The organism is Streptomyces viridosporus T7A (assembly GCF_008704515.1).
Lineage (GTDB): Bacteria > Actinomycetota > Actinomycetes > Streptomycetales > Streptomycetaceae > Streptomyces > Streptomyces viridosporus.
The window spans coordinates 6,397,946-6,453,625 of the sequence record NZ_CP023700.1; the positions used below are offsets into that span (position 1 = coordinate 6,397,946).

50 protein-coding genes and 1 pseudogene (2 of these 51 only partly in view) are annotated in these 55,680 nt (G+C 74.7%); 28 read left to right on the forward strand and 23 right to left on the reverse strand.

What is annotated here, in order from left to right; genetic code table 11:
* The 6 genes from CP969_RS29485 to CP969_RS29505 all read right to left on the reverse strand — a co-directional run.
* Window positions 1-908, reverse strand: partial view of a nitrite/sulfite reductase gene (locus tag CP969_RS29485; protein WP_004981821.1) — the 5' portion only. Its footprint begins 808 nt before the window's first position; the window shows 908 of its 1,716 coding nt (coding positions 1-908); its start codon is at window positions 906-908; its stop codon lies off the left edge, out of view.
* Window positions 909-1,045: 137 nt separating this feature from the next.
* Window positions 1,046-1,129: a putative leader peptide gene (locus CP969_RS34470; RefSeq protein ID WP_310887545.1), complete on the reverse strand. Its 84-nt coding sequence runs from the start codon at window positions 1,127-1,129 to the stop codon at window positions 1,046-1,048.
* Window positions 1,130-1,256: 127 nt separating this feature from the next.
* Window positions 1,257-1,829: a GNAT family N-acetyltransferase gene (locus tag CP969_RS29490; RefSeq protein WP_016824134.1), complete on the reverse strand. Its 573-nt coding sequence runs from the start codon at window positions 1,827-1,829 to the stop codon at window positions 1,257-1,259.
* A 390-nt stretch (window positions 1,830-2,219) separates the two neighbouring features.
* The gene (locus CP969_RS29495) at window positions 2,220-3,512 is read right to left on the reverse strand and encodes a hypothetical protein (protein WP_026084787.1); all 1,293 of its coding nucleotides are present in this window, start codon (window positions 3,510-3,512) and stop codon (window positions 2,220-2,222) included.
* A gap of 128 nt (window positions 3,513-3,640) precedes the next feature.
* Window positions 3,641-4,951: a GAF domain-containing protein gene (locus CP969_RS29500; RefSeq protein WP_004981813.1), complete on the reverse strand. Its 1,311-nt coding sequence runs from the start codon at window positions 4,949-4,951 to the stop codon at window positions 3,641-3,643.
* Window positions 4,952-5,257: 306 nt separating this feature from the next.
* A complete protein-coding gene (locus tag CP969_RS29505) occupies window positions 5,258-6,892 on the reverse strand; it encodes an acyl-CoA dehydrogenase family protein (protein ID WP_016824131.1) in 1,635 nt (544 codons plus the stop codon).
* Window positions 6,893-6,981: 89 nt separating this feature from the next.
* Between CP969_RS29505 and CP969_RS29510 the strand changes: the two genes are divergently transcribed.
* The 3 genes from CP969_RS29510 (at window position 6,982) to CP969_RS29520 (ending at window position 10,115) form a co-directional block, all read left to right on the forward strand.
* Window positions 6,982-8,127 carry a YihY/virulence factor BrkB family protein gene (locus CP969_RS29510; protein WP_016824130.1) on the forward strand — a complete coding sequence of 382 codons (1,146 nt, stop codon included), beginning with the start codon at window positions 6,982-6,984 and terminating at the stop codon, window positions 8,125-8,127.
* Between the two features lie 136 nt (window positions 8,128-8,263).
* A complete protein-coding gene (locus tag CP969_RS29515; protein ID WP_016824129.1) occupies window positions 8,264-9,199 on the forward strand; it encodes an AraC family transcriptional regulator in 936 nt (311 codons plus the stop codon).
* A 226-nt stretch (window positions 9,200-9,425) separates the two neighbouring features.
* Window positions 9,426-10,115: a helix-turn-helix domain-containing protein gene (locus CP969_RS29520; RefSeq protein ID WP_016824127.1), complete on the forward strand. Its 690-nt coding sequence runs from the start codon at window positions 9,426-9,428 to the stop codon at window positions 10,113-10,115.
* Here CP969_RS29520 and CP969_RS29525 read toward each other — a convergent pair.
* Window positions 10,095-10,499 (reverse strand): VOC family protein, encoded by a 405-nt coding sequence (locus tag CP969_RS29525; RefSeq protein WP_004981803.1) that lies wholly within the window; start codon window positions 10,497-10,499, stop codon window positions 10,095-10,097. The genes CP969_RS29520 and CP969_RS29525 overlap by 21 nt on opposite strands.
* An 80-nt stretch (window positions 10,500-10,579) precedes the next feature.
* Here CP969_RS29525 and CP969_RS29530 point away from each other — a divergent pair, with 80 nt between their 5' ends.
* Complete coding sequence (locus CP969_RS29530) at window positions 10,580-11,203, forward strand: hypothetical protein (RefSeq protein ID WP_026084786.1); 624 nt, start codon at window positions 10,580-10,582, stop codon at window positions 11,201-11,203.
* A gap of 2 nt (window positions 11,204-11,205) precedes the next feature.
* A complete protein-coding gene (locus CP969_RS29535) occupies window positions 11,206-11,892 on the forward strand; it encodes a ThuA domain-containing protein (RefSeq protein ID WP_016824124.1) in 687 nt (228 codons plus the stop codon).
* On the opposite strand, the gene CP969_RS29540 is transcribed toward CP969_RS29535, so the two are convergent.
* On the reverse strand, window positions 11,889-13,127 hold the full coding sequence (locus CP969_RS29540) for an MFS transporter (RefSeq protein WP_004981795.1): 1,239 nt from the start codon (window positions 13,125-13,127) through the stop codon (window positions 11,889-11,891). The genes CP969_RS29535 and CP969_RS29540 overlap by 4 nt on opposite strands.
* A gap of 285 nt (window positions 13,128-13,412) precedes the next feature.
* Window positions 13,413-14,474 (reverse strand): LacI family DNA-binding transcriptional regulator, encoded by a 1,062-nt coding sequence (locus tag CP969_RS29545; RefSeq protein WP_016824123.1) that lies wholly within the window; start codon window positions 14,472-14,474, stop codon window positions 13,413-13,415.
* A gap of 175 nt (window positions 14,475-14,649) precedes the next feature.
* Here CP969_RS29545 and CP969_RS29550 point away from each other — a divergent pair, with 175 nt between their 5' ends.
* Window positions 14,650-16,203: a carboxylesterase/lipase family protein gene (locus CP969_RS29550; RefSeq protein WP_016824122.1), complete on the forward strand. Its 1,554-nt coding sequence runs from the start codon at window positions 14,650-14,652 to the stop codon at window positions 16,201-16,203.
* 165 nt (window positions 16,204-16,368) lie between these two features.
* Here the strand turns inward: CP969_RS29550 and CP969_RS29555 are convergent, their stop codons facing one another.
* Window positions 16,369-16,752: a winged helix-turn-helix transcriptional regulator gene (locus CP969_RS29555; RefSeq protein WP_016824121.1), complete on the reverse strand. Its 384-nt coding sequence runs from the start codon at window positions 16,750-16,752 to the stop codon at window positions 16,369-16,371.
* Window positions 16,753-16,853: 101 nt separating this feature from the next.
* Here CP969_RS29555 and CP969_RS29560 point away from each other — a divergent pair, with 101 nt between their 5' ends.
* Window positions 16,854-17,255 carry a RidA family protein gene (locus CP969_RS29560; protein ID WP_004981786.1) on the forward strand — a complete coding sequence of 134 codons (402 nt, stop codon included), beginning with the start codon at window positions 16,854-16,856 and terminating at the stop codon, window positions 17,253-17,255.
* 264 nt (window positions 17,256-17,519) lie between these two features.
* Here CP969_RS29560 and CP969_RS29565 read toward each other — a convergent pair whose 3' ends face one another.
* On the reverse strand, window positions 17,520-18,872 hold the full coding sequence (locus CP969_RS29565; protein ID WP_016824120.1) for an MFS transporter: 1,353 nt from the start codon (window positions 18,870-18,872) through the stop codon (window positions 17,520-17,522).
* Between the two features lie 509 nt (window positions 18,873-19,381).
* Between CP969_RS29565 and CP969_RS29570 the strand changes: the two genes are divergently transcribed.
* Window positions 19,382-19,690, forward strand: coding sequence for a hypothetical protein (locus CP969_RS29570; RefSeq protein ID WP_016824119.1), 309 nt, complete (start codon window positions 19,382-19,384; stop codon window positions 19,688-19,690).
* A 267-nt stretch (window positions 19,691-19,957) separates the two neighbouring features.
* Window positions 19,958-20,248, forward strand: coding sequence for a hypothetical protein (locus tag CP969_RS29575; protein ID WP_004981776.1), 291 nt, complete (start codon window positions 19,958-19,960; stop codon window positions 20,246-20,248).
* Window positions 20,249-20,476: 228 nt separating this feature from the next.
* Here CP969_RS29575 and CP969_RS29580 read toward each other — a convergent pair whose 3' ends face one another.
* Window positions 20,477-20,683, reverse strand: coding sequence for a ferredoxin (locus CP969_RS29580; protein ID WP_016824118.1), 207 nt, complete (start codon window positions 20,681-20,683; stop codon window positions 20,477-20,479).
* A gap of 3 nt (window positions 20,684-20,686) precedes the next feature.
* Window positions 20,687-21,892, reverse strand: coding sequence for a cytochrome P450 (locus CP969_RS29585; protein ID WP_016824117.1), 1,206 nt, complete (start codon window positions 21,890-21,892; stop codon window positions 20,687-20,689).
* A 184-nt stretch (window positions 21,893-22,076) separates the two neighbouring features.
* Between CP969_RS29585 and CP969_RS34685 the strand changes: the two genes are divergently transcribed.
* Window positions 22,077-22,751: a GbsR/MarR family transcriptional regulator gene (locus tag CP969_RS34685; protein ID WP_026084784.1), complete on the forward strand. Its 675-nt coding sequence runs from the start codon at window positions 22,077-22,079 to the stop codon at window positions 22,749-22,751.
* 115 nt (window positions 22,752-22,866) lie between these two features.
* Here CP969_RS34685 and CP969_RS29595 read toward each other — a convergent pair whose 3' ends face one another.
* Both CP969_RS29595 and mmuM read right to left on the reverse strand, forming a co-directional pair.
* Window positions 22,867-23,397: a DUF1648 domain-containing protein gene (locus CP969_RS29595; RefSeq protein ID WP_016824115.1), complete on the reverse strand. Its 531-nt coding sequence runs from the start codon at window positions 23,395-23,397 to the stop codon at window positions 22,867-22,869.
* 114 nt (window positions 23,398-23,511) lie between these two features.
* Complete coding sequence (mmuM, locus tag CP969_RS29600; protein ID WP_016824114.1) at window positions 23,512-24,450, reverse strand: homocysteine S-methyltransferase; 939 nt, start codon at window positions 24,448-24,450, stop codon at window positions 23,512-23,514.
* Window positions 24,451-24,596: 146 nt separating this feature from the next.
* Here mmuM and CP969_RS29605 point away from each other — a divergent pair, with 146 nt between their 5' ends.
* From CP969_RS29605 to CP969_RS29620, 4 genes are all read left to right on the forward strand, one after another.
* On the forward strand, window positions 24,597-27,287 hold the full coding sequence (locus CP969_RS29605; RefSeq protein ID WP_150474975.1) for a winged helix-turn-helix domain-containing protein: 2,691 nt from the start codon (window positions 24,597-24,599) through the stop codon (window positions 27,285-27,287).
* A gap of 145 nt (window positions 27,288-27,432) precedes the next feature.
* Entirely contained in the window at window positions 27,433-29,061 is a 1,629-nt protein-coding gene (locus CP969_RS29610) for an MFS transporter (RefSeq protein WP_051044481.1), read from the forward strand.
* 16 nt (window positions 29,062-29,077) lie between these two features.
* Complete coding sequence (locus CP969_RS29615; protein WP_016824112.1) at window positions 29,078-29,602, forward strand: hypothetical protein; 525 nt, start codon at window positions 29,078-29,080, stop codon at window positions 29,600-29,602.
* A gap of 153 nt (window positions 29,603-29,755) precedes the next feature.
* Entirely contained in the window at window positions 29,756-29,953 is a 198-nt protein-coding gene (locus CP969_RS29620) for a hypothetical protein (protein WP_004981747.1), read from the forward strand.
* A gap of 51 nt (window positions 29,954-30,004) precedes the next feature.
* Here CP969_RS29620 and CP969_RS29625 read toward each other — a convergent pair whose 3' ends face one another.
* The gene (locus tag CP969_RS29625; protein ID WP_016824111.1) at window positions 30,005-31,408 is read right to left on the reverse strand and encodes a DUF2252 domain-containing protein; all 1,404 of its coding nucleotides are present in this window, start codon (window positions 31,406-31,408) and stop codon (window positions 30,005-30,007) included.
* A 179-nt stretch (window positions 31,409-31,587) separates the two neighbouring features.
* On the opposite strand from CP969_RS29625, the gene CP969_RS29630 reads away from it, so the two are divergent.
* The 6 genes from CP969_RS29630 to CP969_RS29655 all read left to right on the forward strand — a co-directional run bounded on the left by CP969_RS29630 (window position 31,588) and on the right by CP969_RS29655 (window position 36,947).
* Window positions 31,588-32,253: an HdeD family acid-resistance protein gene (locus CP969_RS29630; RefSeq protein ID WP_016824110.1), complete on the forward strand. Its 666-nt coding sequence runs from the start codon at window positions 31,588-31,590 to the stop codon at window positions 32,251-32,253.
* 29 nt (window positions 32,254-32,282) lie between these two features.
* Complete coding sequence (locus tag CP969_RS29635; RefSeq protein WP_016824109.1) at window positions 32,283-33,632, forward strand: hypothetical protein; 1,350 nt, start codon at window positions 32,283-32,285, stop codon at window positions 33,630-33,632.
* 111 nt (window positions 33,633-33,743) lie between these two features.
* A complete protein-coding gene (locus CP969_RS29640; RefSeq protein ID WP_026084783.1) occupies window positions 33,744-34,214 on the forward strand; it encodes an SHOCT domain-containing protein in 471 nt (156 codons plus the stop codon).
* 27 nt (window positions 34,215-34,241) lie between these two features.
* Window positions 34,242-34,682: a DUF7144 family membrane protein gene (locus CP969_RS29645; RefSeq protein WP_004981736.1), complete on the forward strand. Its 441-nt coding sequence runs from the start codon at window positions 34,242-34,244 to the stop codon at window positions 34,680-34,682.
* A 10-nt stretch (window positions 34,683-34,692) separates the two neighbouring features.
* Complete coding sequence (locus CP969_RS29650; RefSeq protein ID WP_150474976.1) at window positions 34,693-36,060, forward strand: diacylglycerol/lipid kinase family protein; 1,368 nt, start codon at window positions 34,693-34,695, stop codon at window positions 36,058-36,060.
* A 59-nt stretch (window positions 36,061-36,119) separates the two neighbouring features.
* Window positions 36,120-36,947: a class II glutamine amidotransferase gene (locus CP969_RS29655; RefSeq protein ID WP_016824107.1), complete on the forward strand. Its 828-nt coding sequence runs from the start codon at window positions 36,120-36,122 to the stop codon at window positions 36,945-36,947.
* A gap of 8 nt (window positions 36,948-36,955) precedes the next feature.
* Here the strand turns inward: CP969_RS29655 and CP969_RS29660 are convergent, their stop codons facing one another.
* Window positions 36,956-38,035, reverse strand: a complete 1,080-nt coding sequence (locus CP969_RS29660; RefSeq protein WP_016824106.1) for a PP2C family protein-serine/threonine phosphatase — start codon at window positions 38,033-38,035, stop codon at window positions 36,956-36,958.
* Between the two features lie 371 nt (window positions 38,036-38,406).
* Here CP969_RS29660 and CP969_RS29665 point away from each other — a divergent pair, with 371 nt between their 5' ends.
* Window positions 38,407-39,216, forward strand: a complete 810-nt coding sequence (locus tag CP969_RS29665; protein WP_016824105.1) for an isocitrate lyase/PEP mutase family protein — start codon at window positions 38,407-38,409, stop codon at window positions 39,214-39,216.
* A gap of 100 nt (window positions 39,217-39,316) precedes the next feature.
* Complete coding sequence (locus CP969_RS29670; RefSeq protein ID WP_004981722.1) at window positions 39,317-39,742, forward strand: NUDIX hydrolase; 426 nt, start codon at window positions 39,317-39,319, stop codon at window positions 39,740-39,742.
* Here CP969_RS29670 and CP969_RS29675 read toward each other — a convergent pair.
* From CP969_RS29675 to CP969_RS29695, 5 genes and pseudogenes are all read right to left on the reverse strand, one after another.
* Entirely contained in the window at window positions 39,729-40,454 is a 726-nt protein-coding gene (locus CP969_RS29675) for a hypothetical protein (protein ID WP_026084782.1), read from the reverse strand. The genes CP969_RS29670 and CP969_RS29675 overlap by 14 nt on opposite strands.
* A gap of 67 nt (window positions 40,455-40,521) precedes the next feature.
* Window positions 40,522-41,919: a prenyltransferase/squalene oxidase repeat-containing protein gene (locus tag CP969_RS29680; RefSeq protein ID WP_150474977.1), complete on the reverse strand. Its 1,398-nt coding sequence runs from the start codon at window positions 41,917-41,919 to the stop codon at window positions 40,522-40,524.
* 344 nt (window positions 41,920-42,263) lie between these two features.
* Window positions 42,264-45,125, reverse strand: a complete 2,862-nt coding sequence (locus CP969_RS29685) for a glycoside hydrolase family 2 TIM barrel-domain containing protein (protein WP_026084780.1) — start codon at window positions 45,123-45,125, stop codon at window positions 42,264-42,266.
* Between the two features lie 12 nt (window positions 45,126-45,137).
* Window positions 45,138-45,662 (reverse strand): annotated as a pseudogene (locus CP969_RS29690) (carbohydrate ABC transporter permease); the annotation flags it as partial.
* 237 nt (window positions 45,663-45,899) lie between these two features.
* Window positions 45,900-47,153 carry a D-arabinono-1,4-lactone oxidase gene (locus tag CP969_RS29695; protein ID WP_016824099.1) on the reverse strand — a complete coding sequence of 418 codons (1,254 nt, stop codon included), beginning with the start codon at window positions 47,151-47,153 and terminating at the stop codon, window positions 45,900-45,902.
* 219 nt (window positions 47,154-47,372) lie between these two features.
* Here CP969_RS29695 and CP969_RS29700 point away from each other — a divergent pair, with 219 nt between their 5' ends.
* The 5 genes from CP969_RS29700 to CP969_RS29720 all read left to right on the forward strand — a co-directional run bounded on the left by CP969_RS29700 (window position 47,373) and on the right by CP969_RS29720 (window position 53,902).
* A complete protein-coding gene (locus CP969_RS29700) occupies window positions 47,373-48,692 on the forward strand; it encodes a radical SAM protein (RefSeq protein WP_016824098.1) in 1,320 nt (439 codons plus the stop codon).
* 253 nt (window positions 48,693-48,945) lie between these two features.
* A complete protein-coding gene (locus CP969_RS29705) occupies window positions 48,946-50,451 on the forward strand; it encodes a cellulose binding domain-containing protein (protein ID WP_150474978.1) in 1,506 nt (501 codons plus the stop codon).
* Between the two features lie 317 nt (window positions 50,452-50,768).
* On the forward strand, window positions 50,769-51,887 hold the full coding sequence (gene rsgA, locus CP969_RS29710; RefSeq protein WP_016822998.1) for a ribosome small subunit-dependent GTPase A: 1,119 nt from the start codon (window positions 50,769-50,771) through the stop codon (window positions 51,885-51,887).
* A gap of 51 nt (window positions 51,888-51,938) precedes the next feature.
* Window positions 51,939-53,402 (forward strand): DNA-3-methyladenine glycosylase 2 family protein, encoded by a 1,464-nt coding sequence (locus CP969_RS29715; RefSeq protein WP_223887120.1) that lies wholly within the window; start codon window positions 51,939-51,941, stop codon window positions 53,400-53,402.
* Window positions 53,399-53,902 (forward strand): methylated-DNA--[protein]-cysteine S-methyltransferase, encoded by a 504-nt coding sequence (locus tag CP969_RS29720; protein WP_016824095.1) that lies wholly within the window; start codon window positions 53,399-53,401, stop codon window positions 53,900-53,902. The genes CP969_RS29715 and CP969_RS29720 overlap by 4 nt, the downstream gene beginning before the upstream one ends.
* A gap of 6 nt (window positions 53,903-53,908) precedes the next feature.
* Here the strand turns inward: CP969_RS29720 and CP969_RS29725 are convergent, their stop codons facing one another.
* Window positions 53,909-54,391: a DUF456 domain-containing protein gene (locus tag CP969_RS29725; RefSeq protein ID WP_004981709.1), complete on the reverse strand. Its 483-nt coding sequence runs from the start codon at window positions 54,389-54,391 to the stop codon at window positions 53,909-53,911.
* Between the two features lie 116 nt (window positions 54,392-54,507).
* On the opposite strand from CP969_RS29725, the gene CP969_RS29730 reads away from it, so the two are divergent.
* Window positions 54,508-55,680: the 5' portion of a protein phosphatase 2C domain-containing protein gene (locus CP969_RS29730; RefSeq protein ID WP_191093703.1), read on the forward strand. 369 nt of this gene lie beyond the right edge of the window; only the first 1,173 of its 1,542 coding nucleotides appear in the window; it begins with the start codon at window positions 54,508-54,510; its stop codon lies off the right edge, out of view.

The window sequence follows — 55,680 nt, forward strand, 5'->3', positions numbered from 1 at the left end:
CGGCGGTAGCCGTAGTCGCGGAAGATCGACAGGACGCCCTCGTAGACGTCCGGGACGTCCTCCAGCGGCACCCAGGTGCCCAGCCGCACGCCCAGCTTGGGGTTGGTGGACAGGCCGCCGCCGACCCACAGGTCGAAGCCCGGCCCGTGCTCGGGGTGGCGGACGCCGACGAACGCGACGTCGTTGATCTCGTGCACCACGTCCAGGGCCGGCGAGCCGGAGATGGCCGTCTTGAACTTCCGGGGGAGGTTCGAGTACGCCTTGTTGCCGAGGACCCGGCGCTTCATCTCCTCCAGGGCCGGGGTGCCGTCGATGATCTCGTCCTCGGCGATGCCGGCGACCGGCGAGCCGATCATCACGCGGGGGGTGTCGCCGCAGGCGGTGACCGTGGACAGGCCGACGGCCTCGAGGCGGTTCCAGATCTCGGGCACGTCCTCGATGCGGATCCAGTGGTACTGGACGTTCTGCCGGTCGGTGATGTCGGCGGTGCCGCGCGCGAACTCCTGCGAGACCTCGCCGATCACCCGCAGCTGCCGGGTGGTCAGCGCGCCGCCGTCGATGCGCACCCGCATCATGAAGTACTCGTCGTCCAGCTCCTCCGGCTGCAGGATCGCGGTCTTGCCGCCGTCGATCCCGGGCTTGCGCTGGGTGTACAGCCCCCACCAACGCATGCGGCCGCGCAGGTCGTTGGGGTCGATCGAGTCGAATCCGCGCTTGGAGTAGATCGTCTCAATACGTGTCCGCACATTGAGACCGTCGTCGTCCTTCTTGAACTGCTCGTTGCCGTTGAGCGGGGTGAGGTGACCCACGGCCCACTGTCCCTCTCCGCGGTGACGGCTCACCTTGCGGCGGGGAGTCGCGACGGCAGGCTGCTGCGCGGGGGCAGGCTTCTGCGGGGTGGCGGCCATGGTTGACACGTCCTTCGGGACAGGCGGGAATGCGGCTCTTACCTGCGCATACGGGCGCACGGGCAGACGTGCGCGGCATTGCGCGGGAGTGAAGCGGGAAAGGGGGGAGGAAGGTTGTCGGGCGCTGTCGGGTGTTCTCAGCGCGCCGGACAGATGGCGCTGGACATGCGGCCGAGGTCGACGTGCCGCCGACTCACCAAGGCGATTCCAGTTCCAGGCATGGCGGAAGCCTGGCACGGCGATCTGGACTCAGTCCAGCTTCATCCAAAAAGTGGACACCCTTGTCTCGGAATGAGAGACGAGGGTGTCCTCGGTCACAAGCGGCGCGGACGGTCTTGTCCGTGCTGGTCAGGCGGGGTGGGCTCCGGGCCACGGGCCCGGAGTGGCCACTTCCGGCTCCTCCTCCACCTTGGTGTCGAACAGCTTGAAGCCCCGGCGCAGGTAGTTGTCCATGGCGTGCTCGCCGTCCTTGCTGCAGGTGTGCAGCCACACCCGCGTGGTCGGCTTCACCCCGGGCCGGCGCTCCGCCATGTCCCAGGCGCGGGCGGTCCCGTACGACAGCAGGTGCCCGCCGATGCGCCGGCCCCGGAAGGCGGCGACGAGGCCGAAGTAGACGATCTCCACGACCCCGTCGTCCTGGGACTCCAACTCCACGTACCCCGCGGGCGTCCCGCGGTCGTAGGCCACCCAGGTCTCCACCCCGGGCCGGTCCAGGTGCTCCAGCCACTGCGCGTACGTCCAGCCCAGCCGGTCGGTCCAGCGGATGTCACCGCCGACCGCGGTGTACAGGAAGCGGCTGAACTCGGGCGAGGGCACCTCGGAGCGAACCACCCGCACGTCCCCCTCGGGCACGGCGGCCGGCAGGAGATCGGTGGGCGAGGTCTGCTCCAGGGACCAGGTGGTCACGGCGATGGTCGTCATGTCCGAAAGAGAACCATCCGCTCCGCGTTCCTGTCGAACGCCTGACCACAGCGCGGACGGCGGGCTGTCCGGCCGCGTCACGCCCGGTGCCGGCGGAGGGCGGCACGTCCGGCTCGCACGGCGCCCCCGGCGGCGGCAGGACGCCGTCGACGAGGGGGCGGCTCATGTGGTCGTCGACGCGGCGGCCGGGGTTGAGCAGCCCAGTCGTCCGCATGCCACGTCCTCTCACGCCCGAGCACCCGACGGCGCTCGGGCGCGGGCCGTCGGCACGCCTGCGTGCCACCGGCACCGCGCCCGGTCACCACCTGCCGGCCGACCGCGCCCGAACGGGCCGACCGGTCCGCGAAGGCCCTGGCCGAAGACCCTGACAGGAGGCCCAGGCGGAAGGGCCTAGTCCAGGGACCGGTCGACCGAGTCCAGGGGCAGGGCGAACAGCATCCGGCCGGACTGGGACCAGAGCTCGCCGGTCTCCTGCCAGTAGGAGAGGGACGCCGCCTGGCCGCTCCAGCAGCGGTACGTCTCGTCCGCCCCGCAACGGGTGGGCCGGGCCCCCTTCGCGTCCTGCCGCCACAGCGATCCGCGCTCGTCCGGCGTCGCGGTCATCCGGCCCAGGTACCAGGCCGACCGGTACGACAGCACACTGCGGACGTCGCCCAGCTCGGTCTCGTACGCCTCGACCGCGTCCGCCCGCGACACCGGGTCCGTGGCCAGCAGGCCCGCCCGTTCCGGGGCGTCGCCGAACGCGTACCGCCACAGCCGGGTCGGTCCGTCGGCGTCCTCGGGCATCGCCTCGTGCGCGACCAGGCTGTCGGGCGCGGTGCTCCGGTCCAGGGAGATGCCCCCGGGCCGCGGGGCGTCACCGCCGGCCGCCCGGTAGGAGGCGACGGCGGGCAGGACGTACCGCGCCCCGGCCGCCGACCAGCCGCCGGGCACCCGGCCGACCGACGAGGCGTCGTCCACGGTGGCGCGCTGGATCCGGCCCACGTCGTACACGTACAGCGCGCTGCTCTCGCCCCGGTCGGCGGTGACCAGCAGCTTGTTCTGGTACCAGACCATGCCGGACACCGTGGAGACGAGCCCGCGGTAGTCGTGGCCGCCGTCCACCGGCACGGCGAGCAGGACCCAGGTGTAGCGGAGGGCGCGGGGGTCGTCGGCGTCGACGAAGGCGACCCGGGCGAGCCCCCGCCCGTCCGTCGTCGGGGTGTCCTGGCTCCAGCCGGAGAGGACCACCCGGTGCTCGCCCCAGTGGCCGTCGTCGTCCGCGTCCCCGGAGGTGGTGACCCCGCCCGGCCGCCAGCCGTCGGTGTCGGCCTCCTCCCAGCAGTACGCGCGCGTGGCGGCCGGTTCCACGGGCAGGGCCCGCTTGCCGTCGGACGGACAGGTGTCCGCCTCGCGCAGGGAGCCGTCGGTGTCGGCGAGCACGGTGTCGACACCGACCGGCCGGCCCATCCCGGAGGAGAGCCGGTCCAGCCACTCCCGCGGCACGCTGTGCTCGGTCAGCCGCAGCGGCGCGGTCTCGGCGGACGTCGTGAGCGGCTCCAGCGCCCCCGGGTTGTCGGCGACGTCGGCCTGCGAGGTGCTGATCATGGTGGCGGCGGCGGTGAGCGCGAGGGCGGTCCCGGCCAGCGCCGCCCGCAACGCCCGGCCCCGTCTGCGCCGGCGGTGTCTGCCGCGATGCTTCATAACGTCCTCCCGAGACGAGCCAACTGCGTCCGGCGATCCGCGCGTTGACCGAAAGCAGGTGGGGTGGCCCGTAACGGGATGCTACGGCAGGAGGGCGGTGCCGGGGAGGAGGACCCTGCAAATATGCCTCATCCGTAACCCGTTGGGGCGGCAGTGCGCGGATCCCCAGCGCCCGCCGCCGACGCCCGGTACCTGCCGAGCGCCGGGGCGGTCGAGCGGGGGAGGAGGTCGCGGGGGTCGTCCGGGAGGAGGACGTCCACCTCGGCGTCGTCCGCGAAACGGTACGGGCGGTGCTCCAGGAGGCCGCCGAGGTAGCGCCGGACCCGGGACATCTCCGCACGCACCGTCACCCTGCGGGCCGGGTCGCCGAAGACGTCCTGCGCGAGGCCGGCGGCGCTGCGGCCGGCGCGGTGCACGGCCAGCAGGTACAGCAACTCGGCGTGCCGGGGACTCAGTTCCCGCGTCCACGGGCCCGCGCCGCCGGACACCTCCACCGACCAGCGGCGCGGCCCCCTGAGGTCCAGCACGATCCGGGTCGCGTCGCGCGCCGCCGGTTCGTCCGCCGCCCGCACCAGCCAGCCCCCGGCCAGCGGCTCCAACGAGCACGGCCCCAGCGCGGGCAGCCACCGGGTCCCGGCCGGCACCGACTCGGGCAGCGTCAGCCGTCGTACGTACGGCATCCCCGTGACCGCGGCCGTCCACCCGTGCCGGTCCGTCACCAGCGCACGCCCGTCGATCCGGGCCAGCACCGGCGCCGCCACCGCGCGCAGCCGTTCCAGCGACTCCAGGTGCATCTCCCGCAACCGCGCCTCGGCCAGCTTGGCCACCGAGTCGACCCAGGCCAGCGTGGCCGGGTGCATCGTCTCCAGCGGCCCGCTCACGTCCACCACGCCGATCAGCCGCCCGTCCCGGGGGTCCGTGATCGGCGCCCCGGCACAGGTCCAGGCGGCGTGCGAGCGCACGAAGTGCTCGGAGGCGAAGACCTGCACCGGACGCCGGGCCACCGCCGGGGTGCCCACCCCGTTGGTGCCGACGACGTCCTCGCGCCAGTCCGCGCCGACCTCGAAGCCCAGCCCGTCGGCCTTGCGCAGCACCGGCGCGCTGCCCTCCCGCCACAGCACCCGGCCCTCCTCGTCGGCCACCACCATGATGTGGTGGGCGACGTCCGCGACCGACAGCAGCCCCTCCCGCAGCACCGGCAGCACGTGCCGCAGCCGGGAGGACTCCCGCCGCCGCCGCACCTCCTCGCGGGACAGCAGCTCGCTGCGGACGTCGCGGTCCGGATCGACGCCCCGGCGCAGCATCCGCTCCCAGGACTGCCCGATCACCGGGCGGGGGGCCACGGGCGCGCGCTGTCCGGCGAGCGCGGCGGAGCGGACCTCGCTCAGCACCCGGGCCGCACGCGTCGTGTCGACGGCGGCCAGGTGCGCCACGTCCATCGGCGAGAGCGCCACCGGTCCTCCCGGGGGATGGGATCGGAGGCCGACCGCCCGGACGACCTGCCGGCCGCACCCCCGAGATCCGTTCTGACTGTCGGTCTCATCCTGCCGTGTGCCCCCGACGGACACGTTCAGTACGGGCACGGCGGCAGCAAGTTGCAACCCCCTGCAACCCTGGTGGACGGGCCCGCTCTGCCCGAAGCTTGAGCAACGCCGTCCCGAGCGGCGCTCACGGCTCGCAAGAGGCCCGTGTGGCGGGGGTGGTGCCGTGTCGGCGCAGCACCACCCCCGCGTCGCACCGCCGTCTCAGGACACCGGCCGGGCCCGCTCCACCACCGACGCCAGATCGAGGGTGTGCGGCAGCGTCCCGAAGGCCGCGCCCCCGTCGCCGCCCAGCCGCGCCGCACAGAACGCGTCCGCCACCTGCGGCGGGGCGAACCGCACCAGCAGGGAGCCCTGGAGCACCAGCGCCAGCCGCTCCACCAGCCGCCGCGCCCGCCCCTCGACGCCCTCCAGATCGGCCAGTTCGGTCAGCAGGTCCTTGATCGCGCCGTCCAGCCGGTGGTCCGCCCCGCGCGCCTGCCCGACCTCCCGCAGGTACGCGTCCAGCGCCGCCGGCTCCCGGCGCAGCGCCCGCAGCACGTCCAGCGCCTGGACGTTGCCCGCGCCCTCCCAGATCGAGTTCAGCGGCGACTCCCGCACCAGCCGGGGCAGCCCCGACTCCTCGACGTACCCGTTGCCGCCCAGGCACTCCGCCGCCTCCACCGCCACCGGGGGGCACCGCTTGGTCACCCAGTACTTGGCCGCCGGCACCGCGATCCGCAGCAGCGCCCGCTCCTGCTCCCCGCCGTCGTCGTACGCCGCGGCGAGCCGCAGCCCCAGCGCGGTGGCCGCCTCCGACTCCAGCGCGAGGTCGGCCAGGACGTTGCGCATCAGCGGCTTGTCGACGAGCTTCCCGCCGAACGCCTCGCGGTACGTGCAGTGGTGGACCGCCTGCGCCACGGCCTGCCGCATCAGCCCCGCCGAGCCCAGCACGCAGTCGAGCCGGGTCGCCGCCACCATCCCGATGACGGTGCGCACCCCGCGCCCCTCCTCCCCGACCCGGCGCGCCCACGTCCCGTCGAACTCGACCTCGGCGGAGGCGTTGGACCGGTTGCCCAGCTTGTCCTTGAGCCGCTGGAGGAGGAACACGTTGCGCGTGCCGTCCGCCAGCACGCGCGGCACCAGGAAGCAGGTGAGGCCCCCGGGCGCCTGGGCCAGCACCAGGAAGGCGTCCGACATGGGCGCCGAACAGAACCACTTGTGCCCGGTCAGCTCGTACGCGCCGTCCTCGGCCAGCGGCCGGGCCGTCGTCGTGTTCGCCCGCACGTCGCTGCCGCCCTGCTTCTCCGTCATCCCCATCCCGAACAGGACACCGGGCTTGAGGTGGGCGGGCCGCAGGGTGCGGTCGTAGATCACCGAGGTCAGCAGGGGTTCCCACTCCGTCGCCAGGGCCGGGTCCGTGCGCAGGGCGGGGACCGCCGCGTGGGTCATCGACAGCGGACAGCAGGTGCCCGCCTCCACCTGCGTCCACATCAGGAACGCCGCCGCCCGCCGCACGTGCCCGCCCGGCCGCCCCCAGGCCGCCGTCAGCCCCGCCGAGACGCCCTTGCCGAGCAGCCGGTGCCAGGCCGGGTGGAAGTCGACCTCGTCGATCCGGTGACCGTAGCGGTCGTGGGTGCGCAGCCGCGGCGGATGCTCGTCGGCCTGGACCCCCCACTCCTGGACCTGGGCGGACCCGGCGGTCCGCCCGAGCCCCGACAGCTCGGCCAGCGCCTCGTCCCGCACCTCCGGCCCCAGGTGCCGCCCGACCGCCTCCGCCAGGGCCCGGTCGGCGCCGAACACGTCGTACTGCACCAGCGGCGGAGCCTGGTTGGTCACGGTGTGCGTGGTGCGTGCCATGCGTCGAACGTACCCCGCGGCAAGCGTGCCGCACCCGGTGACTCCGCCTGAGGGTGAGTGCGACCAGGCACGACGGATACCTTTAGGACGTGCAGCCAGCAAGTGAACCCCCCGACGAGATCTCCGGCCGACTCCACCGGGCCCGGGCCCTCTATCGGAACGTCTCCAAACGCAGGACCGCCTGGCTGCTGCTCAAGGACACCGTCAATTCGTGCATGGAGTACCGCATCCTGGGCCTGGCGGCCGAGGCGGCGTTCTTCACGCTGCTGTCGGTGCCCCCGCTGCTGCTCAGCCTGATCGGCCTGCTCGGCTACGTCGACGCCTGGACCGGCGCCGACACCATCCAGAGCGTGCAGCGCAATCTCCTGGACGCCTCCCGTACGGTGCTGTCCGACCGGGGCGTGAAGGAGATCGCGGAGCCGATCCTGCGGGACGTGACCAAAGGGGGCCGGCCCGACGTCATCTCCCTCGGCTTCCTGATCGCCGTGTGGTCGGGCTCCCGCGCGGTGAACGTCTTCATCGACACCATCACCGTCATGTACGGCCTCGACGGGGTGCGGGGCATCGTCAAGACCCGGCTGCTGGCCTTCCTGCTGTTCATCGTGGCCCTGCTGATCGGGTCGGTCGCGCTGCCGCTGATGGTGGCCGGCCCGGACGCGGTCGTCCGGATCGTGCCCTGGTCGACGACGCTCGTCCAGATCCTGTACTGGCCGGTCGTGATCCTGCTGTCCGTCGCCTTCCTGACCACGCTGTACCACGTCTCGGTGCCCGTGCGCTCCCCGTGGATCGAGGACGTGCCCGGCGCACTGGTCGCCCTCGCCATGTGGGTGCTGGGCAGCTTCCTGCTGCGGCTCTACCTGACCAGCACGGTCGAGGGCCCCACCATCTACGGATCCCTCGCGGCCCCCGTCGCCGTGCTGCTGTGGATCGGCGTGTCCGCGTTCGCCGTCCTCGTCGGCGCCGCGGTCAACGCCGCCATCGACCGGGTCTGGCCGGCCGCGGCGACGGCCGCGGCCCGCGAGGCCAACGAGCGGGTCCGCCAGGCCCAGGTCGCCGAGTACGTCGCCCGCACCGCCGCCGCGGCCGACGAGGCCGACCCCGACATGCCCGCCGAGTTCCCCGAGCGCTGGTCCCGCTTCCTGCCGCCGGAGGACGTCACGGCGCGGCTGCGCGCCCACCACGCGAAGAGCACCCACCCGAAGAACGGGGAGGAACCGCCGGACGAGGAGCAGTGAGGCGCCGGCTCCCCGCCCCCCTCGTCCTCCGTGCCGCGCGCCTCCTGTGCCGTGCCGCCCGGTGAAGTACCGCGCGCCGCGAGGGGACGTCGTCGAACGGGGCCCGTCCCCCTGAGCCCGCGTCTACGCTGCCTGCATGGACGCTCTCACCGGCCTGCTGGAGGGCCCTCGCGCGCGGGGCGCGTTCATGATCAGGGCGTGTTTCGACCCGCCGTGGGCGGTCCGCGTGGAGGACGAGGCCCCGCTGACGGTGATGCTGGTGGCCCGCGGCGAGGCGTGGATCCTGCCGGACCGGGGCGAACGGCTCCGCCTGGGCCCCGGCGACCTCGCCGTCGCGCGCGGTCCGGACCCCTACACCTGCGCCGACGCCCCCGGCACGGCACCCCGGGCGCTGATCCTGCCGGGCGGGGAGTGCCATCACCCCGACGGCCTCCCCCTCAACGGGGTCATGGACCTCGGCGTCCGCACCTGGGGCGACCGGCCGGACGGCGGGACGGTGATGCTGATCGGCACCTACCGGATGCGGGGCGAGATCGGCGGCCGGCTGCTGGACGCCCTGCCGCCGCTGCTCTCCCTCACCGCCGACATGTGGGACTGCCCGCTCACCCCGCTCCTCGCGGAGGAGGTCGTGCGCGACGCGCCCGGTCAGGAGGTCGTCCTGGACCGGCTGCTCGACCTGCTGGTCATCGCCGCGCTGCGGGCCTGGTTCGCCCGGCCGGAGGCGGAGCCGCCCGCCTGGTACCGGGCCCGGGCGGACCCGGTGGTGGGCCCGGTGCTGCGCCTGCTGCAGGACGAACCCGCGCACCCCTGGACGGTCGCCGCGCTCGCCGCGAAGGCCGGGGTCTCCCGCGCGGCCCTGGCCCGCCGCTTCACGGAACTCGTCGGCGAACCCCCGATGACGTACCTCACCGGCTGGCGCCTCGCCCTCGCCGCGGACCGGCTGCGCGACACCGACGACACGATCGGCGCGATCGCCCGCCGGGTCGGCTACGGCAGCGCGTTCGCCCTGTCGACGGCCTTCAAGCGGACCTACGGGGTCAGCCCGCAGGAGTGGCGGACGCGGGCGGCCTGAGCGTTCCCCCGCGAACGGTGCCGCTGCGCGGGGATTCGGGCCGCGGCCGGCGCGGCCCCGGTACCGAAGGCCGTGGGGCGGCCGCGGGGCGAGGCGGCGTTCGGGACCACCTCGGCGGGGCCCGGCGCCGGCGCCGTCGCCCGGAACACGTCGCAGGCCCCCGTGCGCACCGGCCGGGACCGCCGGCGCCGCCGGGCCGCACGCCCGGGGGCGTAGCCTGGCGGACGTGTACAGCGAACGGGCGTCGCGGCTGACGGGAGCGGTCGTGTGGACCAACACCCCGTCCGGGACCGAGGGGGGCCGGGTGCTGCCCGACGGCTGCATGGACCTCCTCTGGCACGAGGGGCGCCTGCTGGTCGCCGGCCCCGACACCCGCGCGCACCTCACCGAGGGGCCGCCGAGCACCTGGGCGGGCATCCGCTTCGGTCCCGGCACGGCCCCCGCCCTGCTCGGCGTCCCCGCACACGAACTGCGCGACCGCCGCGTCGACCTGGCGGACCTGTGGCCGGCGGCCGACGTGCGCCGCATGACCGCCCGGGTGAACGCGGCGGACGACCCGGCACGCGGCCTGGAGGACCTGGCCCTGCGCCGGGCCGCGGAAACCACCCCTCCCGACCCCGTGCTGGGCCGCATCGTGACCGCCCTGGACGCCGGCCGCCCGGTCGCCGCGGCCGCCGACGGACTCGGCCTGAGCGCCCGCCAGCTGCACCGCCGTTCGCTGGCCGCGTTCGGCTACGGCCCCAAGACCCTGGCCCGCATCCTCCGGCTGCGCCGCGCCCTGGCCCTGGCCCGCTCGGGCACCCCGTTCGCGGAGACGGCCGCCCGGACCGGCTACGCGGACCAGGCCCACCTGTCCCGCGAGGTACGGGACCTGACGGGGCTGCCGCTGGGCGAGCTACTGGCCGCCCGCGGCTAGCGGAGCGAACAGATCGACCCCGTTCCCGTCCGGGTCGAGCACCACCGCGTACCGCTGGCCCCACACGGCGTCCCACGGCTTCAGCTCCCCGTGGTGTCCACCGGCGACCAACTCCTCGTACAGGGCGTCCACCTCCTGCGGACCGTCGCACCGCAGGGCGAGGGAGGCGCGCCCGCCGCCGGTGGGCGCCCGCCACCCGGCGTGGAACGACCGGACCACGTCCTCGGTGTCCAACAGCAACCGCAGCCCGCCGGGCAGCTCCGCCTCCGCGTGCCCCTGCTCCTCGGCGCCCTCGGGGAACGCGAACCCGAGCCGGCGGTAGAAGGCGACGGAGGCGGCCATGTCGGAGACGACCAGCCCGATGGCATCGAATCGTGCACTCATACGGCCACCGTAGGGACGCTTCGCCGACGCGGTCTTGAAGAAACCGGACACCGGCGGCCCGCGTCCGCTTGGATGGGCGCATGATCCCTACCGTGCGTTCGCTGCCGCTGTTGCTGCTCGCCCCGCTGCTGCTCACCGCCTGCGGCAGTGAGCGGAGCGGGCAGGGGGAGACACGGGACGACGGCGCCCCCACCGCCGAACTCGTCGCCCGCGCCGGTGCGCTGGGCATCGCCCCGGAGCTCGTCTACGTCACCGGGGCCCCCGGCTTCACGCTCGCCCGGCAGTCCGTCGGGGTGTACGGCGGGGACGGCTTCTCCGCCACGTACGTCTCGCGGCAGGAGGGCGGGCAGCTGCGGCTGTACGTCGACCGGGGCACCATGTCCGCCGCCGAGTGCGCCGCGGGGCAGCAGATGTGCGAGTTGGTGGAGGAGGGAGTCTGGTACCGCTCCGGACGGGGGGCGCACGAGTACGCCGTCGTGAAGGAGGACCACGTCGTACGGCTCGAGGGCGATGCGGACGTCTCCCGCGACGTCCTGCACGAGGCGGCGCGGGAGGCTCACCGGCCGTCCGGTGAGGAGGTCACCGAGCTGCTGCCGCCCGCGCCCGCCGACGACGGCGCGGCGCCGACCGGACCCGTCGAGCGCGGCGATCTGCCGCCGGCCGGTGACGGGGCGCCCCGCAACGACGTGGACGCGGGCGGCTGAGGGTGCGGGCCGGCCGGCGCGGGCCCGGGCGCACGTCCGCCCCCGCGCTCCTCGTCCACACCCGCACCACCGACTACCGGCACGACTCCATCCCGGCCGGCGTCGCCGCCCTGCGCGCCCTCGGCGGCTTCGACGTCGACACCACCGAGGACCCCGCCGCCTTCGAGGAGCCGCTGGACGGCCGGTACGCCGCCGTCGTGTTCCTGTCCACCAGCGGCGAGGTGCTCACCCCGGCCGGACGGGAGCGGCTCGCGGCGTACGTCGAGGCGGGCGGCGGGTTCGTCGGGGTGCACGCCGCCGCCTGCACCGAGTACGACTGGCCGTACTACGGCGAGCTGCTCGGCGCCCGCTTCGACCGGCACCCGGCCCACCAGCCGGGACGCGCCGTGGTCGAGGACCGCGACCACCCGGCGACCCGGCACCTGCCGCCGGTGTGGGAGTTCACCGACGAGTGGTACGACTTCCGCACCACTCCGCGTCCCACCGCGCGGGTCCTCGTCTCCGCCGACGAGTCGTCGTACGACGGCGGCGGCATGGGTGACGACCACCCGCTGGCCTGGTGCCGCGAACAGGGCGCCGGGCGGGTCTTCTACACCGCGTTCGGGCACGCCGCCGAGGCCTACGACGACCCCGCCTTCCGCGCCCACCTGCACGGCGGGATCACCTGGGCGGCCGCGCCGCGCCCCTAGGAGGCGGAATCGCCCGTGCGGTGGGCCGCCGGAACGGGGCCGGCTTCCGTGGCGGCCCCCGCGCCGGACGAAGTGATCACCTCGGAGCGGCGGCCGTCCCGGTTCAGGAGGCCGCCCGTGAGGGCGAGGCCGAGGCCGGCCAGGGCGAGCGCGGCACCGACCAGGGCGGGGGAGGTCCAGCCCCAGCCCGCCGAGAGGGCCAGGCCGCCGAGCCAGGCGCCGCCCGCGTTGGCCAGGTTGAAGGCGGAGTGGTTGGAGGCCGCCGCCATCGTCGGGGCGTCCTTCGCCTTGGCCATGAGCAGCATCTGGACGGGCGTGGTGATGAAGGAGCCCAGCGCACCGATGAAGGTGATCGTCACCAGGGCGGGCACGGTGCTGTGGACGGTGAAGGAGAACGTCACCAGCGCCGCGGCGAGCAGGGCGAGCCCCGCGTACAGCGTCGGGCGCAGGGCGCGGTCCGTCAGGGGGCCCGCGACCAGCGTGCCGAGCGTCATGCCGACGCCGTAGAGCGCGAGGACCAGGGTGGTCGAGGAGTCGGAGAGGCCCGTCACCTCCGTCAGGATGGGCACCAGGTAGCTGTAGACGGCGAAGAAGCCGCCGAATCCCACCACGGCGACGGCCAGGCCGATCGCGACCTGCCGGTTGCCCATCGCCCGCAGCTCGTGCCGGATGCCGGACTGCCGGCCGCGGGGCTGGTGGGGCACGAAGAGGGCCAGCGCGGCGAGGGCGACGAGACCGATGACGGCGATCGCGAGGTAGGCGGACCGCCAGCCCAGCTGCTGGCCGAGGGCCGTGCCGGCCGGGACGCCGACGATGTTCGCGACGGTGAGACCGAGGAACATCCTCGAGACGGCGCGTGCGGCCCGTTCGGGGGCGACCAGCCGGGAGGCCACGACGGCGCCGACGCCGAACAGCGCCCCGTGCGGCAGCCCGGTCAGGAAACGCGCGCCGAAGAGCAGGCCGAAGCCGGGGGCGAGCGCGGACGCGACGTTGCCGACCACGAACAACCCGGACAGGAGCAGCAACAGCCGCTTGTGGGGTACGCGCGCACCGATGCCCGTCAGCAGGGGGGCGCCGACGACCACCCCGAGCGCGTAGGCCGAGACGAGGTTGCCGGCGTCCGGTACGGAGACGCCGACCCCGTCGGCGATCTGGGGCAGCAGCCCCATCGTGGCGAACTCGGTCGTGCCGAGGCCGAACGCGACGACGGCCAGGGCCAGCAGAGCCAGTGGCATGGTGCGGAGGAACCTTTCGAAGACAGCGGGCCGGGATCGGGGGAGAGGGGAGGACCGAGGTCGTCCCCGGCTCTCGTGGCCGGTCGCGCTGAGCACCGTTGCCCGACGCGCCCAGGGCAGGGCAAGCCCACGAGGAGTGGAGCAAGAGCGGCGCGCCGCGCATTCCAAGATCGGGCCCGCACCGCCGTGACCTGTGTCACGCCGTACCGGGCGGGGTCTCATCGGCCGGATCCCGCCCCCGGCCGGGCGTCGCGGCGCGGCCGTACCGGGGCACGGCGCCGTCCGTCAGCCGTGAGCGCCCGGACGGGACCCGGGAGGCGCCGTGCTCGAGCGTTCCACCAGGCGCGTCGACAGTTCCGTGCGGGTGCTCTCCGGGCGGTGGCCGTCCGCCATGCGCAGGAGCAGGCGCAGCGCCGTCGCCGCCATCTCGGAGCGCGGCCGGCGAACGGTCGTCAGGGCGGGCGTGAGCCAGCGGGCCTCCGGGAGGTCGTCGAAGCCGACCACGCTCAGGTCGTCCGGGACGCGCAGGCCCCGCTCGGCCAGGGCCCCGTAGACGCCGGGCGCCATCCGGTCCGAGCAGACGAAGACGGCCGTGGGCGGCTCGGGCAGGTCGAGGAGTTCACGCGTGCGGTGGCGGGCCGCGGCCGCGTCGTGCGCGGCGTGCCGGACGTACTCGGCGCGGTGCCGCGCGCCCGCCGCGACGAGGGCCGAGTGGTAGCCGGCGAGCCGCGCGTCGCCGGACGCCGTGGACCGTTCGCCGGTGATGACGGCGATGCGTCCGTGGCCCAGGGACAGCAGGTGCTCCGTCGCCGTCACTGCGCCCTGCCAGTTCGCCGCGCCCACCGAGACGACGTCCGCCGGGGGGTCGAGGACCGGATCGATCACCACGAAGGGGATGCGGTGCTGCTCCAGCCACCTGCGCTGCGGCGCGCTCGGCCCGGTCAGATGGAACAGCACCCCGGACGAGCCGCGCACGACGAGCCGGTCCAGCCAGCTCCGCTCCGGACCGTCGGGGCGGCCGCGGCGGGTGGCCGTGGAGACCACGATCTCCAGGCCCGCGTCGTGCGCCGCCTCCTCCGCGCCGTGCAGCACCGCCCCCGAACCCGACTCCTCCAGCGACGGCACCACGAGATCCACCAGGTGCGGCATCCTCCCGTCGCCGAACCGGGGTCTTCTGACGTACCCCAGGCGGTTCAGTGCCTCGGTGACGCGGCGGCGGGTCTCCGGGGCCACGTCCTGGCGGCCGTTGACCACCTTGGACGCGGTCGGCACCGACACCCCCGCCTCGCGGGCCACGACCGCGAGCGTCGGCCCGGCCGCCGTGCTCGCACTGCCCGTACGGGCCATCGGAGATCCCACCCCTCCCGCGGATAGAAAGCGCTTCCTACTCTAGAACCGGCCGACACTTCCGGGAAGGACGCGTACGGGTGCAGGGGAATACCGATGAGCACTGTGGTGCTCTTGTGCTACCGGCGAAGAGAGCCGGTGCGTGAGCACGGTGCGTCGAAGGGCTGGTGGGCACATGACGGCGGACCGGATGAACCCCGTGGCCAGGACGCCGTACGGAGCCGTGCGCGGCCGGTGGGAGCAGGACGTCGCCGCGTTCCGGGGCATCCCCTACGCCGCGCCCCCCTTCGGCCCCCGCAGATTCCGGCCGCCCGTCCCGCCGGAGCCGTGGGACGGCGTGCGCGACGCCGGGGCCTTCGGGCCGACGGCCCCGAAGCCGCCGTACTCCGAGGCCTTCGCGCGGTACCTGTCCGACCCGGTGGTGCCCGGCGACGACTGCCTCAACCTGAACGTGTGGACCCCGGACCCGTCCCCCAAAGCCCGGCTGCCGGTGTTCGTGTGGCTGCACGGCGGCGCCCTGACCAGGGGCTCCTCCGCCGTCCCCGTGTACGACGGGCGGACCTTCGCCCGCGACGGCGTGGTGTTCGTGTCGGTCAACTACCGCCTCGGCGTCGAGGGCTACGGCCTGTTCCCGGACGCCCCCGCCAACCCCGGCCTGCGCGACCAGCTCGCCGCCCTGCGCTGGGTCCACGAGGCGATCACGGCCTTCGGCGGCGACCCCGACCGCGTCACCCTGGGCGGCCAGTCCGCCGGGGCGATCAGCGCCGGCGCGCTCGTCGCCGCCCCGCAGACCCGGGGGCTGGTCCGGCGGGCGGTCCTGCAGAGCGGCCCGCCGGAGGCGACCGACCGGGACAAGGTGCGGCGAGTGGTCCGCCGCATGGCGAACCGGCTGAAGGTCCCCGCCACCGCCGAGGCCTTCGCCGCCGTCGACCGCGGGCACCTGCTCCGCGTCCAGGCCGACGTCGGCCGGCTCGGCAGCCCGCTGCTCGGCGGCCCCGCCTTCGGCATCGTCATCGACGACGACCTCGTCCCGCGCGACCCCCTGGAGGCGCTGACGGACGGCGCGGCCCCCGGTGTCGGGTTCCTGACCGGCTGGACCCGCGACGAGTACCGGCTCTGGCTCGTCCCCGGCGGCCTCCTGGACCGCGTCGACCGCCTCGGCGCGGTCGCCCTGGCCGGCGCGATGGCCCGCTGCCGCTGCGGCAGCGAGGTCCCGCGCGGCTACCGCGCCCTGCACCCGGAGGCCGGCACCGCCGAGATCGTCGGGCAGATGGTCACCGACCACCTGCTTCGCCTCCCGCTGCACCGCCTCGCCGACGGCCGCACGGAACCGTCGTACGTCTACGAGTTCGCCTGGCCGTCCGGCCGGCCCCGCCTCGGGGCCTGCCACGCCCTGGAACTGGGCTTCGTCTTCGACAGCGGGGACGAGCCCGACGCCCGCAAACTCGCCGGCGAGGGCGCGCCGCGGGAACTGGCCGAGGCGATGCACGGGGCGTGGGTGCGTTTCGTCTCCGACGGTTCGCCCGGGTGGGAGCGGTGGGACGCCGGACACCCCGTCCGGGTCTTCGGCGACGGCGAGCCGCACCTCGCCCACGGCCCCCGGGACCGCGAACTCGCCCTGTGGACCGCGACCGCCACCGCCCCCGGGGAGCCCGCGCCCGCTTCGGCCCCGGAACTCCGGTCGGTGGTCCGCCGACTGCGCCGCAGCGGTGCGCTCCGCCGGAGCTGAGGGGGAGGGGACCGTGGGTCCGGCGCCGGGACGCTGTTCCCCGACCTGCGGCACCGGGCGGTACGGCGGCCCGGCACCCGGGGGGAGCGCGGGCCGGGACGGTGGCCGCCGACGGGGGAGCGCCCGAGGAGGCGCGCCACCGGAAAGCGCGGTGCCGCGCGCCCGTCAGGCGTCGAAGCGGCGGCGCGCGTCCTCGATCTGACCGAGGTACCGGTGGGTCCAGCCGCACAGGGCGTCGACCGTGGCGCGCAGGGCCCGGCCCGGTTCGGTGAGGGTGTACTCGACCCGCGGCGGCACGGTGGGGTGCACCTTCCGGCTGACCAGACCGTTGCGCTCCAGCATGCGCAGGTTCTGGGTGAGCATCTTGTGGCTGACGCCCTCGACCTCGTCGCGCAGTTCGCTGAAGCGCAGGGTGCGCTCGCCGAGCGCCTCGATGATCAGGAGCGCCCACTTGTTGGCGACGTCCGAGAAGATCTCCCGCGCCAGGGAGTCCGCGCGCCTCAGGTCGGCGTCCTCGGGCAGACCCTCGAGCAGCTGCTTGGTCACCATGAGGTTCCCCTGTCACTGAAAAGTGCGTTCTTCCAGGTCGGCCGACACTCTCCTACAGTTCCCGAGTAACCACAAGAGAGCGATACGAAAGGGCGGGCACCATGGCCACCATCGACGTCTTCCACCACGACGTACCGGCCGAGAGCGACTTCGGCTACGCGCAGGCGATCAGGTCCGGCGAGCTGATCCACGTCTCCGGACAGCTCGCGCTCGACGGGACGGGCGAGTTCCGCCACGCGGACGACTTCACCGCCCAGCTCGAGCAGACCTACGCCAACACGGACAAGGTCCTGGACCACTACGGGGTCACCCGGAACCAGATCGTCTCGCAGGTCCTGTACGTGGTGGACCTGCGGCGGAACGCCGCGGCGACGGCGAAGGGCAACCGGGCGTACTTCGGCGACCACCACCCGGTCAGCACGGTCCTCGGCGTCACCGAACTGACCTTCCCCGGCCAGGTCGTCGAGATCAGCTTCGTCGTCGACACGAGGCTGCCCGCCTGAGTCCGCCCGCAGCGCGCGGCCCGCCCTTCGGGCAGCCGCGGTTCGACTGGTGGGTGCCATCCAGTACGAGGCGGGCCGGGAACTCGTCGGACACGACCCGGCCGGGGAGGCGGGGACGGTGGCAGCCCGGCGGACGAGCGGCCGCCTCCCGCTGGGGCGGGAGGGCACGCGGCCTTCGCTCGGCCGTGGAGGGCGTCGACCGGCGGGTCCCGCCGGGGTGCACCGCCCCGACGGTCGGGGCGGCGCACCCCGGCGGGGCGGAGATCACCCGGCCTGTTCCCGCGGGCGTGCTGCGGGAGCCGGCGCGGGCATGCGCCGGGCCACGACCGCACCGGTCACGAGCCCCACGGTGGCCAGCAGGGCGGCGACCAGGAACGGGTCGAGGGAGTGCAGGGTCGGAGCGAACCCGACCCCGACGCAGACGGCCACCCCGGTCGCACCGCCCAGCTGGTCAGCCGCGCGCTGGACGCCCGAGGCGATCCCGGCGTCGTCCTCGGTGACGCCGCTGACCGCGACGTACTGCAGTCCCACGATGCCGAACCCCATCCCGGCCGAGATCAGGAGCATGGCCGGGATCATCGCCGCCCCGCCCGCCCGCAGGGTCGAGACGAGCGCGATCGCGGCCATCGCGGCCGCGGTGAACCCGATGCCGGCCAGCACGCACGCGCGCGCTCCCCAGCGGCCCAGCAGCCGGGGCACGAGCACGGAGAACACGATCAGTGAGACCGCCAGGGGCAGCATCGTCAGGCCCGCGCCCAGCGGGCCGATGCCCAACCGGTCCTGCAGGTAGAAGGTGAACAGCAGGAACGAGGTCGACAGCCCCCCGCTCAGCAGCATCGTGGTCAGGTTGGCCGCCACACGCGTGCGGTGGGCGAAGAAGCGCAGGGGCAGCAGCGGGTTGCGCGAGCGTGCCTCGACCCGCACGAACCCGGCCCCGGCGGCCACCGCCCCGGCCAGCGCCGCCGGGACCACCCATGCGGGCGTTTCGGGTTCACCGGCCTCGACCACGCCGAAGATGAACAGCAGCGGGCAGGCGGTCAGCAGCAGCGCGCCCGGAAGGTCCAGCGGCGGGGCGTCCTGGGCCACGGGCCGGCCCCCCTCGACCAGGAAGACGGCCGCCGACAGCACGACCAGGAGGAACGGAACCGAGATCAGAAAGATCCACCGCCACCCCAGGTGGGCGGTGAGGAGCCCGGACAGGAGGAAGCCGAGCACGAGGCCGCAGCTGGCCACCGCCGCCCACACGCTCAGGGCCCGCGACCGACGCGGGCCGTCGGGGAACAGCAGGACGACGGTGGCCATCGCGGCGGGCAGCGCGAGGGCCTCACCGGCGCCCTGCAGCAGGCGCGCGACCACCAGCAGAGCAAAAGTGGGTGCCAGGCCTGCCAGCAGGGAAGCGGTGCCGAACAGGCCGGTGCCGAGCAGCAGCACGCGCCGCCGCCCGAGCAGGTCGCCCAGTCGGCCACCGAGCATCAACATCCCGCCCCCGGTGACCGTGTACCCAACCACGACCCAGGTCAGAGCGTGCCCGTCAACGCCGAAGTCGGTGCCGATCGAGGGCAAGGCGATGTTGACCACGGTCACGTCGACCGCGATGAAGAACTGCAGCATGGACATCGCGCACAGCACCAGCCATGCGCGCGCAGGGGACGGGCTGTGCCCGCGTGGAGAAGGGTTGTCTGGGAACATCAGGTGCTCCGTTGCTCAGAGGAAGCTCTGAGCAGCACGAACGTGCCGCTCCGGTCCGATCACGAAGCGGCTGGACGTCCGGGAAGACGTGAGTCGAACGCCCCGCCGCTAGCGGGACGTCCTGGTCACTGCGGCACAAGCGGCCGCGCACGAAGCAGCAGACATGCCGCGCACGTTATCAGGAAGGGGCACTCGGGTCAGGTGCCCGCCTGATGCCTCGTGCCCTCGCCGTGCCCTTGCTCGGGGATCCGTTCGCCGGAGCTCCCGGGCACGAGGAACTCGTCGCCACGGAGTACCTGTCCGCACGACCTTTCCGGCGGCTTTCGTCTTCGCTCCGGGGAGCCCGCCGACGGCCGAGCCCGAGGCCGCACCGTAACTGACCTGCGAGGTCAGAGGAAAAGCTGAGATGATCATCGCGGGATGATCAAGGGGGGCGCATGTCCACGTTCTTTCTGGCCGTCGGTCTGGTGATGGCGCTGGTGCTCGGGGTGGCGGGTTCGGTGGCCCTGGTGGCCGGCCGGATCGTCCTGCCCTGGTTCCGCGACAGTGTGAGCCGTCCCGGGTTGTGGGGGGCCGGCGCGCTCCTGCTGGCCGGAGGGCTCGCGGCCACCCGCGCCATGCCTTTCGGGGGCAACATGCCGCTGATCCTGGTCGGTCTCTCCCTGATGACGGCGTCGCAGTTCATCGAGGAGCCCCGCCGGGCACGCACCGGCCGGACCAGGGGTCCGCGAACCGTCCGGAAGTAATCCCCGAGAGGGGTCGTGGCTCCCTTCCTGTCGGCTTTCCCGTCGGCTTTCCCGTCGGCCCAGGATCGAGGGGGAGGGCCCGGAACGAAGGCGCCGTTGCCCACGGGCGCTCCGGAACGGACGGCGACCGTGCGACAGCGGGGTGGTGCCGTGCCCACAGCGGGGTGGTGCTGTGGCAGGCGGAGCGGGCGCACGCTGCCGGGTTCGGGCATCGTGATGCGCCAGGATTCCTGAGAGGATCACCGCAGGAGTGATCAAGGGGGGCGCGTGTCCACGTTCTTTCTGGCCGTCGGTCTGGTGATGGCGCTGGTGCTCGGGGTGGCGGGTTCGGTGGCCCTGGTGACCGGCCGGGTCGTACTGCCGTGGCTCCGCGGCAGTACGAACCGGCCCCGGCTGTGGGGCGTCGGCGCGCTTCTGTCGGCCGGTGGGCTCGCGGGAGCACGCCTCATGCCTTTCGAGGTCGACGCGCTGCTTGTCCTGAGCGGTCTCGTCTTCATGGGGGCGTCGCAGTTCTTCGGGCCTCGAAGGACACAGCCCGACCGGACCACGACTCCGTGAACCGCCCGAGTCCCCCTGGCCGTCGGCGCCGACGGCCAGGGCTTCACCCGTCTCACCACTTCCTGCGGGACGGAGCTGTGGGGACACCGCGGCGGTGACGGGCCCGGCGCCCTCTCGATCACCACCCCCGGCGCCCGCCGTCGGAAGAACGCGTACTTCCCTACCGAAGCCCCGGCGCCGGAGGGAACGGCGGTCGGGGCAGCGCCGGCGCGGAGTTCCGCCGGCCCCCTAGGCTCGGCGGTCGGCCGACAGGACGATCGCCGCGGCGGGGCACAGGTCGGCGGCCTCGCGAACCGAGTCCCGCGTTCCCGCGGGCGGCTCGGGGCGCAGGACGATCGCCCTGCCGTCGTCCTGACGCTGGTCGAACACCTCGCCGGCCGTCAGCACGCACATCCCGGAGCCGATGCAGCGCTCGGCGTCCACGGTGACCCTCATCGGTCACACGTCCCAGGTGACCGGGAGGCTCTTCACCCCGTGGATGTCCGCGGTCTCCGGACGCAGGGCAACCTCTTCGGCCGGTACGGCCAGGCGCAGCGTGGGGAAGCGGCCGACCAGCGCGGGGAACGCGACCCGCATCTCGACGCGGGCCAGTTGCTGCCCCAGGCACTGGTGGATGCCGTGGCCGAAGGCCAGGTGCCCGCCCTCCTGCCTGCGGAGGTCGAGCACATGGGGATCGGTGAAGCGCTCGGGGTCGCGGTTGGCGGTGTTGTACGACAGGATCACCGGCGAACCGGCCTCTATGGTCAGGCCGCCCACCTCGACGTCCTCCAGCGCCGTCCTCATGAACGTCTTGGCGACACCGAGGTACCGCAGCAGCTCCTCCACGGCCCGGTCGGTGAGCGCGGGATCGGCGCGCAGCGCGGCCAGTTGCTCCGGGTTGCGCAGCAGCGCGAAAGTGCCGAGGGCCAGCATGTTCGCGGTGGTGTCGAGCCCTGCCGCCAGCAGGATCAGGGCGATCCCCTTCAGCTCCTCATCGGTCAGATCGCTGTCGGTGAGGTCGCTGAGCACGTCGTCGGTGGGGTGCGCGCGTTTGGCGGCCACCAGCTCCGCGAGGTAGTCCTGGGTCGCGGTGTAGGCCGCCACCAGGTCCTCGTCGCTCGTCTCCCCGTTCATGAACGAGTCGACCTGCTCCTGGAAGGACCCCCGGTCCTGGTACGGCACCCCCAGCAGCTCACAGATCATGACGGCGGGGATGGGCTTGGCGAACGCGGTCACCAGGTCCGTCGGCGGCCCGGCCTTCTCCATGGCGTCCAGGTGATCGGCGGTGATCTGCTCGACGCGCTCGGTGAGCAGCCGCATCCGCCGTACGGTGAACCTGCCCATCAGGGGCTTCCGGTAGCGGCCGTGCCGGGGCTCGTCCATGAGGAGGAACTCGCCGGGCGGCGCCGGGGGGACCTCGATGTCCCCGTAGTCGATGGTCGGGTGGAGCATGAGCTCCTTGCGCGAGCTGAACCGCGCGTCGGCCAGGACCGACCTGACCAGGTCGTATCCGGTGATCAGCCAGCCGGGTCTCCCGCCGGGGAAGGTGTAGCGGCTGATGGGGCCGTGCCGGCGGGCGTCGATCAGCTCGGCCGGCGGATCGAAGGGGCAGCCGGGCCGACGCGCCGTCGGCATCGTCGTGACGGTGTGCGGGGATTCACCCATGGCCATTCCTCGTCTCGCGATAGTACGCGTTCGGCAATACTCGAAAGCTACGTTGCATTCAGAATGACTGTCAATCGTCGAAAACGCATTTTTCCAGGTGAATGAAGGGATATTGATGCAATGACGCTGAAGTCGAATGCAATGGCGCGTTGCAATGAATGACGGTGAAGGCAATACTGGCGGCATGCCAGGAGGACGGTTGACCCAGCAGGACCGCCGGCGCATCGCGGCCGGACTCGCCGACGGGCTCTCCTACGCCGAGATCGCGAGGCGGCTCGACCGGCCGACCTCGACGATCAGCCGGGAGGTCGGACGCAACGGCGGCCCCGGCGGCTACCGGCCCGAGCAGGCGCACCGGGCGACGACCCAGCGGGCGCGGCGCGGCACCCCGGCGCCCCCGCGTGCGGCCGGACCACCGGGCGGCACACCGGGAGAGGAGATCGTCGAGATGGCGGTCCGGACGGGGCTGCCGAGGATGACGGCGCGCGTGCACGTCGACCTGCTGCTGTCCGAGGACGGCAGGCGCACCGCGGCCGAGCTGGCCCGCAGACTGAAGGTCAGTCCCGCCTCCGTCTCCGTGGCCGTGAACTACCTCGTCCAGCACGGCTATGTCCGGCGCGAGCGCGATCCGCAGCGGCGTCGCGACGTCTACGTGGTCGACGACGAGGCCTGGTACCACTCCGTCGTGCTCGGCACGCGGCAGACACTCGAGGCGGCGCGGGCCGCGACGGCCGGGGCGGAGACGTACGGGCCCGACAGTCCCGTGGGGCAGCGGCTGGCCAGGGCAGGGGCGTTCCTGGAGCGGATCAGCCTGGACACGATCGCGTCGGCCGACCGCTGGCGCGACCTCCTGGCGTGACGGGGGGGAGAGGGGCGGCCGGCCGGTTCCCGCTGATCGTCGCCGGCCCGCGCCCCGTGCCCGTCGGCCGGGCCGCGGGTGAGTACGGCCCGCCGGCTCTCGTCCACGGACGGTCTCACCGCTTCCGGTCGCCGACGGCCGCGACGACCGTCGCCGCGACGCCGACGAGGAGGGGCAGGACCATCGCCGCGAAAAGCCACGTGGGCACCTGCGGGTCCGGCGCGGAACGCCAGAGCATCCCGCAGCCCGCGAGGAAGGAGATGCCGATGCAGGTGTTGAGCAGCAGCAGGGCGCGTGCGATCCGACGTGCCGAGGCCCGGCTGCTGGGCCGGTTGAGCAGGGACGAACCCGCCCGCGCGGCGGCGGACGGCGCGGGGCCGGCGTTCGGCAGCTCGTCGTGCGGTGTCACGCGCAGGGTGAGTTCCGCGCAGCCGGTCATCAGCACCGTCATTCCCGCGTACAGGAAGACCAGCACGAACGCGCTGCCGATCGACTTGTCCGCCCAGGCGTCCACTCCGTCGACCCCGATGTGCCGCGGTATCCGTTCCGGCAGGTGGGGGTAGCGGAGCGCGCCCCAAGTCGCCAGCGCGACGGACAGGACGGCATTGGGGAGCAACCACAGCCGGACGGGAGAGGAGAACACCATGGGGCCGATCATCCGACGGGAACCCGGAGGGGGAAAGGGCCCGGTGTCACGCCGTGCCGGTGTCCTGCGACGGTGTCGTGCCGATGTCCTGCGACGGTGCGGACGGGAAGGGCCCTACGCCGCCCGCACCGCTTTTGCGATCGCCGAGATCGTCTCCGGTCCCACCCGGCAGCACCCTCCGACCAGCCGCGCCCCGGACTCCCGCCACCCCGCGACCCGCCCGGCGGTGAAGGTCGGCCGGCCGGTCCACGCCCGTGCCCCGGTGTCCCAGGTCTCGCCGCTGTTGGGGTAGACCACGACCGGTTTGCCGGTGACGCGGGCGGCGAGGGCGACGGCGTGGTCGGCGTCCTCGGGGGTGCAGCAGTTCACGCCGACGGCGATCACCTCGTCCGCGTCGGCGGCGAGCGCGAAGGCGTCCTCCAGCGGCTGTCCGGCGCGGGTGCGGTCGCCGGCCGCCGAGTACGACAGCCAGGCCGGTGTGCCGAGGCCGCGCAGTACCCGCAGCAGGGCCTCGGCCTCGTCGGTGTCGGGGATCGTCTCCAGGGCGAGGACGTCGGGGCGGGCGGCGGCCAGGACCTCCGTGCGGGGGCGGTGGAAGCGCTCCAGCTCCGCCACGCTCAGCCCGTAACGGCCCCGGTACTCGGAGCCGTCGGCGAGCATCGCCCCGTACGGGCCGACGGAGGCCGCCACCCACAACGGGCGGGCCGCCCGTGCCCGCCGGGCCGCCTCGCGGGCGCACTCCACGCTCAGGGCGAGCAGCTCGGCGGCCCGCCCGCGGCCGATGCCGCGCCGGGCGAAGCCCTCGAAGGTGGCCTGGTAACTGGCGGTGATCGCCACGTCCGCGCCCGCCTCGAAGTAGGCGAGGTGCGCCGCGGTCACCGCCTCGGGGTCCTCGGCGAGCAGCCGGGCCGACCACAGCTCGTCGCTCAGGTCGTGCCCGGCCGAGGCGAGCTGGTTGGACATGCCGCCGTCGAGGACGACCGTGCCGTCGGCGAGGGCGTCGGCGAGGGCGTCGGCGAGGGCGTCGGTGAGGGCGGGAGGGGTGCTGCTCATGCGGACGACGCTAGTCGAGCCCTCTCCCGCAGCGCGCCCGCGCCGCGGGGCTGGGATGCTGGGAGGGCGCACGGCCGTGGTCGGACCGAACCGGATGAACCCTGGTGAACCCTGATGAACCCTGATGAACAGGGACGGTGAGCGCCATGACGGAACTCGAAGGGGACGGCCCGCCGTCGACGGGCCCCGTGGCCGACCCGCAGGGGGACCCGTTCCTGCACACCCGGTTCGCCGTGCCCGCGAGACCGGTGACGTTCCTGCGGCGGGAGCGGCTGACCCGGCATCTCGACGAAGCCCTCCGGACGCCGTTGACCATGGTCAACGGCGCCGCGGGCGCGGGGAAGACACTGCTGGTGGCGGACTGGGCGCAGACCCGCGACGGGCCGGTCGTCGCCTGGCTCACCACCGATGCGGCCGGTCAGGGGCCGGGGATGTTCTGGGCGTACCTGCTGCGGGCCCTGAGCGCCTCCGGCATCGCCCTGCCCGAGGACATCGGCTTCCCGGCGGACGCGAGCCGGGTGCCCCCGACCCTGCCGGCCCGGCTCGCCGCCGGGCTGAGCGCCCGTGAGCAGCCCGTGGTCGTGGTGCTCGACGAGTACGACCGGGTCGCCGCACCGGAGATCGCGGAGCAGCTGGAGTTCGTGCTGCGCCACGCCGGGCGGGGACTGCGGCTGGTCCTCGTCACCCGGACCGAGCCGCTGCTGCCCCTGCACCGCTACCGCGCCGCCGGTGAGCTGACGGAGATCAGGGGCGCGGAGCTGGCCTTCGCTCCCGGGGAAGCGGCCGAACTGCTGGAGCTGCACGGGCTGCGGCTGCCCCCGGCCGCCGTGCGCGCGCTTCTGGAGCGCACCCGGGGGTGGGCCGCCGGGCTGCGGCTGTGCGCCCTGGCGGCACGGCAGAGCCCGGATCCGGAGAGGTACCTCGAGGAGTTCGAGGTCGATCACAGCACGATCGCCGACTACCTGCTGGCGGAGGTGCTCAGGCGGCAGGACGACGAGACCCAGGACCTGCTGCTGCGGGTCAGCCTGCTCGACCGGTTCCGCCCCGAGCTCGCCGACGTGCTCACGCGCCGGTCCGACGCCGGGGCCATCCTGGCCCGGCTCAGCCGTGGGAACGCGTTCGTCGAGCACCTCGGGCACGGCCAGTACCGCCTCCACCCCTTGTTCCGGGAGATCCTCCGCGCCCATCTGCGGATGCAGCGGCCCGGTCTGGAACCCGAGCTGCACCGGCGGGCCGCCGAGTGGCTGCGGCGGTCCGGATCCCTCGCCGAGGCGCTCGGACACGGCGCCGCCGCCGGTGACTGGGAGTTCACCACCGGTGCCCTGGTCGACGACCTCGCCATCGGCCAGTTCTTCACCGGCCCGCGCTCCGGCGCGGTGACCGAGCTGTTCTCCCGCATGGGGCAGGACACCACGGGCCCCGCCGCGCAACTGGTGCGGGCGGCCCGTGAACTGTCCCGGAACGGAGACGGCGGGGGCCGCGCCCACCTGCACCGCGCGGAACGACGCCTGGCGGACTACGACGGCATGGTGGACGGCGCGGCGGACCGGGCGGCGGTCGGGCTGAGCCGTGCCCTGCTGGAGGCCCTGGCCGCCCGGTTGGCCGGTTCACCGGGCCGGGCGGAGAACGCGGCGCGGGCCGCCGGGGAACTGCGGGAGGCCGTGCCCGACCAACTCCTGGACCGGCACCCCGAGCTCACCGCCCTCCTGCTGGACCACCTGGGCTCGGCACGGCTGTGGGCCGGGCGCTTCGAGGCGGCACGGGAGGCCCTGTCCGCCGTGGCCGGCTCCGAGGCGGGAGCGACGACGGCCCTCCCGCGCGAGGACTCCCTCGGCCGCCTCGCCCTGATCGACTATCTGGACGGCTGGCTCGGCAGGGCGGAGCGCACGGCGCGGACGGCCCTCGCCGAGACGGAGCGGTTCGGTCTGCCCCGGCCGTCCGGTTCCGGGGTGGAACGGCTGGTCCTGGCCGCCGTCGCCGTGGAGCGCGACGAGCTGGAGCAGGCGCAGGCCCTGCTCGACGCGTCGGCCGAGGCGCACCCCGCGATGCGGGACCCGGTGCTGGAGGCGGGACGCGCCCTCGTCACCGCGCGCCTGCACCTGGCGCGCGGCGACCCGCGGGCCGCGCTCGCGGCCGTGGAACCGCAGGTGCCGGCCGACGTCGCCTCGCCCTGGGTCCAGGGGCAGGTCGCACTCGTCGCGGCCACCGCCCATCTGTCCGAGGGCCGGACGGAGGCGGCCGCCGCGCTGCTGCGGCGGGTGCCCGACGACCAGGCGGCGTGCGCGGTGGGCGCCGCGCGCGTGCAGCTCGCCGTCGGCCGGCCCGCCGAGGCGGTGCGCCTGCTCGACCGCGCACGCCCGGAAGGCAGCTGCGGTCCGGCGGTGACCGTCCGGGCCGCGCTGGTCCGCGCGCAGGCCGCGCACCAGCGGGGGGACGCCGCGGCCTCGCACCGGCTGGTGGCGCGGGCACTGCTGGAGGCACGCCGCGAGCGGCTGCGCCGCCCCTTCCACGAGGCCGGGCCGTGGATCCGGCCCCTCCTGGACACGGCGTCGCTGCGCGGGCTGACGAGCGGATGGCTCGTGCCCGGCGCCGCTCCGCCCGACGGCGGACCGGCGCGGCACGCGCACCGGCCGCCGCCCGTGGTGGAGGAGCTCAGCGGGCGCGAACGCGACGTCCTGCGGCGCCTGGCCCTGATGATGTCCACCGAAGAGATCGCCGCCGACCTGTACGTGTCGGTGAACACGGTCAAGACGCACCTGAAGAGCGTCTACCGGAAACTGTCGGTCAGCCGGCGCAACGAGGCGGTGCGCCGCGCACGCGAGCTGGGCCTCCTGTGACGGCGGGTTCGCCGGTGACTCGCCCGTGGTGGGTGAGGCGCGGACCGGATGTCCCCGATGTGATGGGGACGGCGACCGGTCAGGTCCGGCCGCCGCCCGGCCGGCCCCAGCGGGGGTCCCGGGCCGACCCGGCGAGGTGGAGACCGTGACGCACTGGCGGGCGCTGATCGTCCTGGGGACCGCCCAGTTCCTGATGGTCCTCGACACGTCCGTCATGAACGTCTCCATCAGCCGACTGGTCGACGACTTCGACACCGAGGTCACCGCCATCCAGGCCGTCATCACGCTGTACGCGCTGGTCATGGCGGCATTCATGATCATCGGGGGGCGGCTGGGGGACATCCTCGGGCGGCGGCGCCTCTTCCTCGGCGGTCTCGTCGTCTACGCCACGGGCTCGGCCCTGACGGCGGTCGCGCCCACCCTGTGGGTGCTGGTGCTGGGCTGGTCGGTCATCGAGGGGATCGGCGCCGCGATGGTCCTGCCCGCCATGGCGGCGCTCGTCGCCGAGTCCTATCAGGGCCGGGACCGGGCCGTCGCGTACGGCGTCGTCGGCGGGCTGGCCGGTGCCGGGATCGCCGTCGGTCCGCTGCTGGGAGGCTGGGTGACGACGTACCTCACCTGGCGGCTGGTCTTCGCCGGGGAGGTCGTGGTCGTGCTGGTCGTCCTGCTGCTCCGGCACGCGATCACGGAGGTGCCGAGGCCCGGGCGGCGTCCCCGGCTGGACGGCGTCGGCGCCGCCCTCTCGGCGGCAGGCCTGGCGCTCGGAGTGCTCGGTGTCCTGCAGAGCAGCACGTGGGGATGGGTGCGGCCGCGCAACCCGCCCTTCACCGTCCTCGGTTTCGCGCCGACGCTGTTCGTGGTCGGTGCCGGGGTGGCCCTCCTCGAGGTCTTCCGCTGGTGGGAGCGGCGCCGGGACGCACGCGGCGACGACCCGCTGGTGCACCTGTCCCTGCTGGGCCGGCCCGCGCTGCGCTCCGGCCTGATGGCGCTCGTGAGCCAGAACCTCATCCTGCTGGGACTGTTCTTCACCATCCCCCTGTACCTGCAGGTGGTGCAGGGGTTCGACGCCTTCCAGACGGGACTGCGGCTGCTTCCGGTGTCCGTCACCATGCTCGTGACCTCCCTGGGCGCGGCCCGGATCGGACGCCTGGCCGGACCGCGCCGGGTCGTCCGGCTGGCCCTGGTCACCGTGGCCGCGGCCGTCGTGTGGCTGCTGGCCACCATCGACCCGGTCATCGACGACGCGCAGTTCGCCGGGGCGATGGCCCTGCTCGGCGTGGGCATGGGCCTGTTCGTCTCGCAGCTCGGCAACGTCGTCCAGTCCAGCGCGGGCGAGGAGGAGCGCAGTGAGGTCGGCGGACTCCAGTACACCGCGCAGAACCTGGGTTCCGCCCTGGGGACCGCGCTCATCGGATCGCTGCTCATCGGCTCCCTGGCGCACGCCTTCACCACGCACGTGGAGGACGACGCCCGGCTGTCGCAGGAGGTCCGGCAGCAGGTCGGTGTCGCCCTGGAGGCCGGGGTCACCTTCGCGCCCACCGAGCAGGTGCGCTCGGCGGCCGTCCGCGCCGGGCTGCCGCCGGCCGAGGTGGACGCCGTGACGGACTCCTACGCGTCGGCGCAGCTCGAGGGGCTGAGGGCGGCGATCCTCGCCACCGGCGGCATCACCCTCGCCAGTTTCCTGGTCACCCCGCACCTGCCGGGTCGCCGGACCGAGCGCCCCCAGCGGTCCGGGGCCGCCGTGCCCGCGGGCCCGCCCGGTCCGGCCCGCTGAGCCCGAGGAGGCCGTGATGCCCGGCACCCGGAACACGGCGGCCGACCGCGCCGCACGGACCGCCGAGCGCCGGGCGCGCGCCGACTACACGGGCGGCGTCTACGGATCCATGCTCGCCGCCTCGGTGATCGTCGGCGCCGGCGCGCTCGGCTCCTTCCCGCGCCTGGAACTGGTGCTGCTGCTGTTGCTCACCGGCGGGGTGTTCTGGATCGCCCACGTGCACGCGCAGCTGTTCGGAGCACGGCTGGCGCAGCGGAGCCCCGACCGCCGTGTCGTGCTGCGCGCCTGCCGGGAGGAGTGGCCGATCGTCAAGGCCGCCGTGCCGCCGGCGGTCGCCGTCGCCGTCAGCCCCCTGCTGGGCCTCGGCCTGCAGGGGGCCCTGTGGCTCGCGCTGTCCGTCGCCGTGGCCGGGCAGGTGGGCTGGTCGATGGCCGCGGCCCGCCGGGCCGGCGCCTCCCGGCGTCTGATGGCGGTGTCCGCCTCGGTCAACCTGCTGCTCGGCCTGCTGATCATCGCGTTCAAGATCTGGCTGAAGCACTGACACCGGAGGGGAAGACAACCGGAGGGTAAGACACCGGGGGAACCCGGCAGGCGTCCTTTCACCTGTACGGGGTGAACCGGGCCGCCGCGCGGGGGCGGAGGATCACAGCACAGGGATGCAGTCCGCCCGTCCCGGCCACCCGGGGAGCAGCTCATGCGCTACGAGATCCGCGTCGACGGCCGTCTCTCGGAGGCGTTGATCGAGGTCTTCCCGGAACTCGACCACGTGACGATGTCCGGCCAGACCCTGCTGTTCGGGCACGTGGTCGACGAGGCCCACCTGTACGGGCTGCTGGCCCGCTGCCAGTCCCTGGGCCTGCGGATCCTGGAGCTGCGACAGATGCCGGAATGACGCCCGGCGGGCGGTGCGGTCGGGGGCGCGGACGCGCCGGAGCCGCCGGGGTCACGCGCTTTCGGCGCGCACCCGGCCGGACCGGACGGCTTCCGCCAGCGCCTCGAAGTCCCGCTCGTCGCGGTCCGCGTAGTCCTGGGCGAACCCGGCGAGCGCCCGGGCGAAGCGGTCGCTCCCGCCGAGGTAAGCGGCGATGGCGACGGGGTCGCCGGACCGGGCGTGGGCCCGCGCCAGACTCGCCCCGCACAGCCGGGCGAACAGCCGCAGCAGGCCCGGGTCCATGGTCTCCGGGCGGGCGATGCCCTTCCAGTCGCGCAGCTGCCGCACGTAGAAGTCCCGGGGGCGTCCGTCGAGGCCCACGGCGTGCGTCCAGCCGAGCAGGATGTCGCTGGTCGTCTGGATCAGCCGCTGCCCCGCCACCACACGGCGGCCCTGGTTGTCGTAGCGTTCGCCTCCCGTGTGCGGGGCGAGCACCGACTCCTGCGCCTCCTTGGCCTGCAGCAGCAGGGGATCGTCGTCGTCCCTGCCGAGCAGGAGCACGATCCAGCAGCGCGTGCCGACACTGCCGACGCCCACCACCTTCCGGGCCACGTCGACCAGGTGGTAGCGCCGCAGCAGATGCCGGCGCTCCGACGACAGGGAGCGCGCGTAGCCGTCCAGGACCCCGCGCAGGGACTTCTCCTCGGCCGAAGGGTCGTCCAGCAGGTCACCGAGCGGGGTGATCAGCGGCGGGTCCGGGGCGATGCGCCGTCCCCCGGCCGTGACGCGGGTGAGTTTCGCGAAGGCCTGCAGATGCGTGCGGGTCCGGGCGCGGGCCGTCGCCTCGGCGGTACGGCGCCGGGCCTCGCGGTCCATCGAGGAGGCCATGAGCTCCCGCAGCCGGTCGGCGTCGTCCTGCGCGTACCAGATGTCGAGGGTGCGCATCCCGGCGAACTCCCGCATGCGCCGGCGGTACGCCTCCACGCAGGCGCGCACCGCGCCGTCCTGCTCCGCGGCCGTGAAGCCGTTCTCCCGGCCGGCGAGGGCGAGACTGGCCGCCAGCCGCTTGACGTCCCACTCGAAGGGACCGGCGAGGGTCTCGTCGAAGTCGTTGATGTCGAACACCAGATGGCGTTCCGGAGAGGCCAGCAGCCGGAAGTTGAGCAGGTGGGCGTCTCCGCACAGCTGCACGGTCAGACCGGTGTCCGGGAGCGGTCCGAGATCGGCCGCCATGATCGCGGCTGCTCCCCGGTAGAACCGGAAGGGCGACTCGAGCATCCGGCCGTAGCGGACCGGCACCAGCTCGGGCAGCCGGGTCGCCGACTGCCGCTCGAGCACGTCGACGGGGTCGGGCCGCTCCCGCGCCGCCTCGAACCCGCCGTGGGACGAGCGCGGGGCGCGGCCGCGCGCGTTCTTGCCGTAGGCGGCGCGCTCGGCCGGGGACAGGGAGGCGCTGAACGAACTCGGTACGGCCATCGCTGTCTCCCGCCTGTGCCGTGCGCGACGACTTCCTCGCGGCCCATCCCACCGCGCCCGCGCCGCGACCGGATCACCCGTCGTGGGTGATCCGGTCACCGCGGGCCGGGCGGGACGCTGGTCCGGCACGGTGGCGCACGCCACCGTGCGGTCCCGTACGCATCGCGCGAGGAGGAGCCATGGCCGTGACGGGTGGTCCGGCAACCGGTGCCGGACCGGAGCACACGCCCGACGGCGCCGCCCCGGGGCCGGCCGGCGTCCCGGCCGAGGTCCTGGCGGCGCTCGGGCGCTCGTGGAAGTGGATCCTCGGCGCCGCCGTCGCCACCTTCGTGCCGGGCGTCGTCGTGCTGGTGTGGCCGGAGGCCACCCTGCACGTCCTCGCGGTGCTCATCGGCCTGTACCTGCTGGTGACCGGGGCGTTCCGGTTCGTCGGCGCCCTCGGACGGGAGGACCAGGGCGAGCGGCTGCCCGGGCTCCTGCTGGCGGTGCTGTACGTCCTGGCCGGGGTGCTCTGCCTGCGTAACCCGCTGCAGACCGTCGCCGCCCTCTCCCTGATCGTCGGGGTGGTCTGGCTGGTGTCCGGGATGCTCACCCTCTTCACGGCCCTCGCCGCGCGGGACCTGCCCCACCGCGGGGCCGTCCTCGGTGCCGCGGTGCTCGCCGTGGTCGCGGGGATCGTCGTGCTGGCCCTGCCCGCCGAGTCGGCGCGGGCACTGACCCGGCTGCTCGGCCTCTGGCTCGTCCTGCTCGGGCTCATGGAGGCGGCCGTCGCCCTGGCCTGGCGGGCCTCGCTGCGCCGGGCGGGCATCGGGGGCGCGGCCCGCCGGCCCGCCGGGAGCGGCTGAGACGCCACCGGCCGTCGGAAGGAGGCGGCATGACCGCGCACCACGCCCCCGGACCTGACGCATCCGGCGGCTCCACGCCTGCCGACCGGACACTGACCGCCGAGCAGCACGCCGAGTACGAGCGGCTGCGCCGGGCCGCGGGCGTGCGTCACCGGCGCCTGCGCGGCGCGGGAGCCTCGGTCCTGCTGGTGCTGGCGCTGGTGCTGGCGCCCCTGGCCGTCGTCGCCGCCTGGGTGCAGGACACCGTCTCGGACACCGACCGCTATGTACAGACCGTCGCCCCGCTCGCCTCCGATCCGGCCGTCCAGGAGGCCGTGACCGACCGGCTGACCGCGCGGGTGGTCGCCAACCTGGACGTCGAGGCGATCACGGACTCGCTCGGTCAGGCGCTGGCCGACGCCGGGGCGCCGCCGCGCGTCGTGGAGGGCGCCCAGGCCCTCACCGGGCCGCTCCGTTCCGCGGCGACCACCGTCGTGCACCGCACGGTCAGCGGTGTGATCACCAGCGACGCCTTCCAGCAGGTGTGGGAGGGCTCGAACCGGCGGGCCCACGCCGCCGTGCTGGCCATGCTCACCGGAGAGGGCCAGGGCGCGCTCGGCGCCACCGGGGACACCGTGCAGCTGAACCTGGGACCCGTGGTGGACCAGGTGCGCGAGCGCCTGATCGACGCGGGTTTCGAGCGGGCCGCCGCCATCCCGGACACCGACCGGACGATCACGTTGTTCCGGACCGAGAAGCTGGACCGGGCACAGGACGCGATGCTCCTGCTGAACGTCGTCGGCACCTGGCTGCCCGTGCTGACGGTCCTCCTGGCCGCGCTCGCCGTCCTGACCGCCGTCCGGCACCGGCTGATGCTGCTGATCACGGCCCTGGGCACCGCCGCGACGATGGGACTCCTGCTGGTCGCGCTGGCCGTCGTGCGCCGTGTCTACCTGGACTCGGTTCCCGGGTCGGCCCTTCCTCCCGACGCCGCCGCCGCGATCTTCGACACCTTCCTCGGGTTCCTGCGCGACAGCACCCGCACCCTTCTCGTCGTCGGCCTGCTCACCGCGGTCGCCGCGTACCTGTACGGCCCCGGCCGGATCGCCCGCGGTGTGCGCCGCACGGCCGACCGCGGGGCCACGGCCGTGGGGCGTGCGCTGGGCCGTACGGGACTGAGCACCGGGACGACGGGGCGCCGGGTGGCCGAGCACCGGGGGTGGATCACCGGGGCCGTCATCGGGGCGGGCGCCCTGACGCTCGTGCTCTGGAACCACCCCACGGTCGGTGCGGTCGTCCTCGTCCTCGCCCTGGTCCTCGTGGTCCTGGCCGCGGTGGCCGTGTACGCCGCCCTGGCCTTTGGCCCGGGCGCCGGGGAGGAGCGGGGTGCCCCCGCGTAGCGGCCCGCCGCCTCACCCGCCCCGGGTGAGGCGGCGGGCCCCTTCCCGGCCGCACGCTGAGGACGGCACCCGACGGGCACGTCGGGACACGGCCCCGAACGGAGGAGAGACATGAGTGGGGCGATGTACCTCGCGTACGACTATCCGCTGCTGAGCGCCTTCTGGACCATGCTGGTGTTCTTCCTGTGGATCATGTGGTTCATCCTGCTCTTCCGGGTCGTCGTCGACATCTTCCGCGACGACGACCTGAGCGGCTGGGCCAAGGCCGGCTGGCTGGTGTTCACGATCGTCCTGCCCTTCCTCGGCGTCTTCGTCTACGTGATCGCCCGCGGCAAGAACATGGGTCGCCGCGAGATGGCACAGGCGCGTGCGCAGCAGGAGGCGGTCGACAGCTACATCCGTGAGACCGCCAAGAGCGCCGCCGGACGGCCCAGCAGCGTCGACGAACTGGCCCGGCTGTCCGAGATACGGGCCCACGGCGACATCACGGACGACGAGTTCCGCAGGGCGAAGGAACTGGTCCTGAGCGGTCACGGCCCCGCGGAGCACCCGGGTTCCTTCACCTCCTCCGCCGGACGCTGACCCACGACAGCGAATCGAGGTACCGGGATGGCAGCGACACATCCGACACACGGCGCACGCGGCGCGCACGCCCCGTCGGCCAAGTGGCAGTGGGCCGAGGGCCTGACGGTCTTCGCCGCCGTCACGCTCATGATCGCGGGAGTGCTCGGCATCCTCCGCGGCATCATGGGCATCGCCGAGGACGACGTCTTCGTCACCACGCAGAACTACGTCTTCAAGTTCGACCTCACCGCCTGGGGCTGGACCCATCTGGTGCTGGGCGTGCTCGCGGTGCTCGTCAGCCTGGGTCTGGCCCGGGAGGCCGGGTGGGCCCGCGCCGCAGGCGTGGCGATCGCCGGGCTCGTCATCATCGCCAACTTCCTCTCCCTGCCGTACTACCCGGTCTGGTCCGTCGTGATGATCGCCTTCTCCGGGTTCATCATCTGGGCGCTGTGCGTGTCGCGTGCGGGCACCGGCGCCGGGTCCTGAGCCCCGGCCCATGACGCGGGAGGACCGGCCACCGCGCCGTTCCGGGCCGGTGACCGGCCGCGGGAGCGCGGCATGGGCGCGACTGGCCCTCCTCGCCCTGGCGGCGGGTGTGCTGGTCCCGCTCGTGGCCGCCGGGCTGCGCAGCGTCCTCTGGGTGCTGCTCGGCATGGCCGGACTGGCCCTCGCGGCCGTCGGACTGTGGTGGGCGCTCGCCCACGCCGGGACGGTGCGGATGGTCGGATCGGTGCTGTGCGTGGTGGCCCCCCTGGCGGTCCTGGCGCTGTACGCCGCGGGCGGGATGCTGGCCCCGGCCGCGCTGTCCCTGGGGCTGTGGGCGCTGGCCGTGAGCGCGGCGCGGGCGGCGGTGGCCCCGGAGCGCGCGGGAGCCGGGCACGCACCCGCCCCCGCCCCGCCGCCGCGCCGCCCCTGGGCGCTGATGAACCCGCGCTCGGGCGGCGGCAAGGTGGAACGCTTCCGCCTCGTGGAGCGGGCGCGGTCGGCGGGCGTCCGCGTGGTCGTGCTCGGCACCGGGCACCAGGACGTGGCCGCGCTGGCCGAGGACGCCGTGCGCGAGGGGGCCGATCTGCTGGCGGTGGCCGGCGGGGACGGCACCCAGGCCCTGGTGGCGGAGGTGGCCTCCCGGCACGACCTGCCGTTCATGGTGGTTCCGGCCGGCACCCGCAACCACTTCGCGCTCGACCTCGGCCTCGACCGGGAGGATCCGGCCAAGGCGCTCGACGCCCTGACCGACGGCGTGGAACTCCGCGTCGACCTGGGGTTCGCCGCCGACCGGGTGTTCGTCAACAACGCCTCCTTCGGCACGTACGCGGCGGTCGTGGGCGACCCCGCGTACCGGGAGGAGAAGCGGCAGACCACGCTCCGGATGCTGCCCGGGCTGCTGTCCGGCCCGCAGGCGTCCCGGCTGCGGATGCGGGCCGACGGAACGCGGGCCGACGGACTGCAGGCGCTGCTCGTCAGCAACAACCCCTATCGGCGGGCGGTCGACGCGGCCCGGCCGGGGCGCCGGGAGCGGCTGGACTCCGGACGGCTCGGGGTGCTGGGGGTGCGGGTCGAGGGCGCGGTGCGGGCCGCCGGACTGGCGCGCGGCCCGCACGCGGCCGGCCTGCTGCGGCTCACCGCGGGGGAGGTGGTCGTGGAGGCGGACACGCCGACCGTCCCGGCCGGTGTGGACGGGGAGCACGTGTTGCTGCCGGTGCCGGTGGTGTGCCGGATCGTGCCCGGGGCGCTGCGGGTCCGCGTCCCGCGCGGCCGAGGGGGTACCCGGTGGGGCGGTGCGGCCCCGGACTGGCCGCGCGTGACCCGGCTCGCGCTGGGACGGCGGGCGGCGGCGCAGGACGCGGCCCGCGGAGGGGACTGACGGGAGAGACGGTCCACGACGGCCGCGACCGAGGCCGCCGGACCAGGAAGGCGGTGGACATGTGCCGTTGGCTCGCCTACTCGGGCACCCCCATCCTGCTCGACAACATCCTCTACAAACCGGCCCACTCACTGATCGACCAGAGCCTGCACTCCAAGATGGGCGTCGAGACCACCAACGGCGACGGATTCGGGGTCGGCTGGTACGCACCGGCCAAGGACAGCCCCGCGGTGGTCCGGGACATCGGCCCGGCGTGGAGCGACCGCAACCTGCAGGAGATCGCCGGTCACGTCGTCTCCTCGCTCTTCTTCGCCCACATCCGGGCCTCGACCGGCACGGCGGTGCAGCAGACCAACTGCCACCCGTTCCGCCACGGCCGCTGGATGTGGATGCACAACGGCGCGATCGCCGAGTTCCACCGCCTCCGGCGCGACCTCGCGCTGGCCGTCGACCCGGCCCTCTTCCCCCACGTCGAGGGATCCACGGACTCGGAGATGATGTTCTACCTGGCGCTCACCCTCGGCCTGGAGGAGGACCCGCCGGGCGCGGTCGCCCGGATGGCCGGCCTGGTGGAACGCACCGGTCGCGAGCACGGCGTGGAGTTCCCGCTGCAGATGACGGTCGCGGTGACCGACGGCGTGCGCCTGTGGGCGTTCCGCTACTCCAGCCAGAAGGAGACGCGCTCGCTGTTCTACAGCAGCCGGGTGGACACCCTGCGCTCCCTCCACCCGGACGTGGCCTTCCTGCGCGAGATCGCCGAGGGGACCCGGCTCATCGTCTCCGAACCCCTGGGCAACCTGCCCGGCGCCTGGAACGCGGTCCCCGAGAGCACCTACGGCGTCGTCCAGCCCGAGGGCGACGAGATGCACACGTTCGCGCCCGCGTAGCGGCGGGGCTACTCGTTCAGGGTGAGGGCGAGGAGAGCCGCGTCGTCCTGCAGCCTTCCCCCGGTGTGCCGGAAGACGGCGGTGAGGAGGACGTCGAGCACCGTGTCCGGATCGGGCGGGAGGGGTTGGGACAGCACCGGCACGGGGTCGAAGAAGACACCGTGCCGGTCGCGGGCCTCGTCGATGCCGTCGGTGAACAGCACCAGGGTGGCGCCGACGGGCAGGTCGAACCGCTCGACCGGGACGTCGCCGTCGCCGAGGACGCCCAGGCCCAGCGGCAGCGACGGCACGGCCGGCTCCAGCGGGCCCACCTTGCCGTCGTGCACCAGCAGCGGCGCCGCGTGCCCCCGGTTGGCGATCCGCAGCACGGAGTAGTCCGGGGGGATCTCCGCGACGACGGCCGTGGCGAACGACTCGGCCTCCGCCCCGGTCGCCCGTGCGATGTTCGACTGCATCCGGGTCTCCAGCTGCCGGACGATGCCCGGCAGCTCCGGTTGGTGGTCGCCGGCCTCGCGGAAGGCGCCGAGCAGGACGTTGACCGTGCGGATCGCCTCGACCCCCTTGCCGCGCACGTCGGCCAGGAGGATCCGGATGCCGTGGGGGGTGTCGTGCACCGCGAAGAGGTCCCCTCCGATGGCGGCCTCCCGGTGGGCGACCTCGTACCGGGAGGCCACGGCCAACCGCCCCACCCGGCGGGGCGGATCCGGGAGCACCGCGCGCTGCACCTCCGCCGCCACCTCGCGGCTCGTCCTCAGCTCCCGCCGGTCGCGGGCCAGCAGCACGTTGAAGACCGCCGCGACGACGGTGAGGACGACCAGGCTGGTGAACGGGACGAGGTCGGCGCTGGTCGGCGTCCTCTCCAGATACACCAGGGCGAGCCCCGTGAGGTTCGCCGCCACCCCGGTGGCGATCGTTCCGCGCAGCGAGAGGACCGGCGCGGCCGCTCCGGGGGCGGCCGCGAGCACGGGGAAGACGTTGACGCTCCCCGAGATGGAGAGATCGAGGACGAACGCGCCGACGACCACCGCGGCGGGCAGCCAGCGCAGCCACTGCCTCGTCTGCGTCTCTTCCCTGCGGCCGTTGCGCATTGCGTGTCCCTGGGGTGATCGTCCGGCGGGGGTGCGGGAACCGGCGTCCGGGAACCGGAGACCGAGCACCTGCGAGGAGCGGGGCCTACCGCGCGGCGGAGGACCGCCCCGGGGCGCGCGGGGCCGGGAACGCGGATGCCCCGACCGGCGGGCCGGCCGCTCCCCGCCGCTCCGGTCGGTGTCGGCCGCCGGCGTCACGGAAGGGGACGGACGTACCAGGGGCCATGACTCGATCGTCTCAGGGAATCGGGCCTCCAGCAGGCCCGGAGCGGCTCCCCGGGCGCCCTCCGGCACCACCCCCGACGCGCCCCGGCACCCGGGGCCCGCACACTTCGGCCGGGACCGAAGCGTTCCGCCCCTAGCGTTCCCCCATGAGCGAGAGCACGCGCACCGACGACCGCACCGCGGGGGGACCCGCCGTGACCGCCTTCGCCGCCCTGCACCACGCCGACGAGCCCCTGCTCCTGCCCAACGCCTGGGACCACGCCTCCGCGCTCGCCCTGGCCGCCCGGGGCTTTCGGGCCGTCGGCACCACGAGCCTGGCCGTCGCGGCGGCGGCCGGGCTGCCCGACGGGGCGGCGGCGACCCGGGAGCAGACGCTGCGCCTCGCGCTCACCCTGGGTGCCGGGCCGTTCCTGCTGTCCGTGGACGCGGAGGGCGGTTTCAGCGACGATCCCGACGAGGTGGCCGAACTGGCCCGGGACCTGCACGCCGCGGGTGCCGTCGGCATCAACCTGGAGGACGGGCTCGGGCCCGTCGACCGGCACGCGGCGAAGATCGCCGCCGTCCGGGCGGCGGCGCCCGGCCTCTTCGTCAACGCCCGCACCGACACGTACTGGCTCGGCGACGGCGAGGGCACCGCGGCCCGCGCCGAGTCCTACCGGGACGCGGGCGCGCACGGCGTCTTCGTCCCCGGCCTCACCGACCCCCGCGAGATCGCCGCCCTGGTGGACCGTCTGGGCGACACCCCCCTCAACGTCCTCTACTCGCCCACCGGTCCCTGCGTCCCGCGCCTCGCCGACCTCGGCGTCCGCCGGGTCAGCCTCGGTTCGCTGCTGTACCGGCGGGCGCTGGGCGCGGCGGTGGAGACGGCGGCCGGGATCCGGGCCGGCCGGGTGCCGCAGGGCCCGGCACCGTCGTACGAGGAGGTGCAGGCGCTCGGCCGGCGGGCCCGCGGGTGAGAGCGACGGCACGGCTTGCCTCCGGGCGGTCCTGGTACGGTGGGCGCCTTCGCGGGTATCAGATCCTGTGGACTCATCTCCGGCGAGGGACCGAGGAGCCATGGACAGGGACATCCCCGGCGACAAACGGCTGGCGGCAGCGGTCGTGAGGGACGGCGAGGGGCGGGTGCTCCTGGTGCGCCGCAGCGCGACGGAGAGCTTCCTGCCCCGGGTGTGGGGCGTTCCCTGCGGCAAGCTCGACCCCGGCGAGAGCGCCCCGGACGGGGCCCTGCGCGAGCTGAAGGAGGAGACCGGCCTGCTCGGCGAGATCGTGCGCAAGGTCGGCGAGTCGTCCTTCGTCAGCGAGTACCGGGGGCGGGAGACCAAGAACCGGCAGGAGAACTTCCTCGTCCGCCCGCTGACCCGGGAGGTCACCCTCCCCGAGCCCGACCAGGCCTACGCGTGGCTGCGCCCGTCCGAGCTGGCCGGCGTCGACATCGACGCCTACAACCTGGACGTCGTGCGGCAGGCCCTCACGGACTCCTGAGCAGCTCGACCAGGTCGTTCAGCGCGGCCAGGTAGTCCGGCACGTCCAGCGGCTGCTTCGGCACCGTGCCCGCGTGCGGGCCCGCCGCCGTGAACACGTCGGTGTGCCGCCGCCGTTCGGCCCCCGTCTCCAGGAACAGCGTCACCGTCGGCGCCTCCGTGTCGCACCAGGCGCGGTGCAGGGTGTGCGCGGGCAGGGCGTAGGTGCTCCCCGCCGCGTAGTGGCCAGTGTGGGACAGCCGCAGCCGCGCCGGGCCCGCCGGTGTCAGCAGCCAGTCGGCCGACCCGTCCGCCAGGAACTCCTCGTACCGGGTCGCCTCGATGCCGCCGTCGCCGCGCGCCTCGTACAACTCCATGCACAGCCGCCCCCGTACGATGTGCGAGGCCAGCGTCGAGCGGTGGTTGTGGATGTCCTCCCTGCCGGTGCCGCCCGCGCCCGCGTGCCACAGATGGGCGCGCAGCATGTGCCGCGGACCGGCGTCGACCAGCAGGAGCTTGTCGAAGCCGAGCACGTGCCGGTACGACAGCCGGGCGCAGCCCTCCGGATCGCCCTCGCCGCAGGCCAGTTCGGCGACCAGCTCCAGGAGGCGCCCCGGGGCGCCGAGTTCACCGACCACCGCGCCGGCCGCCGCCACCTCGTCCCGTCCCGCCGGTGCACCGTCCAGGGCGCTCTCCAGCAGCCGCCGTGCCGCCAGGACCTGCCGACCGCCCATGCAGTCCATCCCTCCGTCCTCCGGGTCCTCGCCGGTTCCCCGCCGGTGCTCCGCTTCTCGGCCGCCCTCACCGTGGCGCCGTGCCGTCCGGGTGGTACGTCCACAGGGCGTGCGTCCGCAGCGCCGACAGCCCCTGGTACGTCATCCACACCGGGTGCCGCAGCTCGGTGCTGTCACCGCGCCCCCAGGACCAGACGCCGTCCTGCTGACCCGCCCGGACCGCGGCGACCGCGCCGTCCACCAGCTCCCGCCACGTGTCCTCCAGTCCGTCCTGCCGGACGACCTCCAGCGCACCCCGGGACAGCAGGGCCCGCACGATCCAGGACGCGGTGAAGTGCCGTACGTTCAGCACCTCGTGGCGCGCGGGGTCGTCCGGGCGCGGCCGGCGCACCTCCTCGCGCAGGTTCTCCAGGTCCAGGCAGGCGTGGTGGGGCGCGTCGGGGCAGGACAGCAGCCAGCGCACACCGTCCTCCCGGGCGGCGCGGGCGGCCGCGCTCTCGCCCAGGACGCGCCCGGCCCGCTCCAGGGCGACCACCGCCTGCGCGGTGTGCGGCGGGGACGGCGGCCCGTACGGCGGGGCGAGCCGGTAGCCCCAGCAGCGCAGGTGGTCGCGGCCCGGATCACTGAGCGCACCGCCGACGAGGGCCTCGCGCAGGGGCGGCAGGGCGTCGCAGCGGGGCGCGGCGCGCAGCAGGCCGCGCAGCACCGTCGTCAGCACGTGCGTCGACTCCCGCCCGGGACGGTCCCGTTCGCGGGTGAACGCGGCCGTGCAGCGGTCCACCTCCGGGGCCAGCCGCTCCGGGGACGTCCCCGCCCGGGCCAGCGCGCCCAGCACCAGGGCGGTCACCTCGGGCCGGGCCAGCGCCCCCTGCGACCGCGCCGACCAGCCACCGTCCGGCAGCCGCAGCCGCCACAGCGTGTCGGCCAGCTCGCCCGGCCGCAGCAGCCCGTCGGTCATGCCCAGCTCGAGCAGGGCCTGCAGCCCGTACGCCGTGCCGACGGAGGTGGGGCGCGAGGGGGTGCTCTCGCCCAGGGAGTGCGACCAGCCGGTGAGCCGCCCGCGGTCCGGGTCGTCGACCACCGACACCTGGTCGACCAGGGCGGCGCGGGCGGACGCGAAGACCTCCGGGAGCGGGCCGGGGAGGGGGCGCGCCGCGGGCGCCGCGGCGGGGCGGGCGGGCGCGGCGGCGCGGGCCCGGACCAGCGCCGCCGCCAGCCATGCCGCGAGCGCCGTGCCGAGTCCGCTCACCGCGGAGACCAGGTACCTCGCCGTCTCCCCGCCGAGGGAGCCGGGCAGCACCTGGAACAGGAACTGGAACACGCCGTACCCGGCGGCCACGCACCCGAGCCCGCCGAGCCACCCCACGAACCGGACGGGACGCGGGGCGCCCCCGTCCGGCGGAGCGGGTTCCGGGTCCGGGTCGGCGGGCCTCGAGGGCCCGCGGCCGAGCCGCTGGTGAGACATGGCGCGCTCCCTCCCCCCTGGGCGGCGACACACGGTTCCCGCTTTCCGCGAAGCCTCCATCCTAGGAAAACGGCTCCGACTCAACGTCCGTACCGCTGTTTTCGCCCTCTCACACCCGGCACCGGCGTCGGACGGCCGACAGCCCCGCCGGCTCGTCAGCGGCCTCGACGTCCGCCGACGTGGCGCTCGCCGGCGGCCCCGACCGGGACACGTTCACCGCGCCCCCCCCGCGAAGGTCCGTCCGGTCGTACGGCATCGGCACGTCGGCCGGGGGCGGCGCCCTGGCGCCCTCCGAGGCGCCGGACCCCGCCCCTTGCCGCGCGGGCCACCAGGGAGGCGGGGCGTCAGGCGTCCGGCGCCGAGAAGACGAACGCGAACTCCGTCGGCTCCGGCCACAGGAAGTACCGGGGCAGCGGGCCCGGGCCGCAGGACTGGGAGCCGATGCCGTGCTGCCGGTGGTCGAGGGTGACCCAGAGCGTGTCGCCCGGGACGAGGTCGGTGAGGTGCCGGGCGGCGTCCAGGTGCTCGGTGGTCCAGGGCCTGGCGGTGAACCGGAACTCCGGGTCGCCGTCGATCCTCAGGCCGCCGATCCGTGCCCAGCGCACGTCGGCGCGGGCGCCGTTCTCCTGCGGGCGCACATAGGGCGTCTGGAGCTCCCCGACGCTCGCCTCCCACCGCAGGTCCTTGAAGGCGGGCCCGGTGTCCGGATACGCCTCGCCCCCGCCGCCGAACCAGGAGACGGCGTCCCCGGCGCAGCCCTCGAGCCCGAAGCGGACGCCCAGCCGGGGCAGCGGCACCCGCCAGTCGCCCTCCGGCACGACCGAGACGGTCAGCCGCACGTGCGTGCCGTCGGACGTCCAGCGGTACGCCGTGCGCAGGCCCGCCTCCCGGCCGGCGGGCGCCACCCGGGTCCGCACGGTCAGGGCGTCGCCGTCCGTCTCGACGGCCTCCAGCCGGTGCCGCACGCGGTGCAGGCCCAGCTCGCGCCAGAGCGGCCCGTAGCGGGTGTCCGGCTGCCAGGGCGCGCCGTCGTCGTTGTCGGTCGTCGCCCGCCACACGTCCAGGCGCAGACCGCGCACCGCGACACCGGCGAGGGCGCGCACCGCGCCGGTGCGGGCGTCGAAGACGGCCGGCCCCAGCGTGATCCGGTCCCCGTCGGTCCGGGGCCGCACGCCGGTCGCCGCGGGCGCCGGGGTGCGGTGGGCCACCGTCCGCTGGGCCCAGGCCACCTCGTGACCCGCACCGGCCCAGGGCGTGTCCTCGGCGAGCAGCGCGCGCACCGTCCACTGCACCTCCAGGCCCCCGCCGTCCGGCGCCTCGGGCAGCTCGACCTCCGCCGACTCCCCGGGGGCGAGCGGCGGCGCGGCGAGCCGGCGCGTCCCCGTCGTCCGGCCGTCCACCTGGTGGGAGAGCTCGAACTCCAGGTGGGACAGGTCCGCGTGGTCGTACCGGTTGGTCACCCGTACGGTGCCGTCCGCGTCGCCGGCCTCGATCCGGACCGGCTCGATCGCCTTCTTGTACGCGGCCAGCCCCGGTGAGGGCGTGCGGTCCGGGAACAGCAGCCCGTCGCAGACGAAGTTGCCGTCGTGCAGCTCCTCGCCGAAGTCGCCGCCGTAGGCGTACCCCAGCTCCGGGTGCCGGATGCCGTGGTCGATCCACTCCCAGACGAAGCCGCCCTGGAGCCGGTCGTACCGCTCGAACAGCTCCTGGTACTCGGCGAGTCCGCCGGGGCCGTTGCCCATGGCGTGCGCGTACTCGCAGAGGATCAGCGGCAGCCGCCTCCTGCGGAGGGTGCCGCCGTCCAGGCCCCGGGCGACCCGCTCCACCTCGGCGTGCGGCAGGTACATCCGCGCGTACACGTCCGTGTCGCGGCAGCCGAGGTCCCCCTCGTAGTGCACCAGGCGGGAGGGGTCCCGGTCGCGGATCCAGTCGGCCATCGCGGTCAGTCCGCGCCCGGTGCCGGCCTCGTTGCCGAGGGACCACAGCACGACCGACGGGTGGTTCTTGTCCCGCTCCACCATGCGGGCGGCGCGGTCGAGCAGGGCGGGGGTCCAGCGGTCGTCGTCCACGGGGTTGTCGCGCCACTCCTGCTCGACGAAGCCGTGGGTCTCCAGGTCGCACTCGTCGATCACCCACAGCCCGTACGCGTCGCACAGGTCGAGGAAGGCCGGGTGCGGGGGGTAGTGGGAGGTGCGGACGGCGTTGACGTTGTGCCGTTTCATCAGCAGCACGTCCTCGCGCATGGTGTCCGGGTCCAGCGCGCGGCCCCGTTCCGGGTGCCACTCGTGCCGGTTGACGCCCTTGAAGAGCAGCGCCGTGCCGTTGACCTTGATCAGGCCGTCCTCCAGGACGACCGTGCGGAAGCCGATGCGCAGCGGGACCCGTTCGCCCGCCGTGGCCAGCACCCCGTCGTACAGCCGGGGCGTCTCCGCCGTCCACGGCTCGACCGGGAGCGTCACCGGCTCGCCGGCGGCCACCTCGACGCCCAGCTCCGGCACGGTCACCCGGCCCTCGACGTCGGAGTCGACGCGCAGGGTGCCCTCGCCGGTGACGTGGTCGTAGGAGGCGTGCACGAAGAAGTCCCCGGCGGCGCCCTCCGGACGGTGCAGCAGCGTCACGTCGCGGAAGATGCCGGGCAGCCACCACTGGTCCTGGTCCTCCAGGTACGACCCCGCCGACCACTGGTGGACCCGGACCGCGAGGACGTTCCCCGAGGGTTCCAGCAGGTGCCCGACGGCGAACTCGTGCGGCAGCCGCGACCCCTTGAACTCCCCGAGCTCCGTGCCGTTCAGCCACACCCGGGCGCACGACTCGACCCCGTCGAAGCGGAGCACGGCCCCGCCGCCGGCGGGCCAGTCACCGGGCAGGTCGAAGGCGCGCAGGTGGTCGCCGGTCGGGTTCTCGTCGGGGACGTGCGGCGGATCGACGGGGAAGGGGTACAGGTGGTTGGTGTAGATCGGCGCGCCGTGGCCCTGGAGGACCCAGTGGCCGGGCACGGTCACCTCCGCCCAGTCCCCGGCGTCGTAACCGGGTTCGGCGAACGACTCGTCCTCGGCGTCCGCGGTCGGTGACACCCGCAGGCGCCACCTGCCGTTCAGGGACAGGGACGCCGCGTCCGAGGACGCGTACCAGGCCCGCGGGGGCAGGGTCCCGCGGCCGGGGGAGACGTCCTCGACATGACCGGTCGCCGGGGTGCGCAATGACATGGGTCTCCTAGCTCAGCCCTTGATCCCGGTCTGCGCGACGCCCTGGACCAGCCGGCGCTGGAGGAACAGGAGCACGCACCAGGGGGAGGATGGATATGGCCGTGAAGATGAGGTGGGGGTCGACGGTCCGGTCGGTCATGGAGGAGGAGAGGGCCACCCGGACGGTCCAGGCGCTCGGGTCCCGGCCGGTGACCAGCGGCCACAGGAAGGAGTTCCGGCCGCCGGTGAAGGTGAGCGTGGCGATGGCGGCGAAGGAGTTCAGCGAGTCGGGGACGGCGATCCGCCCGTACGCGCTCCCGTACCCGAGCCCGTCCACCCGCGCCGCCTCCTCCGATTCCCCGGGAACCCCAGGGAATACTGCCGGAACAGGAAGCAGGTGAAACCACTGAAGAGGCCCGGGACGATCAGGCCCCGGTGGCTGTCCACCCAGCCGAGCGACGGGACCGGCACGAAGCCGGGCACGAAGGTCACCGCGGTCGGGACCACCGGCGTCACCGGCACCGCGTGGCACACCTCGTTCGCGTGCCGGTACGGGATGCTCCGTCGGCGGCGGCGAGGCCCGGGGCGGTCCGCAGCGCGGATCGGCGGTCCCGGACGCCGGTGCTCCGTGCCGGCATGTCGACGTCCTTGTCCCGAGTACGGCCGCGGCTCCGTGCTCTGCGGCTCGGCGCACATCGGATCGAGGCGGAAGGGAACGGGACGGAGGGAGCGTGACGGGCGGGAGGCGCGGGACGGTGCAAGGCGGTGCGGGCGGCGCGGGCCGGTGCGGCCGGTTCAGTCGCCCAGCAGGTCCCGGACGAAGGCGTTGGCGAACGTGCCCGCCGGGTCCAGCGAGCGGGCCAGCGCCCGGAAGTCGTCCAGTCGCGGATAGCGGGCGCGCAGCTCCGCCGCCGGCGTGGTGAACACCTTCCCCCAGTGCGGCCGTGCCCCGAACGGCGCCAGCGCCTCCTCCACCCGGCGCACCACGGGCAGCACCGCCCGGGTGTCCTCGAACCAGGTGAAGTGGACGGCCACGGTGTCCCGGCCGTGGGAGGGGCTGAGCCACTGGTCGTCGGCGGCGACGGTGCGCACCTCGCAGGTCTGCAGGACGGGGGCGACCGTCTCCCGTATCCCGTCCAGCGCGTGGAGCACGTCGACGGCGAACCGCCGCGGCAGCAGGTACTCCGACTGCAGCTCCGCCCCGCTGCTCGGGGTGAACTCCGCCCGGAAGTGCGGCAGCCGCTCGTGCCAGGGCCCGGGCACCCCGAACTGCTCGGTGCAGTTCACGGCGGGCATGCCCGGCACCGGGTGCATCTTCTCGGTGGCGGGCGCCGCCCACGGGAACGGCCGGAGCGGCTGGTCGGTGCGGCGCTTGAGCCACACCTGGCGGAATCCGGGGGCACGCCAGTCGGTGAACAGGCTCACGCTGTACGCCGCCGCCATCACCGTCTCGAACGTCCCCGCGTCGAGCACGTCGAGCGGCAGCTCGGTGAAGACGTGCTGCTCGACCTCGTAGGCCGGCTCCAGCTCCAGGGTGAGCGCGGTGACCACCCCGAGGGCGCCCAGCGCGGTGACCACCCCGCCGAAGCGCGCGTCGTCCCGGCTCGTTCGCTCGGTGTCGCCGGTCGCCGTGACCATCTCCACCTCGCGCACCACCGACGCCAGCGAGCCGTTCGCCACACCGGAGCCGTGCGTGCCGGTCGCCACCGACCCGGCGACCGAGATGTGCGGCAGCGACGCCATGTTCGGCAGCGCGAGACCGTGCGCGTGCACCCGCCGGGCCAGCTCCGCGTACCGCACCCCGCCGCCGACCCGGACCGTCCGGGCCGCCGTGTCCACGTCGATCCGCGGGGGCAGCGCGCCGAGCGACAGCAGCACGCCGCCCTCGCCGGCCTCGGCGATCTCGTTGAACGAGTGCCCGCTGCCCAGGACCCGCACCCGGGAGCTTTCGGCGACCAGCGCGCGCAGCGCGTCCAGGGTGCGCGGACGGTGCAGCTCCTCGGCGGTGTAGGTGATGTTGCCCGCCCAGTTGGTCACGGTCTCGGTCATCGGTCGTCCTCCCCGGGATCGGGCCCGGAAAGCGGGCCCCGCCGGAACCTATCCCGTCCTTCCGCGCCCGGGACAACTGGTCCGGCCACCGGCCGGGGAGCGGTGCTCCCGAGAACGCGCGGGAGTGGCCCACGCCACGAGGGGGGACCCGGCACGCCGGAGACCCGAGCGGGGGCATACCGTGAGGAGTCGTACGTCCGAGCCGGGAGGAGACACTAGATGGGCAGCCGTACCGCGCTGGTCGAGGATCTGATGGAGCGGTTCCCGCACGTGCCGCGGGAAGCCGTCTTCAAGGAGGACCTGCTCCGGGGCGGCGTGGCCTTCGACCCGTCCGCCCTCAGCGACAACGAGAGCGGCGAGGTCAAGCCGAAGTCGTACTTCATCTTCTCCTTCGACCACGGCACCCTGCCCGAGCTGGGCGAGGCCGCGCTCCGGCGCCCGCCGGAGGAGATCATCCTCACCGGCGGCCCCTACGACCTGCGCCGCACCGTCGTCTCGGTCCGGGTGAACCCCTCCTCGCCGTACCGCGTCGCCGCGAACGAGGACGGCGTGCTCGGCCTCTACCTCGACGGGAAGCGCATCGCCGACGTCGGGGTGCCGCCGATGCCGGAGTACTACCGGCACACCCTCTCCAACGGGAAGTCGGTCATGGAGGTGGCACCCACCATCCAGTGGGGCTACCTGATCTACCTGACCGTCTTCCGGGTCTGCCAGTACTTCGGCGCCAAGGAGGAGTGCCAGTACTGCGACATCAACCACAACTGGCGCCAGCACAAGGCGGCCGGCCGTCCCTACACCGGGGTGAAGGACGTCGAGGAGGTCCTCGAGGCCCTGGAGATCATCGACCGCTACGACACGGCGAAGGCGTCCACCGCCTACACCCTCACCGGCGGCGCCATCACCAAGACCGTCGCCGGCCGCGACGAGGCCGACTTCTACGGCCACTACGCCAAGGCCATCGAGGAGCGCTTCCCCGGCCGCTGGATCGGCAAGGTCGTCGCCCAGGCGCTGCCCCGGGACGACGTGCAGCGCTTCAAGGACTACGGCGTGCAGATCTACCACCCCAACTACGAGGTGTGGGACGAGTACCTGTTCAAGATGTACTGCCCCGGCAAGGAGCGCTACGTCGGCCGCGACGAGTGGCACAAGCGCATCCTCGACTCCGCCGAGATCTTCGGCGCCCGCAACGTCATCCCCAACTTCGTCGCCGGCGTCGAGATGGCCGAGCCCTTCGGCTTCAAGACGGTCGACGAGGCCATCGCCTCCACCACCGAGGGCCTGCGCTTCTTCATGTCGCAGGGCATCACGCCCCGGTTCACCACCTGGTGCCCGGAGCCGACCACCCCGCTGGGCAAGGCCAACCCGCAGGGCGCCCCGCTGGAGTACCACATCCGGCTCCTCGAGGCCTACCGCGCCACCATGGACGACTTCGGCCTGTCCTCGCCCCCCGGCTACGGCCCGCCCGGACCCGGCCGCGCCGTGTTCTCCGTCAGCTCCTTCATGGACAGCCTCCCGGCCCAGGAGTCGGTCGAGGTGTGAGGAAGGGGCGGGGAAAGGGGCGCGCAACCGCCTCCGAGCGCCGCGGAAGAGCATGCGGAAGGCCGGGACCGGGAGTCCCGGCCTTCCTTTGCGCAGGGTGCCGGTGAGAGGGTGCGGACCACCGCGTCATACCGGACGAAGACGGCGCTTGTCAGGTGAGCCGAGAACGTGAAAAGCTCGTCCACTGCCGCGAGGTTCCCCCAACTCCACCACTGATACGGCGAGTTGACCTCGCTCGTGATGCAGGAGACCCATGCCCGACCTGCCGAGCCCCCAGGACGCCACCGAGGCGGCGCTGTTCTCCGAGTGCTGGGACGCGGTGCTCTCCTACGCCGACCTGTGCACGTCCGGGTCCGCCGCCGCCGCGCAGCTCGCCCGCGAGGCGTTCGCCCAGGGCATACGGGAGGTCCGCGCGGCCGAGGCGGGCACCGTCCGCGGCACCGGCCGCCGCTCCTCCCGGCTGCCCCGGATACCCCTGCTGCTGACCGCCGTCCGCGGCACGGCGGCGGCCTGGGAGGAGGCGGGGCAGGGCCACCGGCTCGACCCCGACCTGCGGCTGTGGCTCCACTCCGACCGGGCCGCCCGCTACACGGGCCCGCCCCTGGAGCGCCCGGTCGCCCTGCGCGCCCTGCGCGATCTGCAGCGGGCGGACGCCGAACTGCTGTGGCTGGCCGAGGCGGAGGCCCTGCCGCTGCCCCTGGTGGCCCGCCGGCTCGGCCTCGACCCCGAGACCGCGGCCGAGGAACTCGACCAGGTGAGAGGGCTGTTCCGGGACCGCTGCCACCGCAACCACCTCGACTCCCCGATGGACGCCGAGTGCCGCAGCTACGCCCGGCTGCTCGACGCCGTCACCCGCTCGCCCGCCTCCGACACCCCCGACGACCTCTCCCGGCACCTGGCCACCTGCGCGCCGTGCGCCGAGGCCGCCGCCTGCCTGCGGCTGCACGACGGAGGACTGCCCGGGGCGCTGGTCGGCGGGGTCGTCGGCTGGGGCGGCCTCGCCTATCTGGAGCGCCGCCGCCGGGCCGCGGAGGTGCGGCTCGGGACCGGGCACCGGGACGGCGCCGACCCGGAGCACGGCGACCCGGCGGACGGCACGGCCGGGGCGCGCCTCGCCCGCCACGGCCTGCTGGCAGCCGCCGTGCTGGTCTCCGGGCTCGCGCTCACGGTCTCGCTGATGCCGTTCGGCGACACGGACGCCGAGAGCGCCGTGCGCCCCGACACCGACCGGCGGTCGGTGACCGGTCCCGGCCTGCCCCCGCCGACCGCCTCGGCCGGGGCACCCTCCCCGTCCGCCTCCGCCGCCGACCCGTCCGGCACCCCCGCCGGCCCCCGGAAGCCGTCCGCGGAACACACACCGGACCGGGACGAGCCCGCCCCCGAGCCCCAGGGCACCTCCTCCGCCACCGCCACCGCCACCGTCGCCCCCGCCCCTGGCGGGCCGCCCTCCTGCCGGGTCGCCTACCACCTGGTCAACCAGTGGCCCGACGGCTTCCAGGCCACCGTCACCGTCACCACCCGCGAACCCCTCGACTCCTGGCGGGTCGGCTTCTCCTTCCGGGACGGCCAGCGGGTCCGCCAGATGTGGGACGCCACCGCGAGCCAGGACGGCTCCCGCGTCACCGCCACCGCCGCCGACTACAACAGGAAGGTCCCCGCCGGCGCGGAGCTCGCCTTCGGCTTCCTCGCCTCCTGGCGCGGCACCAACTCCCCGCCGTCCGACTTCACCCTCAACGGCCGCCCCTGCGCGAAGGCGTGAGGGGGAAGTCCGGGGTGCCGGGGGCCCGGGAGACCGGCGGCGGGAAAACCGGTTGGCGGGCCCGGGGCGCGGCGGGCTAGGGTGAGCGCGGATCAGGCGGTGGCCGCGGGCCGCCGCACCGGAGCGTCGCTCGGACGACGCGTGAGCGGAGCGAGGAGGTGTCGACCGATGGCTGTCACTGCGCAGGGCGCTGCCCGCACTCGGGAAACCATCAAGTCCACCTCCGTGGCCACCGGCTGACCTCACCCCCTTTTTTCGTTTTTTCGTTCCGCGCGCCCGCGCGGCCGCCGGGGCCACCCTCGTGAAGGGTCCTCCCCTTGAGTTCCACCTCCCTTTCCTCTCCCTCCTCCGGCTCCTCCGGCTCCTGCGCGCTCGCTCGCTTCGGCTGGGACGACGCCTGGGCGGACGCGTTCGCCCCGTACGGCGCGCAGGGGCTGCTGCCCGGCCGCGTGGTCCGGGTCGACCGCGGTCAGTGCGACGTCGTCACCGCCGACGGGACCCTGCGCGCCGACACCGCCCACGTGACCCCGCACGACCCCCTGCGGGTGGTGTGCACCGGCGACTGGGTCGCCGTCGAACCGGAGGGCGACCCGCGCTACGTACGGACGTGTCTGCCGCGCCGTACCGCCTTCGTGCGCTCCACCTCCTCCAAGCGGTCCGAGGGGCAGGTCCTCGCCGCCAACGTCGACCACGCCGTCGTCGCCGTCCCGCTCGCCGCCGAGCTCGACCTGGCCCGCATCGAACGGTTCCTCGCGCTCGCCTGGGAGTCCGGGGCACAGCCGGTGGTCGTGCTCACCAAGGCCGACCTCGTACCGGACGCGGTGACGCGGGCGCACCTCGTCCAGGACGTGGAGACCAGCGCGCCGGGCGTGCCGGTGCTCACCGTCAGCGCACGGGAGGGGGCCGGCCTCGACGTCCTCGCGGCGGTCGTCGCCGGGGGCACGTCGGTGCTGCTCGGGCAGTCCGGGGCGGGCAAGTCCACGCTCGCCAACGCGCTGCTCGGCGAGGACGTGATGGACGTGCGGGCCGTCCGGGACGTCGACGGCAAGGGCCGGCACACCACGACCACCCGCAACCTGCTGGCGCTGCCCGGCGGGGGAGTCCTCATCGACACGCCCGGCCTGCGGGGCGTCGGCCTGTGGGACGCCGGCACCGGCGTCGGCCAGGTGTTCTCCGAGATCGAGGAACTCGCCGAGGGCTGCCGCTTCCACGACTGCGCCCACGAGAGCGAGCCGGGCTGCGCGGTCCTCGACGCCATCGGGAGCGGGGCCCTCCCGCAGCGCCGTCTGGAGAGCTACCGCAAGCTGCTGCGGGAGAACCAGCGCATCGTCGCCAAGACCGACGCGAGGCTCCGTGCGGAGATCCGCAAGGACTGGAAGCGCAAGGGCGCCGAGGGCAGGGCGGCGATGGAGGCCAAGCGCGGCCGCCGGCGGTAGCCGGGTGCGGGGCGGTCCCGAGAGGGAGCGCCCCGCACCGTCCCCGCTCCCATGTCCCTGTCCGATTTCCGCCGGTCGGGGCTCCCCGACCGGCGGAGACTGGACGGTGTGAAGGACGACGACAGCAGGTACGAAGCGGTGCGGAGCCGGGACGCCCGGTTCGACGGGGCGTTCTTCTTCGCCGTGGAGACGACCGGGATCTACTGCCGGCCCAGCTGCCCCGCGGTCACGCCGAAGCGGCGCAACGTGCGGTTCTTCGCGACCGCCGCCGCCGCGCAGGGCGCCGGCTTCCGGGCCTGCCGGCGGTGCCGTCCGGACGCCGTCCCCGGCTCCGCCGAGTGGAACGTGCGGGCCGACGTCGTGGGCCGGGCCGTGCGGCTGATCGCCGACGGCGTGGTCGACCGCGAGGGCGTCGCCGGACTCGCCGCACGGCTCGGCTACAGCGCCCGCCAGGTGCAGCGGCAGCTCACCGGCGAGCTCGGCGCCGGGCCCGTCGCCCTCGCCCGGGCGCAGCGGGCGCACGCCGCGCGCGTCCTGCTCCAGACCACCGGGCTCCCGGTCACCCACATCGCCTTCGCCGCCGGATTCGCCAGCGTGCGGCAGTTCAACGACACCGTCCGGGCCGTGTACGCCGCCACGCCCAGTGAGCTGCGGGCCGCCGCGCCCGGCCGGGGCCGGACCGGCGAACGCCCCGCCACGCCGTCCGCCGGGATCCCCCTGCGGCTCGCCCACCGCGGCCCCTACCCGTCCGGACCCGTCTTCGACCTGCTGGAACGCGAGGCCGTCCCCGGTGTGGAGGACGTGAGCGGCCCCCCGGGCGCCCGCACCTACCGGCGCACGCTGCGGCTCCCCTACGGCACCGGCATCGCCGCCGTCCACGAGCGCACCGGCGCCGCGCGCACCGGGTCGGGCGCCCACCCCGGCGGCTGGCTCGACGCCCGGGTCCACCTCACCGACCCGCGCGACCTGACCACCGCGGTCCAGCGGCTGCGGCGGCTGTTCGACCTGGACGCCGACCCGTACGCGGTCGACGAGCGGCTCGGCGCCGACCCCCGGCTCGCCCCGCTGGTCGCCGCCCGGCCCGGGCTGCGCTCGCCGGGGGCCGCCGACCCGGAGGAACTGGCGGTGCGCGTCCTGGTGGGCCGCGAGGAGGCCGCACGGCTGGTCCAGCGGTACGGCAAGGCCCTCGACGCCCCCTGCGGCGGCCTCACCCACCTGTTCCCCGAAGCGGGCGTCCTCGCCGAGGCCGAGCCCGGCGGCACCCTGGGCGCGCTCACCGCCGCCCTCGCCGACGGCGCCGTCCGCCTCGGCCCCGGCGCCGACCGGGACGAGGCCCAAGACGCCCTGGGCGCCGTCCCCGGCCTGGACGCCCGTACGATCGCCGGGATCCGCGCCCGTGCCCTCGGCGACCCGGACGTGGCCCCGCCCGGCGCCGATGTTCCCGACAGCTGGCGCCCCTGGCGCACCTACGCCCTGAACCACCTGCGCGCCGCAGGGGAGTTGGAGTACCGATGAGCACGACGACGACCACCGTGTACTGGACGAGCGCGGACAGCCCCTTCGGGCCGCTCCTGCTCACCGCCACCCCGGCCGGCGAGCTGACCTCGCTCTCCGTGCCCGGGCAGAAGGGCGGGCGCACCGTCCAGGACGGCTGGCGGCGGGACCCGGGGCCGTTCCGCGCGGCCGAGGAGCAGCTCGCCGCGTACTTCGCGGGCGAGCTGGAGGAGTTCCGGCTGGCCGTGCGCACCGCCGGCACCCCCTTCCGGGAGAAGGTCTGGGCCGCGCTCGACGACGTCCCCTACGGGGCGACCGTGACGTACGGCGAGATCGCCGCGCGGATCGGCGCGCCCCGGGCCGCCGTACGGGCCGTCGGCGGGGCGATCGGCGCGAACCCCCTGCTCGTCGTCCGCCCCTGCCACCGGGTGATCGGCTCCGACGGGTCGCTGACCGGATACGCGGGCGGGCTGGAGCGGAAGGTGCGGCTGCTCACGCACGAGGGCGTGCTGCGGCCGTGAGCGCGGTCAGCCCCAGAGCACCGCGCCCAGCCACGCCGCCGTGACCACTTGGCAGGCGAACAGTTCGGCCAGCACGCTCGAGCCCCCCGAGCGCATCACCGTGCGCAGCGCCGCGACCGCCTCGCCGCGGCGGCCCAGACGGAGCCGCTCAGCGAGGTAGATCCCGGCCAGGAAGCCCGGGACCGCACCGACCACCGGCAGCAGCACGAAGCCGAGGAACGAGCCCCCGCCCGCGTAGGCCATCACCCGGCCGTCGGCGCCCTCCGCCCGCAGTCGGCGGGGCGGCAGCGCCCAGCGCACCACCTGGGAGAGGAACAGCACGGCGGTCGCCCCCACCAGCACCCACCACGCGACGGGCTGCGGGTCCTTCAGCGCCCACCACAGGATCGCGGCCCACACCAGCCACGATCCGGGCACCCCGGGCAGCAGCACTCCGCACAGGCCGAGCAGGAGCACCAGCCCGGCCAGCAGGAGGTCCCACGCTCCCATCAGTCCAGGGTGCAGGAGGCCCGGACCCGGCGCAGGACGGACCGTCCCGTGCGGTGCGGGGGCGGATTTTCCGGTTGCCCCGTTCTCATCCGGCCGGGGCGGTGGACAATCGGGGCATGAGCCAGCAGGGGGGAAGGCCCACCGGTCGTCACGAGGACGACTGGTGGGAGGAGCTGTACGGCGACGCCGCCGTCGACGACACGGGCCCCGCGACCGCGTCCGATTCCCTGGACGACCGCTTCGCCTCGGCGTCCGGAACGCTGCACGAGGCCCCGCCCCCGGCGGACGCGCCTCCACCGGTCCCGCCTCCACCGGTCCCGCCTCCGGCGGACGCGTCTTCGGCGGACGCGTCTTCGGCGGACGCGTCCTCGGCGGACGTGCCTCCCGCCCCGGGGGGCCAGGCCCCCCGGCCGTTCCCCGACGGGACGGCGGCACACCCCCCGGGCCCCTCGGGCCCGCCTCCGGGGGGCGCCCCGTGGGGACCGCCCCCCGCCACCCCGGAAGGCCCCGTGGCCTTCGCGACGGGCACCGGCCTGCCGGGCGGCGCCGCCTCGGGCGGCGCGGGGGGAGCGGCGGCCGTCCCCCCTCCGCCGCAGGAACCCCCGTCGGCCGCTCCCGCCGCCGACCCCCGCGCCCCGCGCCTCGAACCGCCCCCGGACCCGCTCCCCTCCCGCGTCCACGTCGGGTCCCGGCCGCCCACCTACGACGCCGAGCCCACTGCCCTCCCGGCCGCCGACCCCGAGGGACTGGACGACCTGGTCCCGGACACGGTGCTGGACGGCGCCCGCTACGGGGCCTGCACCCTGCGGGCCGCCTCCGTGCGCGGGGACTCCGCGCGGTACCGGGGGGAACCGCGCCGCGACGCCCTGCTGACGGCGCGGTTCGGGACGGGGGAGCAGGCGCTGGTCCTGGTGGCGGTCGCGACCGGCGGCCGGGCCGCCCCCGGGGCGCACCGCACCGCCACCGAGGCCTGCCGGTGGATCGGCCGGGCGGTGGGCCTCAGCCACGCCCGCCTCGTCGAGGACATCAGGGCCGCCCGGCGCGGCGACCTCAAGTCCGGCCTGCACCGCCTCACCGACCGCAGCCTCGGCAGGCTCCGGGCCGACGCGGCCGGGCAGGGCCTCGAACCCGACGCCCACGCGGCCACCCTGCGCTGCCTCCTGCTGCCCGCCGACCCCGCGTGCCGCACCCGCGTCTTCTTCGGGGTCGGCCCCGGCGGGCTGTTACGGCTGCGGGACGGTGCGTGGCAGGACATCGAACCGCAGGTGAGCGAGGTCAGGGGGGAGCCC

What these genes read in the sequence shown, in the direction of transcription:
- CP969_RS34470 (WP_310887545.1), bottom strand. Translation starts at nt 1,129, where the DNA reads ATGCCTGGAACTGGAATCGCCTTGGTGAGTCGGCGGCACGTCGACCTC.
- CP969_RS29490 (WP_016824134.1), bottom strand. Translation starts at nt 1,829, where the DNA reads ATGACGACCATCGCCGTGACCACCTGGTCCCTGGAGCAGACCTCGCCC.
- CP969_RS29495 (WP_026084787.1), bottom strand. Translation starts at nt 3,512, where the DNA reads ATGAAGCATCGCGGCAGACACCGCCGGCGCAGACGGGGCCGGGCGTTG.
- CP969_RS29500 (WP_004981813.1), bottom strand. Translation starts at nt 4,951, where the DNA reads ATGGACGTGGCGCACCTGGCCGCCGTCGACACGACGCGTGCGGCCCGG.
- CP969_RS29505 (WP_016824131.1), bottom strand. Translation starts at nt 6,892, where the DNA reads ATGGCACGCACCACGCACACCGTGACCAACCAGGCTCCGCCGCTGGTG.
- CP969_RS29515 (WP_016824129.1), top strand. Translation starts at nt 8,264, where the DNA reads ATGGACGCTCTCACCGGCCTGCTGGAGGGCCCTCGCGCGCGGGGCGCG.
- CP969_RS29525 (WP_004981803.1), bottom strand. Translation starts at nt 10,499, where the DNA reads ATGAGTGCACGATTCGATGCCATCGGGCTGGTCGTCTCCGACATGGCC.
- CP969_RS29530 (WP_026084786.1), top strand. Translation starts at nt 10,580, where the DNA reads ATGATCCCTACCGTGCGTTCGCTGCCGCTGTTGCTGCTCGCCCCGCTG.
- CP969_RS29540 (WP_004981795.1), bottom strand. Translation starts at nt 13,127, where the DNA reads ATGCCACTGGCTCTGCTGGCCCTGGCCGTCGTCGCGTTCGGCCTCGGC.
- CP969_RS29545 (WP_016824123.1), bottom strand. Translation starts at nt 14,474, where the DNA reads ATGGCCCGTACGGGCAGTGCGAGCACGGCGGCCGGGCCGACGCTCGCG.
- CP969_RS29550 (WP_016824122.1), top strand. Translation starts at nt 14,650, where the DNA reads ATGACGGCGGACCGGATGAACCCCGTGGCCAGGACGCCGTACGGAGCC.
- CP969_RS29555 (WP_016824121.1), bottom strand. Translation starts at nt 16,752, where the DNA reads ATGGTGACCAAGCAGCTGCTCGAGGGTCTGCCCGAGGACGCCGACCTG.
- CP969_RS29560 (WP_004981786.1), top strand. Translation starts at nt 16,854, where the DNA reads ATGGCCACCATCGACGTCTTCCACCACGACGTACCGGCCGAGAGCGAC.
- CP969_RS29565 (WP_016824120.1), bottom strand. Translation starts at nt 18,872, where the DNA reads ATGTCCATGCTGCAGTTCTTCATCGCGGTCGACGTGACCGTGGTCAAC.
- CP969_RS29570 (WP_016824119.1), top strand. Translation starts at nt 19,382, where the DNA reads ATGTCCACGTTCTTTCTGGCCGTCGGTCTGGTGATGGCGCTGGTGCTC.
- CP969_RS29580 (WP_016824118.1), bottom strand. Translation starts at nt 20,683, where the DNA reads ATGAGGGTCACCGTGGACGCCGAGCGCTGCATCGGCTCCGGGATGTGC.
- CP969_RS29585 (WP_016824117.1), bottom strand. Translation starts at nt 21,892, where the DNA reads ATGGGTGAATCCCCGCACACCGTCACGACGATGCCGACGGCGCGTCGG.
- CP969_RS34685 (WP_026084784.1), top strand. Translation starts at nt 22,077, where the DNA reads ATGCCAGGAGGACGGTTGACCCAGCAGGACCGCCGGCGCATCGCGGCC.
- CP969_RS29595 (WP_016824115.1), bottom strand. Translation starts at nt 23,397, where the DNA reads ATGGTGTTCTCCTCTCCCGTCCGGCTGTGGTTGCTCCCCAATGCCGTC.
- mmuM (WP_016824114.1), bottom strand. Translation starts at nt 24,450, where the DNA reads ATGAGCAGCACCCCTCCCGCCCTCACCGACGCCCTCGCCGACGCCCTC.
- CP969_RS29605 (WP_150474975.1), top strand. Translation starts at nt 24,597, where the DNA reads ATGACGGAACTCGAAGGGGACGGCCCGCCGTCGACGGGCCCCGTGGCC.
- CP969_RS29615 (WP_016824112.1), top strand. Translation starts at nt 29,078, where the DNA reads ATGCCCGGCACCCGGAACACGGCGGCCGACCGCGCCGCACGGACCGCC.
- CP969_RS29620 (WP_004981747.1), top strand. Translation starts at nt 29,756, where the DNA reads ATGCGCTACGAGATCCGCGTCGACGGCCGTCTCTCGGAGGCGTTGATC.
- CP969_RS29625 (WP_016824111.1), bottom strand. Translation starts at nt 31,408, where the DNA reads ATGGCCGTACCGAGTTCGTTCAGCGCCTCCCTGTCCCCGGCCGAGCGC.
- CP969_RS29630 (WP_016824110.1), top strand. Translation starts at nt 31,588, where the DNA reads ATGGCCGTGACGGGTGGTCCGGCAACCGGTGCCGGACCGGAGCACACG.
- CP969_RS29635 (WP_016824109.1), top strand. Translation starts at nt 32,283, where the DNA reads ATGACCGCGCACCACGCCCCCGGACCTGACGCATCCGGCGGCTCCACG.
- CP969_RS29640 (WP_026084783.1), top strand. Translation starts at nt 33,744, where the DNA reads ATGAGTGGGGCGATGTACCTCGCGTACGACTATCCGCTGCTGAGCGCC.
- CP969_RS29645 (WP_004981736.1), top strand. Translation starts at nt 34,242, where the DNA reads ATGGCAGCGACACATCCGACACACGGCGCACGCGGCGCGCACGCCCCG.
- CP969_RS29650 (WP_150474976.1), top strand. Translation starts at nt 34,693, where the DNA reads ATGACGCGGGAGGACCGGCCACCGCGCCGTTCCGGGCCGGTGACCGGC.
- CP969_RS29655 (WP_016824107.1), top strand. Translation starts at nt 36,120, where the DNA reads ATGTGCCGTTGGCTCGCCTACTCGGGCACCCCCATCCTGCTCGACAAC.
- CP969_RS29660 (WP_016824106.1), bottom strand. Translation starts at nt 38,035, where the DNA reads ATGCGCAACGGCCGCAGGGAAGAGACGCAGACGAGGCAGTGGCTGCGC.
- CP969_RS29665 (WP_016824105.1), top strand. Translation starts at nt 38,407, where the DNA reads ATGAGCGAGAGCACGCGCACCGACGACCGCACCGCGGGGGGACCCGCC.
- CP969_RS29670 (WP_004981722.1), top strand. Translation starts at nt 39,317, where the DNA reads ATGGACAGGGACATCCCCGGCGACAAACGGCTGGCGGCAGCGGTCGTG.
- CP969_RS29675 (WP_026084782.1), bottom strand. Translation starts at nt 40,454, where the DNA reads ATGGGCGGTCGGCAGGTCCTGGCGGCACGGCGGCTGCTGGAGAGCGCC.
- CP969_RS29680 (WP_150474977.1), bottom strand. Translation starts at nt 41,919, where the DNA reads ATGTCTCACCAGCGGCTCGGCCGCGGGCCCTCGAGGCCCGCCGACCCG.
- CP969_RS29685 (WP_026084780.1), bottom strand. Translation starts at nt 45,125, where the DNA reads ATGTCATTGCGCACCCCGGCGACCGGTCATGTCGAGGACGTCTCCCCC.
- CP969_RS29695 (WP_016824099.1), bottom strand. Translation starts at nt 47,153, where the DNA reads ATGACCGAGACCGTGACCAACTGGGCGGGCAACATCACCTACACCGCC.
- CP969_RS29700 (WP_016824098.1), top strand. Translation starts at nt 47,373, where the DNA reads ATGGGCAGCCGTACCGCGCTGGTCGAGGATCTGATGGAGCGGTTCCCG.
- CP969_RS29705 (WP_150474978.1), top strand. Translation starts at nt 48,946, where the DNA reads ATGCCCGACCTGCCGAGCCCCCAGGACGCCACCGAGGCGGCGCTGTTC.
- CP969_RS29715 (WP_223887120.1), top strand. Translation starts at nt 51,939, where the DNA reads ATGTCCCTGTCCGATTTCCGCCGGTCGGGGCTCCCCGACCGGCGGAGA.
- CP969_RS29720 (WP_016824095.1), top strand. Translation starts at nt 53,399, where the DNA reads ATGAGCACGACGACGACCACCGTGTACTGGACGAGCGCGGACAGCCCC.
- CP969_RS29725 (WP_004981709.1), bottom strand. Translation starts at nt 54,391, where the DNA reads ATGGGAGCGTGGGACCTCCTGCTGGCCGGGCTGGTGCTCCTGCTCGGC.